42 protein-coding genes and 2 riboswitches (1 of these 44 cut by a window edge) are annotated in these 46989 nt (G+C 43.0%); of the genes, 32 read left to right on the forward strand and 10 right to left on the reverse strand.

The window, feature by feature from the left end:
* Positions 1-447 carry the 5' end (the start) of an HAD-IC family P-type ATPase gene (locus JUE95_RS09265; RefSeq protein ID WP_203650909.1) on the reverse strand. It extends 2295 nt beyond the left edge of the window, so only the first 447 of its 2742 coding nucleotides appear in the window; the start codon lies at positions 445-447; its stop codon lies off the left edge, out of view.
* Between the two features lie 344 nt (positions 448-791).
* Between JUE95_RS09265 and JUE95_RS09270 the strand changes: the two genes are divergently transcribed.
* The 7 genes from JUE95_RS09270 (at position 792) to ribH (ending at position 8624) form a co-directional block, all read left to right on the forward strand.
* On the forward strand, positions 792-2363 hold the full coding sequence (locus JUE95_RS09270) for an Nramp family divalent metal transporter (protein WP_203650994.1): 1572 nt from the start codon (positions 792-794) through the stop codon (positions 2361-2363).
* 13 nt (positions 2364-2376) lie between these two features.
* The gene (locus tag JUE95_RS09275) at positions 2377-2814 is read left to right on the forward strand and encodes a universal stress protein (protein ID WP_203650910.1); all 438 of its coding nucleotides are present in this window, start codon (positions 2377-2379) and stop codon (positions 2812-2814) included.
* Positions 2815-3151: 337 nt separating this feature from the next.
* Entirely contained in the window at positions 3152-4957 is a 1806-nt protein-coding gene (locus JUE95_RS09280; protein ID WP_203650911.1) for a heavy metal translocating P-type ATPase, read from the forward strand.
* A 71-nt stretch (positions 4958-5028) separates the two neighbouring features.
* A riboswitch (FMN riboswitch) is annotated at positions 5029-5185 on the forward strand.
* Positions 5186-5308: 123 nt separating this feature from the next.
* The gene (gene ribD, locus JUE95_RS09285) at positions 5309-6352 is read left to right on the forward strand and encodes a bifunctional diaminohydroxyphosphoribosylaminopyrimidine deaminase/5-amino-6-(5-phosphoribosylamino)uracil reductase RibD (protein ID WP_203650912.1); all 1044 of its coding nucleotides are present in this window, start codon (positions 5309-5311) and stop codon (positions 6350-6352) included.
* 2 nt (positions 6353-6354) lie between these two features.
* On the forward strand, positions 6355-6957 hold the full coding sequence (locus JUE95_RS09290; protein ID WP_203650913.1) for a riboflavin synthase: 603 nt from the start codon (positions 6355-6357) through the stop codon (positions 6955-6957).
* Positions 6954-8162 carry a GTP cyclohydrolase II gene (gene ribA / locus JUE95_RS09295; protein ID WP_203650914.1) on the forward strand — a complete coding sequence of 403 codons (1209 nt, stop codon included), beginning with the start codon at positions 6954-6956 and terminating at the stop codon, positions 8160-8162. Before JUE95_RS09290 ends, ribA begins: the two co-directional genes overlap by 4 nt.
* Positions 8163-8624 (forward strand): 6,7-dimethyl-8-ribityllumazine synthase, encoded by a 462-nt coding sequence (gene ribH, locus JUE95_RS09300; protein ID WP_203650916.1) that lies wholly within the window; start codon positions 8163-8165, stop codon positions 8622-8624.
* Positions 8625-8876: 252 nt separating this feature from the next.
* Here ribH and JUE95_RS09305 read toward each other — a convergent pair whose 3' ends face one another.
* Positions 8877-9566, reverse strand: coding sequence for a GTP pyrophosphokinase (locus tag JUE95_RS09305; protein ID WP_203650918.1), 690 nt, complete (start codon positions 9564-9566; stop codon positions 8877-8879).
* 246 nt (positions 9567-9812) lie between these two features.
* Between JUE95_RS09305 and JUE95_RS09310 the strand changes: the two genes are divergently transcribed.
* The 3 genes from JUE95_RS09310 to JUE95_RS09320 all read left to right on the forward strand — a co-directional run bounded on the left by JUE95_RS09310 (position 9813) and on the right by JUE95_RS09320 (position 12521).
* Positions 9813-9980 carry a hypothetical protein gene (locus JUE95_RS09310; protein ID WP_203650919.1) on the forward strand — a complete coding sequence of 56 codons (168 nt, stop codon included), beginning with the start codon at positions 9813-9815 and terminating at the stop codon, positions 9978-9980.
* A 345-nt stretch (positions 9981-10325) separates the two neighbouring features.
* Entirely contained in the window at positions 10326-11528 is a 1203-nt protein-coding gene (locus JUE95_RS09315; protein WP_203650921.1) for an SAM-dependent methyltransferase, read from the forward strand.
* 168 nt (positions 11529-11696) lie between these two features.
* Positions 11697-12521 (forward strand): hypothetical protein, encoded by an 825-nt coding sequence (locus tag JUE95_RS09320; protein ID WP_203650922.1) that lies wholly within the window; start codon positions 11697-11699, stop codon positions 12519-12521.
* 70 nt (positions 12522-12591) lie between these two features.
* Here JUE95_RS09320 and JUE95_RS09325 read toward each other — a convergent pair whose 3' ends face one another.
* Both JUE95_RS09325 and rpsN read right to left on the reverse strand, forming a co-directional pair.
* Positions 12592-12732, reverse strand: coding sequence for a putative metal homeostasis protein (locus tag JUE95_RS09325; protein WP_203650923.1), 141 nt, complete (start codon positions 12730-12732; stop codon positions 12592-12594).
* Positions 12726-12995 carry a 30S ribosomal protein S14 gene (gene rpsN / locus JUE95_RS09330; RefSeq protein ID WP_203650926.1) on the reverse strand — a complete coding sequence of 90 codons (270 nt, stop codon included), beginning with the start codon at positions 12993-12995 and terminating at the stop codon, positions 12726-12728. Before rpsN ends, JUE95_RS09325 begins: the two co-directional genes overlap by 7 nt.
* A 217-nt stretch (positions 12996-13212) precedes the next feature.
* Positions 13213-13312, forward strand: a riboswitch (TPP riboswitch).
* Positions 13313-13389: 77 nt separating this feature from the next.
* On the opposite strand from rpsN, the gene cytX reads away from it, so the two are divergent.
* Positions 13390-14574, forward strand: coding sequence for a putative hydroxymethylpyrimidine transporter CytX (gene cytX, locus JUE95_RS09335; RefSeq protein ID WP_203650928.1), 1185 nt, complete (start codon positions 13390-13392; stop codon positions 14572-14574).
* A gap of 56 nt (positions 14575-14630) precedes the next feature.
* Here cytX and JUE95_RS09340 read toward each other — a convergent pair whose 3' ends face one another.
* Positions 14631-15572 carry an FAD:protein FMN transferase gene (locus tag JUE95_RS09340; RefSeq protein ID WP_203650930.1) on the reverse strand — a complete coding sequence of 314 codons (942 nt, stop codon included), beginning with the start codon at positions 15570-15572 and terminating at the stop codon, positions 14631-14633.
* A 555-nt stretch (positions 15573-16127) separates the two neighbouring features.
* Here JUE95_RS09340 and JUE95_RS09345 point away from each other — a divergent pair.
* From JUE95_RS09345 to JUE95_RS09370, 6 genes are all read left to right on the forward strand, one after another.
* The gene (locus JUE95_RS09345) at positions 16128-16562 is read left to right on the forward strand and encodes a GNAT family N-acetyltransferase (RefSeq protein ID WP_203650931.1); all 435 of its coding nucleotides are present in this window, start codon (positions 16128-16130) and stop codon (positions 16560-16562) included.
* Between the two features lie 347 nt (positions 16563-16909).
* Entirely contained in the window at positions 16910-18256 is a 1347-nt protein-coding gene (gdhA, locus tag JUE95_RS09350; RefSeq protein WP_203650932.1) for an NADP-specific glutamate dehydrogenase, read from the forward strand.
* Between the two features lie 146 nt (positions 18257-18402).
* On the forward strand, positions 18403-19005 hold the full coding sequence (locus JUE95_RS09355; protein ID WP_203650933.1) for a hypothetical protein: 603 nt from the start codon (positions 18403-18405) through the stop codon (positions 19003-19005).
* Positions 19006-19390: 385 nt separating this feature from the next.
* Positions 19391-21067: an alpha-glucosidase gene (locus JUE95_RS09360; RefSeq protein WP_203650934.1), complete on the forward strand. Its 1677-nt coding sequence runs from the start codon at positions 19391-19393 to the stop codon at positions 21065-21067.
* Between the two features lie 116 nt (positions 21068-21183).
* Positions 21184-22473: an SLC45 family MFS transporter gene (locus tag JUE95_RS09365; RefSeq protein ID WP_235995405.1), complete on the forward strand. Its 1290-nt coding sequence runs from the start codon at positions 21184-21186 to the stop codon at positions 22471-22473.
* A gap of 69 nt (positions 22474-22542) precedes the next feature.
* Positions 22543-23559 (forward strand): LacI family DNA-binding transcriptional regulator, encoded by a 1017-nt coding sequence (locus JUE95_RS09370; RefSeq protein WP_203650938.1) that lies wholly within the window; start codon positions 22543-22545, stop codon positions 23557-23559.
* 60 nt (positions 23560-23619) lie between these two features.
* Here JUE95_RS09370 and JUE95_RS09375 read toward each other — a convergent pair whose 3' ends face one another.
* Positions 23620-24441, reverse strand: coding sequence for a hypothetical protein (locus JUE95_RS09375; protein ID WP_203650939.1), 822 nt, complete (start codon positions 24439-24441; stop codon positions 23620-23622).
* A gap of 380 nt (positions 24442-24821) precedes the next feature.
* On the opposite strand from JUE95_RS09375, the gene JUE95_RS09380 reads away from it, so the two are divergent.
* The 4 genes from JUE95_RS09380 to JUE95_RS09395 all read left to right on the forward strand — a co-directional run bounded on the left by JUE95_RS09380 (position 24822) and on the right by JUE95_RS09395 (position 30102).
* Positions 24822-26207 carry a class II fumarate hydratase gene (locus JUE95_RS09380; RefSeq protein WP_203650941.1) on the forward strand — a complete coding sequence of 462 codons (1386 nt, stop codon included), beginning with the start codon at positions 24822-24824 and terminating at the stop codon, positions 26205-26207.
* 43 nt (positions 26208-26250) lie between these two features.
* Complete coding sequence (locus tag JUE95_RS09385) at positions 26251-27648, forward strand: flavocytochrome c (protein WP_203650943.1); 1398 nt, start codon at positions 26251-26253, stop codon at positions 27646-27648.
* Positions 27649-27674: 26 nt separating this feature from the next.
* A complete protein-coding gene (locus JUE95_RS09390) occupies positions 27675-29093 on the forward strand; it encodes an anion permease (protein WP_203650945.1) in 1419 nt (472 codons plus the stop codon).
* Positions 29094-29199: 106 nt separating this feature from the next.
* The gene (locus tag JUE95_RS09395) at positions 29200-30102 is read left to right on the forward strand and encodes a LysR family transcriptional regulator (RefSeq protein WP_203650947.1); all 903 of its coding nucleotides are present in this window, start codon (positions 29200-29202) and stop codon (positions 30100-30102) included.
* A 71-nt stretch (positions 30103-30173) separates the two neighbouring features.
* On the opposite strand, the gene JUE95_RS09400 is transcribed toward JUE95_RS09395, so the two are convergent.
* On the reverse strand, positions 30174-30557 hold the full coding sequence (locus tag JUE95_RS09400) for a type II toxin-antitoxin system death-on-curing family toxin (protein WP_203650949.1): 384 nt from the start codon (positions 30555-30557) through the stop codon (positions 30174-30176).
* Positions 30557-30778: an AbrB/MazE/SpoVT family DNA-binding domain-containing protein gene (locus tag JUE95_RS09405; RefSeq protein WP_203650951.1), complete on the reverse strand. Its 222-nt coding sequence runs from the start codon at positions 30776-30778 to the stop codon at positions 30557-30559. The genes JUE95_RS09400 and JUE95_RS09405 overlap by 1 nt, the downstream gene beginning before the upstream one ends.
* A gap of 512 nt (positions 30779-31290) precedes the next feature.
* Here JUE95_RS09405 and JUE95_RS09410 point away from each other — a divergent pair.
* Genes JUE95_RS09410 through leuD form a run of 4 tightly spaced genes read left to right on the forward strand, consistent with a single transcriptional unit; the run spans position 31291 to position 35462 of the window.
* Complete coding sequence (locus JUE95_RS09410; protein WP_203650953.1) at positions 31291-32457, forward strand: 2-isopropylmalate synthase; 1167 nt, start codon at positions 31291-31293, stop codon at positions 32455-32457.
* Positions 32454-33524, forward strand: coding sequence for a 3-isopropylmalate dehydrogenase (gene leuB / locus JUE95_RS09415; RefSeq protein ID WP_203650955.1), 1071 nt, complete (start codon positions 32454-32456; stop codon positions 33522-33524). Before JUE95_RS09410 ends, leuB begins: the two co-directional genes overlap by 4 nt.
* On the forward strand, positions 33505-34881 hold the full coding sequence (leuC, locus tag JUE95_RS09420; protein ID WP_203650957.1) for a 3-isopropylmalate dehydratase large subunit: 1377 nt from the start codon (positions 33505-33507) through the stop codon (positions 34879-34881). The genes leuB and leuC overlap by 20 nt, the downstream gene beginning before the upstream one ends.
* Positions 34881-35462 (forward strand): 3-isopropylmalate dehydratase small subunit, encoded by a 582-nt coding sequence (leuD, locus tag JUE95_RS09425; protein ID WP_203650959.1) that lies wholly within the window; start codon positions 34881-34883, stop codon positions 35460-35462. Before leuC ends, leuD begins: the two co-directional genes overlap by 1 nt.
* Positions 35463-35529: 67 nt before the next feature.
* Here leuD and JUE95_RS09430 read toward each other — a convergent pair whose 3' ends face one another.
* Entirely contained in the window at positions 35530-36216 is a 687-nt protein-coding gene (locus JUE95_RS09430; protein ID WP_203650960.1) for a GntR family transcriptional regulator, read from the reverse strand.
* A 257-nt stretch (positions 36217-36473) separates the two neighbouring features.
* Here JUE95_RS09430 and gntK point away from each other — a divergent pair, with 257 nt between their 5' ends.
* Together gntK and JUE95_RS09440 are read left to right on the forward strand one after the other, a co-directional pair.
* On the forward strand, positions 36474-38027 hold the full coding sequence (gene gntK, locus JUE95_RS09435; protein WP_203650961.1) for a gluconokinase: 1554 nt from the start codon (positions 36474-36476) through the stop codon (positions 38025-38027).
* Positions 38028-38056: 29 nt separating this feature from the next.
* Positions 38057-39013 carry a sugar kinase gene (locus tag JUE95_RS09440; RefSeq protein WP_203650963.1) on the forward strand — a complete coding sequence of 319 codons (957 nt, stop codon included), beginning with the start codon at positions 38057-38059 and terminating at the stop codon, positions 39011-39013.
* Here JUE95_RS09440 and uxuA read toward each other — a convergent pair.
* Positions 39010-40077, reverse strand: coding sequence for a mannonate dehydratase (uxuA, locus tag JUE95_RS09445; RefSeq protein WP_203650995.1), 1068 nt, complete (start codon positions 40075-40077; stop codon positions 39010-39012). The genes JUE95_RS09440 and uxuA overlap by 4 nt on opposite strands.
* 447 nt (positions 40078-40524) lie before the next feature.
* Here uxuA and JUE95_RS09450 point away from each other — a divergent pair, with 447 nt between their 5' ends.
* The 5 genes from JUE95_RS09450 to JUE95_RS09470 all read left to right on the forward strand — a co-directional run bounded on the left by JUE95_RS09450 (position 40525) and on the right by JUE95_RS09470 (position 46751).
* Complete coding sequence (locus JUE95_RS09450) at positions 40525-41973, forward strand: glycoside-pentoside-hexuronide (GPH):cation symporter (protein ID WP_203650965.1); 1449 nt, start codon at positions 40525-40527, stop codon at positions 41971-41973.
* A 38-nt stretch (positions 41974-42011) separates the two neighbouring features.
* On the forward strand, positions 42012-43607 hold the full coding sequence (locus JUE95_RS09455; RefSeq protein ID WP_203650967.1) for a tagaturonate epimerase family protein: 1596 nt from the start codon (positions 42012-42014) through the stop codon (positions 43605-43607).
* 20 nt (positions 43608-43627) lie between these two features.
* The gene (uxaC, locus tag JUE95_RS09460; protein WP_203650973.1) at positions 43628-45046 is read left to right on the forward strand and encodes a glucuronate isomerase; all 1419 of its coding nucleotides are present in this window, start codon (positions 43628-43630) and stop codon (positions 45044-45046) included.
* 350 nt (positions 45047-45396) lie between these two features.
* Positions 45397-46413, forward strand: coding sequence for a LacI family DNA-binding transcriptional regulator (locus tag JUE95_RS09465; protein ID WP_203650974.1), 1017 nt, complete (start codon positions 45397-45399; stop codon positions 46411-46413).
* 110 nt (positions 46414-46523) lie between these two features.
* The gene (locus tag JUE95_RS09470; protein WP_203650975.1) at positions 46524-46751 is read left to right on the forward strand and encodes a hypothetical protein; all 228 of its coding nucleotides are present in this window, start codon (positions 46524-46526) and stop codon (positions 46749-46751) included.
* Positions 46752-46989: the final 238 nt, after the last annotated feature.

Consider the following 46989-nt stretch of genomic DNA (forward strand, 5'->3'; position numbering starts at 1 on the left):
GATTTTCTGACCGTCACGGATCACAAAACTCTCCGAGACCAATAAGTCTTTAATTTTTGCTAACGCGTTGTCAGCGGAAATTTCCTGAAAATATCCAATAAACGCATTAGCGATAATCACCAGTCCAATAACGATGGAATCGGAATAGCGGTGCAGTACAAAGGTAATGATGGCCGCCGCTAATAAAATGTAGATGATACTGTTGTTGAACTGTTTAATAAACCGCAACAAATTTGATTCTTTCTTTGCTTCCAACTCGTTGGGACCATGTTCTGCAAAGCGTTTCTTAGCTTCAGCCGTGCTGAGCCCGTCTTCACAGTTAGTCTGCCAGTGCTGTTCTAGTTCAGAAGTCGATTGGCGCCAAATTTGTTGCTGGCTGGGTCCGGCGTCCTTTTTTTCGTCGGTTGCCGTGGGTGTAACTTGATTATTATCTGACTGAGTTGCCATATATGAATCATCCTTTCGTGATTAACGGTTGATTAACGGTCTGGTAATGCCAAATTGACGAATAATTCTCTCAATATTAATCCCTTCTTTCTTTATTTCTATGTATTAGATTAAATATTAATAATGGAAAATACAAGTTAAAATGCCTTAAAATCGGATAGTTTGCCCAGATTGTAAAAAAAAAAATTTAAAATATTTTAGGCACGGCTAAAGTGTGTTCTCTTATGCATGAAAGCGTCCTCATAAGTAGTAGAAAATGTTAAGGAACACCTAAATTCTATTTTACAAACGTAAAATAAAATGTACAATAAACATGCTTAACAAATTCATGAAGGGTGGCACTTATTTTGAAGGATCAAAAAACACCACGTAAGCACCATTTGATCGAATACGCCAACGGTAAATCGTTGGAAGAGATCAATGGATCAATCGATGTTCCAAAAGGGAAAGGTTTTTGGAAAACATTATTTATGTACTCAGGACCTGGCGCACTAGTCGCGGTGGGTTACATGGATCCAGGTAACTGGTCAACTTCAATCACTGGTGGTCAAAACTTCCAGTACTTGCTGATGTCTGTTATCTTAATGTCAAGTTTGATTGCGATGTTACTGCAATACATGGCAGCTAAACTTGGCATCGTGACGCAGATGGATTTAGCACAAGCCATTCGGGCTCGTACTAGCAAGTCACTAGGGATTGTTCTTTGGCTTCTAACAGAATTCGCAATTATGGCAACTGATATTGCGGAAGTTATTGGGGCTGCCATCGCGCTTTATCTATTATTCCATATTCCATTGGTATACGCTGTTTTCATTACCGTTTTTGATGTTTTGATATTGCTATTATTAACCAAAATTGGGTTCCGTAAGATTGAAGCAATCGTCGTTTGCTTGATTATGGTTATTTTACTTGTATTCGCATATGAAGTTGCTTTGTCAAATCCTAATTGGGCCGGTGTTTTTGGTGGTTTAATCCCTACTAAAGATACGTTCTCAAGTTCAATTAAGGCTGGCGGTAGTACACCATTGACTGGTGCCTTAGGTATCATTGGTGCCACTGTTATGCCACATAACTTGTACTTGCACTCTGCTATTTCACAAACCCGTAAAATTGATCATGCCGATGAAGATGATGTGGCACGTACCGTTCGTTTTACAACTTGGGATTCAAACATTCAATTATCACTGGCATTCGTTGTTAACTCTTTGCTGCTGGTTATGGGTGTTGCCGTATTTAAGACCGGTGCTGTTAAAGACCCTTCATTCTTCGGTTTGTTCCAAGCTTTGTCTAATTCATCAATGCTTAGCAATCCAATTTTAATCAGTGTTGCTAAGTCTGGTGCATTGTCAGTACTGTTTGCCGTTGCACTGCTTGCTTCAGGTCAAAATTCTACCATTACCGGTACTTTAACTGGTCAAGTCATCATGGAAGGTTTCATTCATATGAAGATGCCTCTATGGGCACGTCGGTTAGTGACCCGTTTGATCTCAGTTATTCCTGTTCTGATCTGTGTTGGTATGACCAGCGGTGAAACACCTATTCAACAACACGAAGCGCTTAACACGCTGATGAACAACTCTCAAGTCTTCTTGGCGTTCGCCTTACCATTCTCAATGCTGCCATTGTTAATGATGACAGATAGCAAGCTTGAGATGGGTGACCGGTTCAAGAACACCTTGGTTATCAAGATTCTAGGCTGGTTCTCAGTTATCGCTTTAACCGTTTTGAACATGAAAGGTCTGCCAGACAACATCGAAGGTTTCTTACCTGCAAATGCCTCTGCTGCAGATTTTGCAATGGCTGACGATATTGCCTACTTCCTAATCGCATGTGTTGTTGCCCTACTAGTTTGGATGATTATCGATTTGCATAAGGGTAACAAGCGTCTCAAAGCTAAGCTTGGTGTAGCAGAATAAACGGAGGATCATAATGTCTAAAAAGACTGAATTTCAGCATATTTTAGTTGGTGTTGATGACTCCGAGGATGCCCTGTTGGCATTTCGGTATGCTATTGCTACGGCTAAGCAGCGTCATGCAGCATTGACCATCGTTTCAATTCTTGAAGATAGTGATGTTAACGTGTTTCAAGCAATGGATAAGGATTATATCCATGGGGAGCGCAGCGAACTTGAGGAACATATTAAGACGTACGTTCAGCAAGCTAAAGACGCTGGTGTTGAACAGGTTAACGCGTTAGTTTCTGAAGGGAAGCCTGCTGAGGTGATCGTCAATGACGTGATTCCTCACGTTCAACCAGATGTACTAATAATTGGTTCAATTGCTAAAAAGGGCTTGAAGCGCCGTGTTGGTTCTCAAGCTGCGTATATGGCTAAATACGCACCAATTTCAGTTTTAGTCATTCGTTAAATTATTGATGTAAGCTGTGACAAAACTCGGTAGATTCCAGAATTTAACGTGAATAATGCCTATTCCGCGGTTTTTGCGGAATAGGCATTATTTGCGTTAAATGGCCGGAATCTGAGTTTTGGAACGTAATTGGGCTATATAACCGGATAAAGCCGAAGCACAGACACAACTGATTCGGATTAAGAATTAATTGAGGTACTTACCAATATAGACTTATGGCACCGTCCCTTATTTTTTGTCGTCAGCTTCTACCATCCATAAAATTTGACTTATTACTAACTGAGCAAGCGTTATTCCGAGTATAATGAAAGAAAAGCATGCTTTAGGAGGTGGCACCATGCAAAAACTTTCGAACTATCGACGATTATGGGCAGTGGTAGGTGTTGGTATGGTTTCACTGATATTGGCGTTTGGCTTGCATCAGCCAGTTTGGGCGCAAATTTTGGTGACGGTTCTGGGTTCACTGATTGCATTGCTGATGTTTATTGACATGGTAAAGACGTTGCGTTCAGGTAAGTTTGGCGTGGATCTGTTGGCGATTACCGCGGTGATTGCCACATTAGCCATTGGTGAGTATTGGGCGGCACTAATCGTATTACTAATGTTGACTGGTGGTGACGCCTTGGAAGATTACGCTGCACACAAGGCTAATGCAGATTTGCAGTCACTACTGGATAAATCACCGCAGCAGGCACATTTAATGGTCGATGGCAGTATTAAAGCGATTGCCGTTGATCAAGTTGATGTCGGTAACCAGCTGTTAGTTAAACCAGGTGAAGTGATTCCAGTCGACGGTACGATTATATCTGGTGGAACCACACTAGATGAGTCGTCATTAACTGGTGAATCTCGGCCAGTTGATAAGGTTACCGGTGACACCGTCATGTCAGGTTCAGTGAACGGCGATGCGTCTATTCAAATGGTGGCGGATCAAAAGGCAGCTGACAGTCAATTTCAAAATATTGTTCGCTTAGTTAAACAAGCGGAAGCACAACCCGCTCACTTTGTTCGCATGGCGGATCGTTATGCGCTTCCGTTTACGATCTTGGCCTACGTGATTGCCGGTACTTCTTGGATCGTTTCAGGGGACCCTGTCCGGTTTGCTGAAGTGCTAGTTGTGGCATCTCCCTGTCCCTTAATTTTGGCTGCACCGATCGCATTAGTGGCAGGCATGAGCCGGTCGAGTCAAAGCGGTATCATTGTTAAAACTGGAACGACTCTTGAACGGCTTGCTAAGATTAAAACCGTGGCCTTCGATAAAACCGGGACGATTACTCAAGGACATTTAAAAGTAAACGAAATATTGACTCAGCCAGCCGTTGATCAAAAACAATTACTGACGTTAGCTGCGGCAACAGAACAGCAGTCTAATCATATTCTGGCACGTTCACTGATGCAGGCTGCACCGGATCAGCTGCCAACTGCCAGTGATGTTAAAGAGACCACCGGTGGCGGTGTTCAGGCTGAGATTGACGGTCATTTAATCCGGGTTGGTAAAGCCGACTTTGCCATGACGGATGGGACCATCCAAAAGGTTGAGGATACAGCGGTTTACGTTTCCGCTGATGATCAGTATTTAGGCTGTGTGACGTTTACGGATGAATTGCGGCCGGAAGCGGTAACCACCATGTCTGAACTGCACGAACTGGGCATTAAAAACCTGATGATGATCTCAGGTGACCGTCAGTCGATTGCTGAAAAAATTGCGAAGGCGGTTGGTATCGACCGGGTCTACGCTGAGTGTTTGCCAGGTGAGAAAATTGAAGTGCTGAAGAAAGTACCTGAAAATCAACGGCCAGTAGCCATGGTCGGTGACGGGGTGAACGATGCCCCATCATTGGTCACGGCCGACGTAGGGATTGCCATGGGTGCCAGTGGTGCAACCACAGCTAGCGAGTCTGCGGATGCCGTTATTTTGAAGGATGATCTGCGTCGAACAGTGATTGCGGTGCGCATTTCTAGAGCGACCATGCACGTTGCCCGTCAGTCAGTGATGGTGGGAATTATCATCTGTACCGTGCTGATGATGATCGCCAGTTTTGGTGTTATTCCGGCAATCTTTGGGGCACTGCTCCAGGAAGTTGTTGATACTGTGACAATTCTGTGGGCATTACGTGCACGCAGTATTGCGATTAAAGAATAACTTCACTAGGTCCAGTAATCTTGCTTGCAATTTAAAATCATTCATTGTACGATAACTCGTGAAAACTGAATAGATTTCTTCGGGGCAGGGTGTAATTCCCGACCGATGGTGACAGTTAGATCGAACAAGCGATCGCAGCATGGCTGAAGTCCGTGACCCACGTTATTCGTGGTTGACCCAGTGAGAGTCTGGGACCGACAGTTAAAGTCTGGATGGGAGAAGAAAAGAACTATTTCGTACCATTGGTGGACACATTTTGTGTACCATAACCGTATGAAATCTTGTTTAGCTTATCAATAAATAAGGCCCCGCATTTTTATGCGAGGCCTTTTTTCGTGAGGTGAATAAGGTTTGATTGAGTCAAAGTATTTTCAAATGGCAGTTGCCGCTGCTAAACGGGGAACGGACACCTGGACGAATCCCCAAGTCGGCGCGGTGCTTGTTAAAGATCAACAAGTTTTAGCAGTTGGGTATCATCACCAATACGGTCAGCACCATGCTGAGATTGACGCACTGTCACAGTTAGATGATATTAGCCAGGCAAAGGGGGCCACCATGTATGTCACGCTGGAACCTTGCAGCCATTATGGGAAAACGCCGCCCTGCGCAAAACGGCTGGCAGAAGTAGGCGTTTCCCAGGTAGTTATTGGCCAGCTGGATCCTAATCCGATAGTGACTGGTAAGGGAGTGGCCATCCTTAAAGCACATGGTATCAAGGTTGAAATACTCGGTGAGAATCAGGGGTTAAATCTGGCCTATAACTTTTTCTATCAGCATCAGCGACCGTTAGTCACCCTAAAGTACGCCATGTCATTGGACGGCAAAATTAATGGTGCTGGAAATGAGCGAACTATGCTAACACAGACCGCAGCTCAGCAGGATGCACAGCGGTTGCGAAGCAGACAGCAAGCTATTTTAGTGGGTGAACATACCCTTACTATTGATAATCCGCGGTTAACGGTTCGAACGTCGTCAATGATATTCCCGCCAATTCGCGCGGCCCTTGTTCATCACGTGGATGAAGTTGATCCGCGGAGCCATTTACTGGATCAGTCTGCTGCTACGTGGTTCTTCAGCGAAACACCATCAACCCAGAAATTACCTGAAAAAGTACGTGTTTTAGTTGATTCACACTGGACACCGGCTAAAATGGTTCAGCAATTTGCTAATGAAGGGATTCAATCGCTTTTAGTTGAGGGCGGCAGTCACTTGCAGGCTGATTTTTTAGCGGTTAATTTAGCTGACGAGGTTGTTGTTTACGTCGCTCCAACCATGCTGGGCGGCAATGCGTTACCGGCTGCTATTGGTGCGCCGCTGACCGCACAATCCCACTTTGAAACGCCGACGATTTCAATGCTGGGTCCCGATATTCGGATTCAGACAAGGAGGGTTTAAGGATGTTTACAGGTATTATTAAGGGTATTGGTCATGTTGTAGCAATCCAACGCTTAGAGGATACTGCTAAATTAACGGTTGCAGCACCATTATTCGCAGAGTTAAAGCCACAACCCGGTGATAGTGTTGCTGTGAACGGGATTTGTTTAACGGTAACGGCTGTAGCACCTGGACAACTCTCCGTTGAAGCAATGCCGGAAACGACCCGGCTAACTAATTTGGGACAGTTGAAAAAGGATGACCCAGTTAATCTGGAACCGGCTCTAGGGGCTACTGAACGGCTGGATGGTCATTTTGTCCTAGGTCACGTTGATACAACGGCTAAGTTAATTCAGCGGGTTGAAGATCAAAACGCGACGACATTAACTTTTGAAATCGCGCCAGAGTATGATGAATACATTGTCAAAAAAGGTTCGATTGCTATCGATGGAATCAGTTTAACGGTGACGCAAAGCACGCCGCAGCAGTTTTCTGTGAGTCTTATTCCATACACCCAAGATCAGACAACGTTGGGGCGTCGGCAAGTCGGTGATTTAGTGAATATTGAAACGGACATTTTAGGTAAGTACATCGTGGGCACGCAGCGAAAGGAAGCAATCCAATGACAAACCAAGCGTTATCTCAAAAAGTTGAAGCAGCAATTGAAACCCTTAAACAAGGGAAGTTAATCATTGTGGCAGACTCACTTGACCGAGAAGCTGAGGGGGACATGGTGGGACTGGCTGAATACGTTTCTCCGGCAAACGTAAATACCATGGTGACCAAAGCTCGCGGATTGTTATGCGTGCCAATGAGTGCTGAAGTGGCACAGCGATTGGGTTTGAAACCCATGGTGACGGATGCAACGGACGCGTACGGAACGGCATTTACGATCAGCACGGATGTTCGAACCACGACTACCGGAATTTCGGCGTATGACCGGGCGGCTACTATTGCTGCCTTAGCTCAGCCAGACAGTACCTTCGATGATTTTTACCACCCAGGTCATATCTTTCCGTTGATTGCGCGGGATAATGGCGTGCTGGAACGTGACGGGCATACTGAAGCCGCGGTGGATTTAGCCAGACTGGCAGGAGCTCAGCCAATTGCTTACATCTGCGAAATCCTCAAGAAAGATGGTACGATGGCCCGCCGCAAGGACCTCAAAGCGTATGCAGAAGGGACGCAAACACCCCTGATTACCATTGAAGAACTACAGCAATATCGCCAGACAAAAGCAATTGAAGTCATCGCTGACGTTAAACTGCCAACAAAGTACGGTACTTTTAAATTAAAGGCGTTTAAGACTAACCCCGACAGTGAGCCAACGCTGCTGATTACCAAGGGAAATATTCATGGTGATGAACCGTTATTGCTTAGGCTGCATTCGGAGTGCTTAACCGGTGATGTGTTTGGATCAAAGCGCTGCGATTGCGGTGCACAATTAGCTGAAGCCTTAAAACGGATCGAACAGGCTGGCCGCGGAGCCGTTTTGTACTTACGCCAAGAAGGTCGGGGTATCGGTCTTGAAAATAAGCTGAAAGCCTATGAATTGCAGGAGCAGGGCCTTGATACGGTTGAAGCCAATCTGCACTTAGGGCTGCCAGCCGATGACCGGAACTATGGTCTAGCAGCTGCTATCTTGCGCCAAGAGGGCGTAGTAACGGTTAATTTAATGACTAATAATCCGGATAAAATTCAGCAATTAGAAGAGTACGGCATCAGAGTCAACCACCGGGTACCACTTGAAACGGGCTTAACTCAGGAAAATGAAGCGTATTTAAAAACTAAAAAAAATAAGTTTCATCATCTTCTTAAGGAGGTCAATTAAATGCAAATCTTGACACTTTCAAGAATCGGCAAAGGATTTAAGGTTGGTATCGTGGTCGCACAATTTAACGAACTGGTCACCGAGAAATTGCAGCAAGGTGCAGTCTCACAACTAGAAAAATACGGTGTCAGCGATGCCGGTATTACGGTTGCTGCGGTACCCGGTGCGCTGGAATTACCGCGAATAGTCAGCAAGTTGGCTAATTCGGGTAAGGTAGACGGGATAATCGCACTGGGGGCTGTGATCCGGGGTGAAACCTCGCATTATGATTACGTCTGTGCGGAGACTGCTAGCGGCCTAGCTCAGGTATCTTTAAATGGTCCGGTTCCGGTGATGTTTGGCGTGTTAACCACCGATAATTTAGATCAGGCAATCAGCCGGGCCGGTGGTAAAGGCGGTAATAAGGGTGCCGATTGTGCAGACGGATTGATCGAAATGATTAATCTGGAAAAGCAGCTTTAATATAGAAGAAAGTTTAACCATCTTTGGACAAGAACGGAATAAAATATTGGATTAACCCGTAGTTTAATTCCCTGCTACAACCTAAATCTGCTTCATAACATAGTCTTTTGCCAAGTAACTAAATAGCGACTGATTTCCCGTTCAGGAAACCAGTCGCTATTTAGTTATTCTTTGGAATCCAATTGAGTGGGGCCTCATCCTGCTTGTCATTGCCTAAAATGTTTCATGTGAAACATGGTTGAAGAGCAAGCATTATTTTTCCTGTAATTGGTTAAATATGTTCTGCATACTGGATTCGATTTGATTAAGTTCAGTTGAGTAGTCCTTTAACTGATTGCCGTATTTTTCAACTTTTTGTTTATCAACATCGGTTTTATAGCGCAGTTTGTGCTCCAAACTTGCCCACATATCCATTCCCACTGTTCGTAGCTGAATTTCAACCGGTGTTGAAACTGGTCCTTCAGCACGGAAAACGGGTACGGATACGACTAAGTGAAGACTGCGATAGCCGCTTGGTTTAGGATGTGAAATGTAATCTTTGCGTTTCAATAATCTTACGTCGGACTGCTTGGTTAGCGCATGTTCTACGGTTTCAATATCATCGAGGTAATTGGTGATCACCCGAATTCCGGCAATATCAAAGATATGATCTTTAATAGCGTCAAAGGAGAAGTCATAGCCCTTTTTAGCTAATTTACGGACGAGACTTCTAGGAGATTTCATACGGGTTTCCATATGGTGAATCGGATTATGGTTATCAAGCATTTCAAATTCACTGTCGAGGTTTTCAAGTTTAGTACCAAACTCCTTAGCACCAGCTTGACATTGTTGATAGTAAACGAAGAATTGACGGAAATCAGTGGCGTTGTAATCGCCTAATACGTGGCTCGTTTCATCAGAGATCTGGTTGATATTAGGTAAGTTATCACGTTGTAAAATCATAATGAATCTCCTTTGAGCGATAATGGTGCTATTTTAGCACTAAATGGCTGTACAGCGAAATAACCTCGCAATATTTCGTTAGTTGATCAAAGTTAGGTGGGTTGTTTCAGGAAGGCTAGTAATGGCACTTGAGTCTAATCATGCCTCGGATTAATAATCTCTTAAAGCAGATGGTCAGGCTTGACTTCATGGAAATTAGGCGTAATATATTCTCCAATTAATGCATGCTTGAAGGGAGCTGGGCATATGAAACGCACTTGGATGATTACAGGAATGAGCAGTAATTTTGGTCAGCGATTGATTCAAAACTTGATTAAGAAGGGTAAGCTGGCAACAACTAATGCCCAGAACGAATTAAAGATTAAATCACGAGATCAAGGTCAGGTCGATTTAATGATCAACCTGCGTGGCTAATCACTATTAAATAACTAATAAGTATAGCGGCAGAATCCATTTGGATTCTGCCGCTTTTTATAAAGTGGTATCAGTTGTCAGCCTAAAAGACAAAATAAGAAGTCAATTAGAATTCATCCTGTGTACTAGTGATCGGATGTGAATCAGATATCCCGTAGTACTGGTTATGAGTCTTCTATATTACCGTCATCATACGGGTCTATTCGTTTGTTAATGAAGGTAAGGATCGTTGACAAAATGGATAATGACTTGTAATCTAACCAGTTAGTTAGTATTAGTTGTCAATTAAGTTAACAGAGCAACTAATTGTGTAACGTTAATTTCTGTAAGAGAGAAGGCATTTACGTGTTAGAGAAAACCGTGTATCGACAATTATTGAGCCATGCATTTGATATTACCATTGCTGTGACTTACTGGGATGGTAAAGAGGAAACTTATGGTGACGGCGAACCGGTTGTTAAAATCCGGTTTAATGAGGAACTTCCTTTAAAGAGCTTCACTGATGAACCGACTTTGACACTAGCGGAAGACTATATGAAGGGTGCCATTGAAATTGATGGCAGCATTGAAGAACTAGTTGCTTCAGCGTTCCGTACAGATCACAGTTTCTTAACTAATAATCCATTTATCAAGCATTTCCCAAAACGTTCTCATTCTGAAAAGAGCAGCCAAAAGGATATTCAGAGCCACTATGATATTGGTAATGACTTCTATGAAATGTGGCTGGATAAGACCATGACTTATTCATGTGCCTACTTCGAACATGAAGATGACACTTTGGAAGAAGCTCAAGTTAACAAGATGCACCATATTTTGAATAAATTGAAGCCAGAACCCGGCAAGCGCCTATTAGATATCGGTAGCGGCTGGGGGACTTTACTGTTTATGGCTGCTGAAGAATACGGCTTGCACGCGACTGGCATTACGCTTAGTCAAGAGCAATACGACTACACGCAGCAGCAAATCAAGGCGCGTCATCTTGAAGACAAGGTCAACGTGCTGTTAGAAGACTACCGTGAAGTCAATGATCAATTTGATTACGTGACTTCTGTTGGAATGTTTGAACACGTTGGTAAGGAAAACCTCGGTTTGTACTTTAAGAAGGTTGCTGACTTTATGAAGCCAAATGGCCGGGCATTGATCCACGGAATTACTGGTCAGCATGAAGGTGCTGGGGTCGATCCATTTATTACCAAGTATATCTTCCCTGGTGGCTATATTCCTAATGTTGCTGAAAACTTAAAGCACATTATGGATGCTAAGCTGCAATTCTCCGACATCGAACCGCTTCGCCGTCATTATCAAAAAACCCTTGAAATTTGGGACAAAAATTATTTGAAGGTTCAAGATAAAGCCGAAGAAAAGTATGGTAAAGAATTTGCCCGGATGTGGAATATGTATCTTCAAGCCTGCGCCGGTTCATTTGAAGGTGGCAACATTGACGTGATGCAATACCTATTGGTTAAAGCACCAAGCGGTACTGGCCTGCCAATGACCCGTCAGTATATTTACGATGCTGACAGTAAAGAAGTCTCAAAAGAAGCATAGTGTGTAACAACTCGTTTAGGTTCCAGAATATAAGCAAAAAAGACGGTATTCCTGTATTTTGGAATACCGTTTTTCTTTGGACCAGAACCGGAATTTGATTACAATAATTTACAAACATTGCTGATTGTCGCTATGATAGACCTAGAAGTAATTGTTGGAGGCGATAATTTGGCTTCAATCCAAGTTCAAGAAGCGTTTATTAAGGGTAAAGTAAGCGATGAAAAGTGTGAAGATACTATCGTAAATACACCTGATTTCATGGCCATCGTTGACGGTGTTACTAGCAAGTCCAATTTTGAGTATCATGGTAAAACAACTGGTAAGTTAGCTTCGATGATGATTGCAGGCGTGATTGAACGCTTGCCTAAGAATGCCACTTTAGCGGTGCTGATCAAGCAGGTTAATCAACGGTTTGCTGACTTCTATCAGCACGTTGAGTTTACGGCCGACCGTGCCAGTCAAGGCTTACAGGCAGTTGCCGTTATCTATTCGCGGTTTCGCAATGAGCTGTGGCAGGTTGGCGACGCGCAGATCAATTTGGATGGGCGACTATTGACTAATCCGAAACCTAGCGATTTAGTCTTATCAAATATGCGCAGTTTGATTCTACGGTTATCTCCTGACAGTAGCGGTGAATCAGATCCTGGTCGTACGGTCATACTGCCGTGGATCTTAAAAGCCACGCAGTTTGCCAACTCAGCCGATAGCGAGTGGGGTTACAGTATCTTTAATGGTGAGTCAATTCCGAAATCATTGGTGCAGATCTACCCGTTAACAAACAACAAGACACATGAGATTGTTTTAGCCAGTGACGGTTATCCAAAAGCGGAGAGAACTTTAGCTGATTCCGAATCAGGGCTGGCGGAAGTTTTGAAAAATGATCCCAGTTGCAGTCACGCATATCGCTCAACTAAGGGCCTTAAGCAGGGTAACCGTTCGTTTGATGATCGCAGTCTTATTCATTTTACGGTTTCTCCAGATAATGGGGATTAAAAAAACTCCTAGAACTGAACGATGATGACGTCATCGGACAATTCCAGGAGCTTTTTAATCTGAATCAAACTTAAAGTGATTTCTTCGTATTAGTAGCATTTCGTTTAGCATTACGGATGAGTTTTATCGCTCGCTTGCGAGTCTTTAAACTAGGACTCTTTAAACGACGATAAGCGCTAGCTCCATGAGTAAACTCCTTACAAACTACCAAGAGGCCTTACGGACACCCGGAATCTGACCAAGGTGAGCGTACTTCCGGAAATTCAAGCGGGACATATTGAACTTGCGCATATAGCCCCGTGGTCGGCCGTCTAAGCTGTCCCGGTTACGTAACCGGTTAGGATTAGAGTCCTTTGGTAATCGTGCCAAAGCTTCGTAGTCGCCTTGGGCCTTTAACTCACGTCGAATAGTAGCGTACTTTGCAATCAGTTCACGCTGCTTGTTATACTTTGCAATCTTTGATTTCTTTGCCATGTTTCCTCCAATGACTTAGTGATGTAGGTGAAGATAACTCATTAGGTAACTGCGGAGTCAACGGCGTTAGTTCTATTTTATTCGTCACAACAATAGTAATAATTTACCAATAATTGGCTTGAATTACCAATAATTTGCCTTGATGTAACTAAATTGTAATGATTACTCTTTAGAAATAAATGAAATCCGCAAAGTATGTTAAAATAATTTGTGGAAATTTTTACACTAGGGGTGCCATTTGGCTGAGATAGATGAATATCTAGTCCCTTTGAACCTGTAGAGGTAATACTTGCGAAGGAAAGTGTACGTGAACATCAAATATAATGATGGTCTTTCAGTGCGCGAAACGAAGTGCAGCTGAAAGGCCTTTTAATTTTGAAAGAGGGGCGTTTTAATGGGTAACACAAAGCCAAGCGGTTTATTCCTGCTTTGGATGGGTGCGGCGATTTCAATCGCTGAAATTGTGACTGGAACGTTGATTGCACCACTGGGATGGAAAAACGGTTTATTGGCAATCTTGATTGGGCACATCATTGGCTGCTTTGTTTTTTTGCTGCCTGCTGGTTACTTGTCAGCACAGCAGAATCGAACAGCAATTCAAGCGACCAAAACCGTTTTTGGCCAACAAGGCGTTTTGTTGTTCTCACTGCTAAATGCACTGCAACTGCTTGGCTGGACCGCAGTGATGATCGTGAATGCCCAGCAAGCGATGAACGGGCTATCAAAGGCACTTTTTAACTATCATTCGGTTTTCGTGATGTCACTTATCGTTGCGGTTTTAATCGTGGTTTGGCTGCTGATGGATCACAAGTGGCTTTTTAAAGTGAATAATGTCATCGTCCTTTTGCTGGCTATCGGGATGCTGTTGATGCTATGGACCATTATTAAAGAAGGTCGGCTGCAAAACAGTGCCAACCTGGCGCCATTAAGCTTTGGTAGCGCAGTTGAACTGAACGTGACCATGGCACTTTCCTGGTTGCCACTGATTGGCGATTATACTCAGCATACCGACCGACCGTTTCGCACGAGCATGGATAGTGTCTGCGGTTACTTTATTGCCAGTGTTGCCATGTTCTCGCTGGGATTATTTACCGTTATTTTAACCGGGCAATCAGACTTTACGACGGTACTGTCACATTCAAGTATGGGCATGATTGCATTGCTGGTAATCGTCTTTTCAACGGTGACAACGACTTTCATGGATGCTTACTCAGCGGCGACTAACATTGCCAACGTGGTTAAAACCAAAGCGGTTAATTTAATTGCGGTTGGTGTGACTGTCTTAGGATTGCTGATTGCACTCTTTGTATCGATGTCGTACTACCAAAGCTTCTTATCAGCCATCGGCGCGGTCTTTACACCGCTATTTGCGATTTTGTTTGTCAGTGTCTTTTTGATGCGTCAGCGACTGTCATTGCCACTAAACTTTATTTGGTGGCTGATTGGTTTTGTCGGGTATTCCTGGCTGCAGAAACTGGATTTCTTTTTGGGGACGACCTTCTTCTTGCTACTAGTGCTAGGATTAGGCGTTTATCTCACCGGATTAGTGACGAAAAAGTATCCGTTGATGACGGACTAAAAAACAGTTCAACAATCAGTAAAATGATTAGTTGAGCTGCTTTTTAGTAATGGGGTTTAGATAGTCTGATAATGGTTGTCTGTTAACGCAAAACTTTTTTTTAAGCCAGAGGTGATGGCAACTTTAAAATCGCGAGTAACGAAAATGGCTTCCAGACCGGGCTGCTTTTCGATTAACGGAATACCCTTATCGATATCTTGATAAAACGCCTCAGTTGTCCAGATATCGCCATCGATGGATAAATCACTGACAATCGTGACACTCTCCAGGTCATTTTGAATCGGATAACCGGTTTTAGAATCAAACATGTGATGGTAATTGTGGCCGTTGATGACGAGATAACGCTCGTAGATTCCTGAAGTAACGATAGATTTAGCTGGAGTTGTCAGCACCCCCAGCGCAACGTGACGCTGTTTTAGCGGGTTTTGTACGCCAATGCGCCATAGCCCGTTGGGGTGCGTGCTATTACCCACTAATAAGATATTACCGCCTAGGTCAATAATGCCGCTTTTGACGCCGCGAGAGACCCATAGGTTCTTGATGGCATCAGCAATATAGCCTTTCGCAATGCCGCCCAGATCGATTTCCATACCGGCTTTTCGAAGAAAAACGGTTCGGTTGTCGTCTAGTTGGATGTCATCTGGGTCGATCAACTGAAGCCGCTGCTTGATATCTGTATCGGCTGGCAGATTAGCACCATCAAAGCCGATCTTCCATAATTTTACCAGCGGACCAATGGCAGTGTTAAAGCCTAAGCGCCATTGACTGACCTCTACCGCACGTTTGATCAGTTTGTAGGTGATTTCCGATACTTGAACCGGTTTTTGACCCGCAGCATGGTTAATGGACATTACTTCGGAGACGGGACGATTAACCGTTAAAATGTCTTCGTAATGCTCAATTAAGTGATTCCCGGCATCTAGATCAGCCGCCGTTGCAGGTTCGTTCACCGAGAGGGTGATGGTGGTTCCTAAACCGTAATATTGTCTTTGAATCATCTAAGGATCACGCCTTCCATAAAGTTCTTATGAGTTTAGAATAACACAATCCGCTTTGGAGCATGAGGAATCCTTAGACACAAAAACGCGCTGACTGAGCTGATTCAGCCGGCGCGCTAAAGAAACTTATAACTCTGAGAATGGAATTTGCACTTCTATCGTTCGTTGAGATGTCTTGACTACGCCGGTGGATATGCACAACTGCTTGATGAGCAAATCCTTTAAGTGTGCTGAGCGGCATAATCATTCAGTAGTAGTTTCTTTCATAGGCGTTTTCCTCCAATTAAGCTTAAATGACACAATATGTACGACTACAGTAGTTTAAAGTCACCTCCTAAGGCAAAAGGAACGTTGCAAGAAAATTCTGCCCCCCTAGTCGTTCCTTTTGTAGAATTACAGTTACTATAGCATTAAAAAATGATGAGTTCAATATTAAATAAAGATTAAATTATGAAAAAGTAAGGTTTCTCCCGCTAGTCCCATGATGCTTGCCATTTGATACGTAGCAGCGTAACTTAAAAGGTGTAAAGAGAGAAAGAGAAGAGAGGGTCAAAAGTGAAAGTTGAAAAGCTGGAGAACTTGACTGAAACTGATAAAAAGGTACTGATGGCTATTTGGCTCGCGGGTAATTTAGATGCTCACTCGTTTATTTCTGCAAAGTATTGGCAGGACCGGGTTGCTGAAGTTTCAAAACAATTATCTGAAGCAGTTATTTACGTGGTTCAGCAGAATCACCAGATTATTGGTTTCGCCGGTATGATGACACACTATTTGGCGGGGATGTTTGTTAAGCCAGGTTACCGGGATGCCGGTATTGGCAGCCTGCTGTTATTTGCATTAAAGTCGGATTACCAGCAAATTCGATTAGACGTTTACAAGAAAAATGCTAAGGCCATTCGTTTCTATCAGCGGCACGATTTCAACGAAACGGATCAGTCAGTAGATCCGGATACGGGTGAAGTTGAGTTAAAAATGAAGTGGCAAGAATAGGGTTAACTGTGAGAGTGTGACACAACTCGGTAGATTCCAGAGTTTAACGTGAATAATGCCTATTCCGCATTTTGCGGAATAGGCATTATTTGCGTTAAATGGCCGAAATCTGAGTTTTGAAACGCAGTTAGGCGATATAACCGGATAAAACCGAAGTACAGTCACAACTAATTCGGATTAAGGATTGATTGAAATACTTACCAATATAGACTTATGGCACAGTCCTTTTTGCGATCAGCTTCTGATAAACACTCATTAAATTTTAATTTTAATGTTTACTAGTAAACTTACATATGCTAAACTGACATCATCATGTAAGCTGATTGATTTAAGAAAGGACCGATTTGATGACAACTGTAAATGAGTATTTAGCAAGCGTTCGTGCTGATATTGTAAAGCGTGATCCTAATCAACCTGAATTTTTAGAAGCGATTGATAACTTTTTTAAAACGCTGACACCTGTACTGGAAGCTCATCCAGAGTACGTTAAGGCTAATATTGTTGACAGGTTAATTGAACCTGAACGGGTGATTCAGTTTCGGGTACCATGGGTAGATGATGATGGCAAGGTTCAGGTCAACCGTGGTTTCAGGGTGCAGTTTAGTGCCGCTATCGGTCCGTATAAGGGTGGCTTGAGATTTCATCCGACAGTCAATTTATCGATCGTTAAATTCTTGGGTTTTGAACAGATTTTTAAAAACAGTCTGACTGGGCTGCCAATTGGCGGTGGTAAGGGTGGCTCTGACTTTGACCCGAAAGGTAAGTCGGATAATGAAGTGATGCGCTTTACGCAGAGTTTCATGACTGAGCTTCAAAAATACATCGGTCCCGATTTGGATGTACCAGCTGGTGACATCGGTGTCGGTGCGCGTGAAATTGGCTACTTGTACGGCCAATATCGGCGACTGAACGGCTATCAAGCAGGGGTTCTGACCGGAAAAGGGCTGACCTTTGGCGGTAGTCTGGCACGGACAGAAGCTACCGGATTTGGTTTGCTGTATTATACGGATGCCTTGTTGAAGGCTCAAGACATGGCAATAAAGGGTAAGAAGATCAAAATCTCTGGTTCCGGTAACGTTGCTATTTACGCCATTCAAAAAGCAACGGCATTAGGGGCAACGGTTGTCACGGCTTCAGATTCCAATGGTTTTGTCTACGATCCTAACGGGATTGATTACCGCATTGTTAAGCAAATCAAGGAGGTCGAACGGGGGCGCATCAAGGAATACGCGGACCGGGTTGAGACAGCCACCTATTATGAAGGGTCGGTTTGGGACTTTGATACCGATTACGATATTGCGTTGCCATGTGCGACTCAAAACGAAATTGATGGTCCAAAAGCTGAGCGATTAGCTAAAAATGGCGCAGCGGTTGTTGCTTGTGGTGCGAATATGCCATGTACACCCGAAGCCGTTGCCGTTTTCAAAAAGCAGCGGGTTATTTTAGGGCCAGCTAAGGCGGCTAATGCCGGAGGGGTGGCTGTATCTGCTCTGGAGATGAGTCAAAATAGTGAGCGGTTGGCTTGGACCTTTGAAGAGGTTGATAATCGCTTAAAGGATATTATGGAGAATATTTTTGCTGAATCAGCTGCTGCAGCTGAAGAATACGATCTTGGAACAGATTATCTGGCAGCTGCTAATATTGCTGGGTTTACCAAGGTGGCTGATGCCATGATGGCACAGGGAATTATTTAGGGTCATTTGCAATACTTATCGTTTGAATGCTTGTTTATCCCTAGTCTTGCTTAGTGTAAAAGGATTATAATGGAGAAGTAAATTAACGCGAGTTGAAGAAATTCAGTTCAAAATTTTTTTGATCTTATAATCAGGGGGCATTTAAAATGGGGATAATTCTGGTATTTATATTTGGCTTGATGACGGCCATGGGGGGACTGTCGTGGTGGTATGCTGCTCACTATAACGGCTTAGTCGGCACAACGAGAGTCCTCACCATCATCAGTGTCGCGGGTTTATTGTTCAGCTTCGGATACGTTTATAAAAACGGTTGGGTAAAATCTAGGCAAACAGCGCCAGCTTCGCAAACGACAACCGTACATTCTAACCAGTATTTTGCGCAGAAGAGTTCGGAATCTGCATCAATCGTTCAGCATCATAAAAATGAACAAAATGTGCTGCAGCAGTTACAGAAATCGTACTCAAAAAACGTCGGTGATGTTAGTTTTAATCAAGGAAACAAGACGTTTACGATTACGCCAACTAATAGTAAATACGTCAAAGCAGTCACGACGATGTGGAAATACCCAAAGACCAATGCCAAGTCGATTAAAACGATGTCGGATAACTATTTAAAGATGTCGCGGTCAATTGACAAGTCTTTAAATGATAGTTATACCTTGCAGGTAAAGAAATCAAAGAGCGGTCCGGTAATCTTGTCTGTTAAGGATGGGAAAGCTACCGTGATGAATGAAAGTCAGCAAAAATAGCAAACAGTATTAAAAAATAAATGGGGAAGCACCCGGTAAAATTCAAATCAATTTTACCGGGTGCTTTTTTAGGCTATTTACTTATCTAGGCGGATGACTACAAGGCTTGAGATAATTTTCACAATTATAGAGAAGTGAGTTAAAGGATAAGTTATTTTAAAAACAGCTTGACAGCAAGAGTGGAAGGGCTTACATTTATTGATGCAAACGTTTGTACAAACGTTTGCATCAGAAAAATCATTATAAAGTGGAACAGCAATATTCTTTGGGTTACCTGCAATTATTTTTAGAAATGTTGTTCTGATAATAAAACATCACTTAATCAATATTTGGCCGATATTTTTAAGAGATGCTGCTTAAATACTTTTGTAGAGGGATGTAAGATATGGAAAAATGGTGGGGAAATGCAGTTGTTTACCAAGTTTATCCTGCAAGTTATCAAGATAGTAACAATGACGGAATTGGTGATTTACCAGGTATTACCGAACGCTTAGACTACATTAAAAAGCTTGGGGCTGATATCGTTTGGCTGAGTCCCATTTATAAATCACCACAGGTTGATAACGGTTATGATATTGCAGATTATCGAGCCATTAATCCTGATTTTGGAACGATGGCAGACTTTGATGTCTTACTGAAAAAGGCTCATGATTTAGGTCTAAAGATTATGATGGACATTGTTGTTAATCATACCTCGGATCAGCATCAGTGGTTCAAGGAAGCCTTAAAAGGCAAGGACAATCCTTACCGCGATTACTATATCTGGAAAGATGGCAAAAATGGAAGCGCTCCCAACAACTGGGGATCATTTTTCACTGGTCCTGCTTGGGAGAAGGATGATCACTCTGATCAATATTATTTGCATCTGTTTGCAAAGGAACAGCCAGATCTTAATTGGGAAAACCCTAAATTACGTCATTCCGTTTACGAGATGATGAACTGGTGGGCAGATAAGGGGGTCGATGGCTTCCGGATGGATGTCATTAATTACATTTCAAAGCCTGAAGGGCTTCCAGACGCCAAGAAAGGCGCGGATGAACTTTATGCTAACCCTGAACCATTGGTTGCAAACGGACATCGCATTCATGAATTCTTGCAGGAAATGAACCAAAACGTCATGAGCAAGCATGATGTAGTAACGGTTGGTGAAGCGCCATCTGTTACCACAGAAGAAGCTAAGAAGTACGCTAATCTGGATGATAAAGAACTTAACATGGTTTTCCAGTTTGAACACATGTGCTTGGATGGCAACGATAACCCTGCTTTAGGGCGTTGGGCTGATAAGAAGGCTAGCTTGAAAGACTTACGTGCTAACCTAACCAAGTGGCAAGAAGCTTTAGCTGGTAAGGCTTGGAATTCATTATATTGGAATAACCATGATCAACCACGAGTTGTTTCACGTTTTGGTGATGACAGTACTGAAGAATACAGAGTGTTAAGTGCCAAAATGTTAGCAACCATGCTACACATGCAACAAGGGACACCGTACGTTTTTGAAGGCGAAGAAATCGGTATGACAAATGCTAATTTTGATAAACTTGACGACTACGTTGACCTTGATTCTATTAACTCTTATCACCAGATAGTTGATCAGCAGAAATTAATAGACGGTAAGACAATGATGACTTATATTGCTAAGCATAGTCGTGATAATGCACGAACTCCAATGCAATGGGATGGTACCGAAAATGCTGGCTTTTCTAAGCACAAAACTTGGGAAAAAATGAACCCGCGTTATCACGATATTAACGCCAAAAAAGCGTTGGCTGACAAGAACTCTATTTTCTATTATTACCAAAAATTGATTAAACTACGGCATGAATTGCCGGTAATTACTAACGGCACATACGCTCTTGTTAAGGATAACGATAAAGACGAGCAAGTTTATGCTTATACGCGGAAAAACGCCGATACAACGTTGCTAGTGATTTTAAATTACACTAAGGAAAACTTAAAACGGCACTTCAACATACCATCAACTGCAAAAGTGTTGATCAGTAATTATTCGGATGACCAAGGTGATAATATTCGTCCTTACGAAGCAAAAGTCTATCAATTTTAACGAACTAGGTTAGGAGTGTGATAAAAATGGAAAAATCTTCAACGGTTTCATTAAAGAAAGATAAAGAGCCGGAACCAGTACAAGTTGCTGCGGATGATAATTTACCAACTTTACCAATGAAGACGATTTTGGCCATGACATTTGGCTGTATTGGGGTCAACATGGCATTCACGTTGCAGGGTTCACAGATGAGTCGAATTACTCAAACGATTGGCGTTAACCCTAATAGTTTAGGTTTCTTCTTCCTATTGCCACCACTGTTGGGAATGCTGGTTCAACCACTGTTAGGGAAGTATTCTGATAGTACTTGGACTAAGTTTGGCCGGCGGATTCCATATTTGCTTGTAGGTGCGCCTATCACAGCTGTTGTGATGGTGATGTTACCATTCACAGGTTCTTTTGGCTTCGGATATGGCTCCGTGATAGCGCTGGTATATGCTGCAATTGCCATTGCACTGATGGATATGTTTAGTAATATTTGTTTAGCACCGTTCCGGATGCTTGCTGGGGATATGGTTAATAACAAGCAAAAGAACTCAGCATGGTCATGGCAGCAGATCTTTGGTTATGCAGGTGGTATTTTAGCTGCGCTATTGCCATACCTGTTAACTAAAATTGGTTTAGCCAATACGGCTGCTAAAGGTAAGGTTCCTGATACGGTAATTTGGGCTTACTTGATTGGTGCTGCAATTTTGTTGGTGACGTGTGCAGTAACTATTTTCAATGTTCATGAATATGATCCAGAAACTTACGCTAAGTATCACCAAATTGCCGTTAAAACGAAAGCAACTTCAGTTAGTTTATGGCAATTAGTCAAAAAAGCTCCACGTTCATTCTGGGAATTAGCTATTGTTCAATTATTCAGTTGGATCGGTATTATGTATACTTGGACATACGCAACGGGTGCTATGGCAAAAAACATTTGGAATACCACTAATCCTACGTCAGCAGGCTTCCAAGCCGCCGGTAACTGGTATGGTGTTATGACCGCCTTCTACAGTGTTGCCGCATTACTTTGGGGCTTCGTCTACGCTAAGACAAAGCCAAACCAGCGTAAATTCTGGTACTCATTTGGCCTCTTTGCTGATGCGTTGAGCATCATCATTGTTGCCCTGACGCATAATCAGTGGATCGCACTGGCTGCATTTGCTCTTTATGGTATCGGGAACTTTACAATCAACACTTTACCATTCACAATGTTAACCTCTTCGCTGCACGGTGAAAATGAAGGCTCTTACTTGGGATTGTTCAATATTGCTGTTTGCATGCCACAAATTATTGGGTCGTTACTGAGTTTCTGGCTCTTCCCGCTATTAGGAAACAGTCAACCAATGATGATGATTTTCGGTTTCATTGCAATGATTATCGGTGGGATTTCAGTAGCAATTGTGCATGAAGGTAAGTAGAATAGTAAGCGCTTGCTTTTAATTTTTGCTTTAACGTTGTAAACTTCAAGTTATTATGGCAAAGAGGAGATGGTGCTAGTGATTACAATTAAAGATATCGCGAAAAGAGTTGGTGTTGCACCATCAACAGTTTCACGGGTGTTAGGGAATAAAGCAGACTTCTACACAGCAGAGACGGTTGAAAAGGTGAGAACTGCAGCCCGGGAATTAGGGTATAAGAAGAACCAATCAGCCGCTGAACTGGTAAAACAGCATAGTAATGTGATCGCAGCAGTGGTGAGTTCCGTCAAGACTAATTTTGCGGGTGAAATTATTGAGGGAATTCAAAAAGAAGCTGCTGAGTATGGCTATAAGTTGATTATTGTCTATTCACATAGTGCTGACCCAGTGGAACAAAGAAGTGCTTTAATGACAGTAATTGAGCGTCCAGTAATGGGCATTCTGCTATTATCAATGGCACTATCCGATGATAACTTAACGTTGCTGAAAGAATCACAAATACCGTTTTGTTTTTTATCAATGGGGTTCGATGATGAGCGGCCGTTTATCAGTTCTGATGACGAGGAAATTGGTTATCGAGCAACAAAATACCTGGTCGATAAGGGTCATCGCCATATTGGTTTTGCGGGGCTTGACCAGTATCCCAATACCGGTCGATTACGGTTGGCCGGATATAAAAAAGCACTTGCTGAAGTTAGTGTTACGCCTGAAGAATATTGGGTGCAATCTGGTGATTACAGTTATGAATCCGGACTTAAGGCTATGCAGCAGTATGGGGGTAAGACTGATTTGACTGGTGTTGTTGCCGCTAGTGATATGGTCGCAATTGGTGTTTTAAATCAAGCTCACCTTTTTGGTATGCGAGTACCTGATGACTTATCAATCATAGGGATTGATGGTACCGAAATGTGTGAAATTGTTCAACCGCAGTTGACTAGTGTCTCTCAGGACTTTTATAAAATGGGAGTAGCAGGTGTTCAGCGTCTGCGACAATTAGATTTAAAGGATCAATCAGTTAAAAATAAGCAAGAGTTTGTACCCATTAAAATTACAGAACGCGGTAGTGTCAGTCCCTCATTAAACTGAAAGACGTAAAAAGCCCACTGGTCGGTTGTTACCGATTAGTGGGCTTTTAGTGCAGTAGAGCTATTCTGCAGCAGCTGGTTTTGAGACTCCCGCCGTTTTTTGCTGATCAAACACGATACGTGTCTGCTTAGTCACTGGCGTCAAAATCAAATAGTGATCATCATTGACATCTGAACCATAACCGCCGTAATAGTGACTCCCGATTTTTTGAGGCTGAATACGCTTATTGAAGGTGTAATTAGTCAGCAATAGCTCACTGGCCATAATTACGTTGGCATCACCATACTGGACGGTTTTTACCGGATAAAGTTTCAGTCCAAACTGCTCGCCGTGGGCTTGCTGAGTAGCTGTTAACGGATATGAGATTGGCGCAGCATACTTGCTGGGATTATCGTGAATTGCTTCGTTAATTTTCAAGTACTGCTGTAACGCTTTAACTTGTGACGGGTCACTCTTGGCTTTTTGCAGCCGTTTCAAGCCCGATTTGATACCGCTAATACTGCTGGCGACTTTGGCTTGCTGGGCAGCAACACCAGTCTGAAAAGCTTTCCGGTCTTGATATTTAGCCCACTTAATTTGTTTAGTTGCAGACCGTTTAGACAGTTGTTTTAGTGTCACCTGATGCTTACCAGCTGGCAGCATGTACGTTGTTGCTTTACCATTTTTAAGAACGAAAAGTGCAGTGACCGCACTCTTAGCTGTGACCCGATTTTGAGATTGAGAAAAATGATACCAGATTCGTGACCGTGCCGTTTGACCAGATTTAACCAGTGCTAATTTATCAACTGGTTGAGTCTGATTTTTTTGATTACCACAGGCAGTCATTAAAAAGCCAGTGAATAAAATTAAAATGCCGAATAATAAGTGTTTATAGCGGATCAAGGGATTCCCTCCTAAAAAGAACGTACCAAATACATTACTGACTAAAAATCAATTCTACTATAAAAAGGGAAATAATAACATGGACGCGATTGAATTCCCAACGGTAAAATTAGTCCCGTGTTTGAAAACGGTTACAAATTATTCGTGTGAAAATGTAAACGAGGATAAAAAATATTCATTTTAATTATGCAAAGTGAAAGATTACGATAAATAGCGTTAGAAATGCTGATATGTCAACCTCATAAGCAAATGTAATAACCTAATGAACGTTTGACTATAATGGGGAACGGTTATTATTCTATGTATGTTAGTGAATAATATCACGATATGACGCTTATTGTTACTTATATTCAGTCACAAAATTAATGGAGGTCAAGAAAATGGCAGACTACAGAATTGAATCAGACACGATTGGCGAAGTTAAGATTCCTTCAACTGCACTTTGGGGTGCACAAACCGAAAGAAGTCGTAATAACTTTCCAACTGGCGAAAAGATGCCGCTTGAAATTATCAAGGCGTTATTACAGATCAAAAAAGCCGCAGCCACTGCTAATAAAGAATTAAAGAATATTGATGGTGCTAAAGCTGACTTGATTGTTGAAGCAATCGACAGTTTATTAGCACTTAGTGATGAAGACTTACGTAAGGACTTCCCACTGGTTGTTTATCAAACTGGTTCAGGGACTCAAACCAACATGAACGTTAACGAAGTTGTTGCTCATCAAGCAGCTAAGATCAATTCTGACGTTGAAATCTTACCAAACGATGACGTTAACAAGGGTCAAAGCTCAAACGATATCTTCCCAACGGCTATGAACATCACGGCTGCAAGCGCAGTTAGCCGCTTGGAAGACTCAACTCAGCACTTAATTGATGAATTAAAAGTTAAGCAGGAAAAATACTGGAAGACGGTTAAAATTGGCCGGACCCACTTACAAGATGCGACGCCGTTGACTTTTGGCCAAGAAGTTTCTGGCTGGGTCAGTGCTTTGGAACATGATTTAGATTACTTGAAGACCTTGGGTAAAACCCTCAGCGAATTAGCAATGGGCGGTACTGCAGTTGGTACTGGTTTAAACGCTGCGCCTGGGTTTGCCGGCATTATCGCTGACAAGATGGGTGAAATTTACAACCTTCACTTTACGGCCGATACCAACAAATTCTACGGGTTGGCTCACCATTCTGGCTTAAACGTCGTCCACGGTGCCATCAAGACGTTAGCTGCTGATTTAATGAAGATTGCTAACGATGTGCGTTTCTTGGCTTCAGGTCCTCGTGCCGGCTATGGCGAATTGAACATCCCAGCTAATGAACCCGGTTCTTCAATCATGCCAGGTAAGGTTAACCCAACTCAAGCCGAAGCCATTACTATGGCAGCCGTTCGAGTAATGGGTAACGACGTGGTAGTTGACCTGGCATCCAGCCAAGGTAACTTCGAAATGAACGTTTACAAACCAGTTTTGATTTCGGCCTTCCTTGAATCAGCTGAATTACTGGAAGGGACCATGCGCGGTTTCGCTGACAAGTTGATCCATGGCTTAACCGTTAACTCACAACGGATGGAAGAGTTAGTTGACCGTTCATTGATGACCGTTACCGCCTTGTCACCACACATTGGTTACCATGAAAGTGCCACGATTGCGCAAGAAGCCCTCAAGGAAGGTACTTTGCTAAAGGAAGCCGCTTTGAAGTCTGGCTTGTTAACTGAGGAAGAGTACGATAAGTGGGTTGTGCCAATCAACATGACGAATATCGATCAAAAGTAAATTAAAAATAATACCGTAATAGATTAAGAACAGGAGCAAAACAATGGCTGAAAAATTTCATTTCCAACCAACTTCACTCACGAAATTGCGTAAACACTACGACGTGATTGTGATTGGTTCAGGGGCAGCTGGTATGACAGCTGCCATTCAGGCACACGAGTTAGGCTTAAAGCCCGTTATCATTGAAAAAATGGATAAATTGGGCGGTAACACTAACCGGGCTTCATCAGGCATGAACGCTGCTGAAACCAACGTCCAGCTGCAGCATCACGTGGTGGACAGTTACCAAGAATTCTACGATGAAACTTTAAAGGGCGGCGGTGGCAAAAATAACACCGAACTGCTGAAGTACTTTACCGAACACGCAGCCTTAGCAATCGACTGGTTAGCTGACCATGACATTCGCTTGGATGCGTTAACGATTACCGGTGGAATGAGCAAGATGCGGACCCACCGTCCCAGTTCACTAGCTGCCATTGGCGGCTTCCTGGTGACTGAACTGCTGAAGCAAGTGCAAAAAGCCCGGATTCCGCTATTCGCAGGATTGAAAGTTACCGAATTAACTACTGATGACGACGGTAAGGTTACCGGTGTACGCGCCACTACTGGTAAGCAAAGTGGTCCGCTGACAGCGGATGCAGTTGTTCTGGCTGCTGGCGGTTTCGGTGCCAACCAGGAGATGCTGACAAAGTATCGGCCTGATTTAAAGGGAATGAAGACTACTAACCAGCCAGGTGCAACTGGTGATGGGATCAAGCTTGCTCAGGCTCTAGGTGCCAAATTAGTTGATATGGATCAAGTTCAAGTCCACCCAACCGTTCAGCAGGATACGCCACATGCTTACCTGATCGGTGAAGCAGTTCGTGGTGAAGGCGCGATTTTAGTGAACAAGCACGGAGACCGGTTCGTTAATGAATTGGACACGCGAAAGAACGTTACCGCAGCCATTGACGCTTTAAATGAGAATGGTGCCTATTTAATCTTTGATCAAGGCATTCGTGACCGTGCCAAAGCAGTAGAATTTTACGATTCAATTGGATTGGTTCACACGGGTACTTCACTGGATGATTTGGCCAGTCAATTAGGCTTCGACGCGGATGCATTGAAGCAAACGGTTGCTGACTGGAACACTGCTGTTGCTGATCAGAACGATCAGGCATTTAACCGGACTACCGGGATGGACCGCGATATTTCAACCGCACCATTCTTTGCCATTCATATTGCACCGGCTGTCCATTACACGATGGGCGGGATTGCCATCAACCATAAGACGGAAGTGCTTAACGATGATGGCGAGGCCATCAAAGGGCTTTATGCCGCTGGTGAAATCGTTGGCGGCCTTCACGGAAATAACCGAATTGGCGGTAACTCGATCGCTGAAACAGTGATCTTTGGCCGTCAAGCCGGCGAACAGGTCTTCAACTACATTCATGAAAAATAAGCGTTTATATTAGGAGAGTAAGGGAAATGACACTCAATAAAGTTAATTATAAGAAATTTATCTTGCCGATAGCTGTCGGCCTGATTATCTGGTTTCTGGCCCCATTTAAGCCAGTTGCCGTTTCACTGGTTGCCTGGCATATGTTAGCTATTTTTATCGCCACTATTCTTGCCTGTATTACTCAACCCTTGCCTATCGCGGGGTCAGCACTTATTGGAATTACATTATCCGTTTTACTTGGCGTCGTGAAGATGGAAGACGCGGCTTCAGGTTTTGGGAACGATACTGTTTGGATGATTGGAATGGCCTACTTCCTGTCACGTGGTTTCATTAACACGGGACTGGGTCGTCGGATCGCTTTGATTTTCGTCCGTCTATTTGGTAAGCGAACCCTTGGCTTGTCATACGCCTTGATTGGTGTGGACCTGGTCACTGCACCAGCTACACCAAGTAACACGGCTCGTGCCGGTGGAATCGTTATGCCAATTATTGAATCTCTGTCGGAGACTTTTGGCTCATCACCTAAAGATGGTACGCAAAGCAAGATTGGTTCATACCTGATGTTTACTGAATTCCATGGTGACATTATTACATCTGGGATGTTCATGACTGCCATGGCACCTAACTTGGTTGCCGTTGCTTTAGCTAAAGGCATGCACGTTCAGATTTCTTGGATGGGCTGGTTCATTGCCGCACTTGTTCCTGGTATTATTTGCTTGCTTGTGGTTCCATGGTTGATTTACAAGATGTATCCACCAGAAATCAAGGAAACACCAAATGCTAAAGAATGGGCTGACAAAGAGTTAGCCGAAATGGGTAAAATGTCATTGCCTGAAAAGATCATGGCTTCTGTTTTCGTAATTGCCTTAATTCTCTGGATGGTTTCTAGTTTTATTGGTTTGGAAGCTTCTACGGTTGCATTCTTAGCCGTTGTTTTACTGCTATTGACTGGCGTGTTAAGTACTAAGGATATTTTGAATGAAACTGGTGCATGGAACACGATTATTTGGTTCTCAATTTTGATTTTCATGGCCAATGAATTAAACGTTTTAGGCTTTATTCCTTGGTTATCAAAGGCCTTGGGTACAAGTCTTCACGGTATGAGTTGGGAAATTGTCCTTGTGGTATTGGTGCTGTTCTACTTCTACAGCCATTACTTGTTTGCGTCAGGTACTGCGCACGTTACTGCAATGTACGGCGCTTTGCTGGCCGTTGCTATTTCAGCCGGTGCACCAGCAACCTTTGCCGCAATGATCCTTGGATTTACCGGCGCCATCTTTGGGTCAACGACACAATATGCTAACGGTCCAGCTTCAGCATTATTCGGTGCTGGTTACAATAAGCAAAGTGACTGGTGGCGTTTAAACTTTATTTTGGGCTTATTTTACATCGTGATTTGGGGCGGTGTTGGTTCAATCTGGATGAAGATCCTTGGTATGTGGTAAAAAGTTAATTTAAAATCAAAAAAGTTGTACCTACTATTTTTGCAGGCACAACTTTTTTATTTGTGATAAGCTATGGTGAATGAGTTGATCTAAAGGGAGCACAACGATGAACACGAAAGACCTAGCCTATTTTAAAGCCTTAGTTGAAAAGCGGAACTATACAGCTGTCGCTGAGGCGTTTAACGTTTCTCAACCGACTGTGACGCAAGCGGTAAAGCGGCTGGAACGCGAATTTGAAGATGAATTAGTCCACGTGGACCGGACCCATAACCGAACTGAAATCACGCGTTCAGGGCAGCTATTGTACGAAAAAGCCAGTACGATTACGGCCAATTTAAATTTAGCGCATCAGGAAATCGAAAACGCTAAGTTATCAAGGATTCGGTTCGGTTTGCCGCCAATCATCGGCTCAATGTACTTTCCGTCACTGGCTGGCCAGCTGTTAAAGGATGGTCTCTTACAACGCCTTGATGTGTTGGAAACGGGATCGGGTGGTTTACTTAACGCGGTGAAGGCTGGCGAAATTGATATTGCGCTACTAGCCTCGGTTTTACCATTACACGATCCGTCGTTGAAGGTCATTCACCTTGGCAGCCGGCCATTTGTGATCGTTGTTAGTCGTCACCATCCTTTAGCTAAACGCGGGAGTGTTTTTTTCAAAGAGCTGGCAAACGAAGAGTTTATTATGTTAAATCGTAAATTCGTCCATCCCAAAGCATTTAAGGCTTACTGCCAGTTCTCAGGGGTTAATCCTTCCGTCATTTACAAGACGCCGGACATCTCCTGGATCACTAGTCTCGTTAAAGAGAATCTGGGGATCAGCCTATTGGCTCGTGACGTTGTCAGCTCTAGTGATGAAGATGAACTGGCTTGTTTGCAGGTCCTTGATCCGGTGGCGGAACGGTTTAATGTGTCCATCGTCATTCGGCAGGGGTATGTTTTGACAAAAGAAGAAGAACACTTTATTAAAGACTTGAAGCAATTAAAGATTCCGCATAATGGTGAATAATACGTACTAAAAACCGGGTAACTTCCCAACTTGGGAGAGTTGCCCGGCTTTTTGCACTTAAATTAAGACCGCTATTTTTGCTTCAAATGGCTGTTAAAGATACTAAATAAGTCGGTTGCCGTAACCTGTGCACGATTTACACGGCTTATAAGGTCAGTTAATTCTTCATTAGTAAACGTCAGTTCATAATCATTCAAATCCGCTAGTGTTGCCACCGCAATGGCAGCTGTTTGCAGATTCATATTCAAAAACGGCTTGCCGGAAATGATGGCATCCATCAGAAAACCGGTTTTATTAGCCACCATCTCGCGTAGGCTTTGGTCGTAAGCATTAGATTGAGGAACTGCAATCACTTTGTCCAGTTGTTCAGAGTTCTTGATTCCAGGCTGCTGGCCGTCCCTGATCGCTAAACGACTATTAATAGCAACTAGTTCATCAGCTGTTAAATAACGCATTACTTGTCACCCCGCATTTGATTTAATGCACCTTCAAATTGATCGATGACCGTTTCCAAACTTTGGAAAAATTGAGCATCGAGTTGAATATCGTTTCGGAAAGACACGTCGATGGCGTCGCCCTTTTGAACAGCCAATTTTCGAGCAATATTTGCGGGAATCGTAATTGCTAATGAATTGCCAACTTGAATGATTTGACGTTGTGATTTGATTTCATTCATGAGCTCAAATATTTCCTTTCGTTATAACAAATTCATATTTCTATAAAAGTAGTATAGCATATTTGCTCAAGTCAATCATACAAAAGTGTTATAGTTTATATTATATTCCAATAAAATATGGTATTAGGTGGAATATATTTCTGAGGAAAAAGAATATTGGAAAACACTGTCATTTAGTAACCTGCATGGTACTAAGTATTAGGCTATCTTTAAAATAATTAATGATCAGGAATATTAGAAATTAATTTGCCAGCTCTCATTTACCATGCTAACCTATGAGCATACTAAAAACGACCGAAAGATAAGGAGGTACATCTGATGACTGTTCAATTCAATAACAACTCAACACTTGCAACCTCTTTATTAGCCTTATTATTATGACCTAGGATTTGACAATGTAACACGTCAAGTCCTATTTGCGTTATGGAATGGGGCTTGTCGAAACAACACCCCATTCAATGCGAATGGGGTGTTGTTTTTGGTTAAAACTCAAATTTGAAGGGATGATTATTATGAGTAAACAGATTCAGTTTTTTGATACCACGCTTCGCGATGGTGAACAGACAATTGGCGTCAACTTCAGTATTGATGAGAAAGTTGCCATTGCAAAACAGCTTGAAGCATGGGGTGTTGATGTAATTGAGGCAGGATTTCCAGTAGCTTCTAAGGGCGATTTTGAGGCGGTTCAGGCAGTTTCACGTGCCGTGAAGAAGACCTGCGTTACTGGTTTGGCGCGGGCCCGAAAAGGTGATATTGATGCCTGTGTAAAGGCGACTGCAGATGCCGTACATAAACAAGTGCATGTCTTCATTGCAACCAGTCCCATTCACCGTGATTCCAAATTACATATGACGAAGCAAGAAGTCATTGATACCATTACCGACTGCGTGTCATACGCGCATCAGTTTTTCGATATCGTGGAATTTTCACCAGAAGATGCCACTCGAACAGAACCCGACTTTCTGGTTGAATCAATCAACGCGGCAACGGCTGCAGGCGCAACCGTGATCAATATTCCGGATACGGTGGGTTACACCAATCCAGCTGAATTCGCAGCACTCTTTAAGAACCTTCGCGAAAACGTCAACGATTTTGATAAGTACACCTTTTCAGTGCACTGTCACGATGATCTTGGTATGGCGGTTGCTAACAGCCTTGCTTCCATTGAAAATGGTGCTACTCGAATTGAAGGGACCATCAACGGAATCGGTGAACGGGCCGGCAACGCAGCGTTGGAAGAAGTTGCCGCAGCAATGTACGTTCGTAAGGATTACTACGATGCGACGAACAATATTAATATGAAGGAAACCAAGCGTACCAGTGATATGATCAGCAAATTTGCTAAGATGCCGGTACCGCATAATAAGGCCGTAGTTGGGGCGAACGCATTTGCTCACGAATCTGGGATTCACCAAGACGGCATGCTGAAGAATCCGCAAACGTACGAGATTCTCACTCCTGAATGTGTTGGTGCCCACAAGACTACGTTGCCACTTGGTAAGCTTTCCGGCTCACATGCCGTGATGACTAAGCTAAATGAGATGGGTTACGAGGTTAACCGCGATGATATGAAGGTTATTTTCCCACACTTTAAGGATAAGGCAGATCATACCGACATCGTTTCGGAAGACGATCTGCGAGTGATTATGAATAAATATAGCGAGGCGAAAGCATCATGACAGTAAATATTGCAGTACTTGCCGGTGATTATATCGGCCCAGAAATCATGGCAGCTGGGTTAAAGGTGTTAGCCGCCGTCAGCGAAGGTCAGGACTTCGACTACCAGTTGCATGAAATGCCCTTTGGCGGCGCTGGAATCGATCAGACCGGGGAGCCGTTACCTGCTGAAACGTTGAGGACTGCTCAGCAAAGTGATGCGGTCCTGCTGGCTGCCATCGGCGGACCTAAGTGGGATGGTGTGCCAAAGACGCCTGAGCAGGGTCTGCTGGCAATCCGTAAAGCGCTGAATCTGTTCGCTAATATTCGGCCAACGGAAATCAGTACCGCAATGCAGAAGTACTCGCCGCTTAAAAACACTGAACCAGTGGACTTTGTGATTGTCCGTGAGTTGACCAGTGGCATTTACTTTGGTACTCCTCGCGAAACCACTGATACCTACGCGTTGGACACGATGCGCTATACCAACGCAGAAATCGAACGAATCACCCGGGTAGCCTTCGATATGGCCATGAAGCGGCGCAAACACGTGACGCTGGTGGATAAAGCCAACGTGCTGGATACCAGTAAATTATGGCGAAAGATCGTTGCTCAGATTGCAACGGAATATCCTCAAGTTACCTATGATACTAGCTATGTAGACGCAGCTTCCATGAAGATTATTGCTTCACCAGGCCAGTTCGATGTGATTCTGACCGAAAACCTATTTGGCGACATTCTCAGCGATGAAGCGGCACAGACTACCGGTTCGCTTGGTACAATTCCATCCATGAGCCGTGGGACAGATGGGCCGTCGCTATATGAACCGATTCACGGTTCAGCACCTGACATTGCCGGTAAAGGAATTGCCGACCCAATTTCAATGATTCGTTCGGTAGCCATGATGCTGACCCACTCGTTTAATCGGGATGACATGGCAAAGGAAATTAGCGATGCTATTAACCAGACGGTAGCAGCTGGTATCGTTACGCCGGATTTAGGCGGGCAAGCAACTACTGAAGAAATGACAAAGACAATTATTAACCATATTAAGGAAAGCAGGCATTCATATGAGCCAGACCATGTTTGATAAAATTTGGAATAAGCACGTGCTTACGGGGAAGGTTGGCGATCCGCAACTGCTGTACGTTGATTTGCACTTACTTCACGAAGTAACGTCACCGCAAGCGTTTGAAGGATTACGTGAAAATCACCGGAAAGTGCGCCGAACCGATAAAACTTTTGCAACCATGGATCATAACGTGCCGACAAAGGATATTTTTAACATTAAAGATGAAATTTCACGTAAGCAGATCGATACTTTGGGCAAGAATGCCAAGGAATTCGGCGTTCGGTTAGCCGGTATGGGACATGAAGATCAAGGCATTATCCACGTTATCGGACCGCAATTAGGACTGACTCAACCTGGAATGGTCATCGTTTGCGGGGATTCGCATACCGCCACGCACGGTGCGTTCGGTTCAATTGCGTTTGGTATCGGAACTTCGGAAGTGGAACACGTCTTAGCCACTCAGACCATTTGGCAGACGAAGCCCAAGACCATGGGCATCCACATTCACGGTCAATTACCAAAAGGCGTGTACGCTAAGGACATCATTATGGGGCTAATTGCCCGCGAAGGGGTTTCGTTTGGAACTGGATATGCGGCTGAATTCTACGGCGATACCATTGAACGGATGAGCATGGAGGAAAGGATGACGTTAAGCAACATGGCCATTGAAGGTGGCGCTAAGGTTGGGACAATCCGCCCTGACCAAACAACCTTTGACTACGTTGCCGGCCGGAAGTACGCACCTAAGAACATGGCTAAAGCGATCGAATACTGGAAGCAGTTTTACACGGATGACGAATCCGCCTTTGATCAAATCGTTGACTTTGACGTGAGCGACTTGGCACCATTCGTTTCCTGGGGAACTAATCCTGGTATGGCCGTACCCGTTGACCAGCCGTTCCCAGAAATCAAGAATGCTGACGATCAAAAAGCCTATGACTACGTTGGGCTTAAGCCGGGTCAAACCGCACCGGAGATCCCAATTGAATTTGCCTTCTTTGGTTCCTGCACCAATGGCCGTTTGTCCGACCTGAAGATTGCAGCCTCCGTTTTAAAGGGGCATCACATTGCCCCGCAAGTTACGGCACTGGTGGTACCTGGTTCTCGTACCATTAAGGAAGAAGCTGAGAAGCAGGGAATTGATAAGATTTTCAAGGATGCCGGTTGTGACTGGCGCGAACCCGGTTGTTCAGCTTGTCTGGGTATGAATCCCGATCAAGTTCCAGCTGGTGTTCACTGTGCTTCAACGTCTAACCGAAACTTTGAAGGCCGCCAGGGTGCTGGGTCACGGACGCATTTAGCGAGTCCGGCAATGGTTGCTGCGGCAGCCATTAACGGCCATTTTGTAGATATCAGAAAGGCAGGCATTGCATAATGGAACCCATTACAACAATTACGAGTACTTCAGTACCAATCATGAAGGATAATATCGATACCGATCAACTGATTCCAAAGCAATTTTTGAAGAATATCCTGAAAGTGGGTTACGGCCGGCACCTGTTCTTTGACTGGCGCTACGAAAAAGACGGTAAGCCAAATCCTGACTTTATTTTGAATAAGCCTGAACGCCAGGGTGCCGAGATCTTAGTCGCCGGTGATAATTTTGGCTGCGGGTCTTCTCGTGAACACGCGGTTTGGGCACTAAAGGATTACGGATTTAAAGCCGTGATTGCCGGTGGTTTCAGTGACATTTTCTACATGAATAGTACTAAAAACGGTTTTCTAGCTATCACCTTACCCCGGGATCAACGGGAAATCCTAGCGGCTGCACCAGCGGATGCCAAGATTACTGTTGATCTGCCTAATCAGGAAGTACGTTACGATGGGCACCAATTCAAGTTTGAGATTGATCCGCTATGGAAGCACAAGTTTATTAATGGTTTGGACGATATTGCCATTACGATGCAATATGAGGATCAGATTGAAGCTTATGAGGCAAAAATGCCTCAATTTTAGAAATTGACAGTAGTAAAAAACGACCACCAGCATAATTACTGGTGGTCGTTTTGATGTTTCTGTTAGACTACTTAGTGTCCTCTTTGACCTTAAAGTAATCCGGATAGGCGTTAAGAACAGTGCCCTTTTCTTCAAGCATGAGGTGCAAATGTTCCTTCATGAGATAGTCAATGTTGTCGAGGTCTTTGCTGACAACGGCTTCATAAATGAGTCGATGCTGCTTCGTCAACGTTTGCCAATTAAGATCGGTTTCTTTTAGCCGTAGTCGGCGAAAGCGATTCAACTGGGTGTTATTCATTTGCAGCCACTGCCAAACACTGTCTTTATTGGCAAGCGTGTAAAAGAGGTGGTGAAAGTCTTGATCTAAATCAAAAAAATTGTCTGGTTGATCCAACGCCGCGGTCTTTTCCTGTTCCTTTAAGTTATTCTGAATTTTGTCTTTGGTTGCAGGCGTCATCATTGTAGCCGCCTGTAACATAATTCTTGGTTCAATGGACTCGCGAACAAAGCGACCGTCTTCAGCTTCTTGTAAGTCGATTTTAGTGATATACGTACCGCTTTGTGGGATAACTTCGATTAATTCTTCACGTTCAATTCGGATAAGTGCCTCTCGGATGGGGGTTCGTCCTAAATTAAGCTCTGTGGAAATTGTTTTTTCCGAAATCTTTTGTCCTGGAATGTATTCAAAGTGAATAATTCGATATTTAATTTGATCGTATGCGTCCTTTCGCATATTGTCTCGTGCGTTGTCCATGATGAACCTCCTGCAAAAACTGGGGTATTTAGCAAATTAAAATACCTTAGATTAGTTATACCATTAAAATATAAAGAATTGTTGAAATTCCGGCTAAATGAGTTTGTTTTTGAGAAAAAAACCTGTTTTTTATTGCCTTTAGACTGGATTTTAATAGAATGTAAGTGCTAGTATAACAAGGATGTAAGCGCTATTGACAAACTGATATATCAGATGTACAATTCTCGTATATTAGTTTGAGTGAGGACGGGATAGTGATGGATTATATTATTGGAATCGACGTTGGTACCACGAGTACCAAGGCTTTATTATATGATTTAAACGGCAAAATTTATGCAAAAGCAAATAAAGGATATAAACTTTATCAAACAATACCTGATATGGCAGAAGAAGATCCTGAGGATATCTTTAATGCCACGTTGCAAGCAATCCAAGAAGTCGTTGCCAAGGCACAGTTAAAGGACGGCAAAGTCATTGCGGTTTCTTGGTCGGCACAGCAGCATAGCTTAATTGCGCTTAATCAGGACTATAAACCAATTACTAAGGCAATTACTTGGGCGGATAATCGTGCTGGTAAATACGCTACTGAGTACAAAGAAAACGGTCGTGGGATGGAAATGTACAAACGGACCGGTTTGCCAATACATCCTATGGGACCATTTTATAAACTTCTGTGGTTAAAAAACGAAAAGCCCGATATTTTTGAACACGCTGCATACTGGGTCGGCATCAAAGAATACATTATCTGGCGGTACACAAACGTACTTAAGGAAGAAATCTCTATGGGTGCCGCAACTGGTCTCATGAACATGAAGACCATGGACTGGGATGAAGAAGCCATGAAGGAAGTTGGTGTTAAGCGCGAACAGCTTCCAGAATTGGTAGAAACCACTTATAAGATCAAAGGGATTCGCTCGGAGTATGCCAAAGTGATGGGCATTGATGATGACGTCTACTTTGTAATGGGTGCAACTGACGGTGCTTTGTCGACGATTGGTGTGGGTGCCATTGATACTGGCGTTTTAGCCATTAACATTGGGACCTCTGCAGCGGTTAGAAGCTTTGTGGATAAGCCAGTTATTGATCCTAAGGGCCGGCTTTACTGCTACCCAATCATGAAGGGCAAGTACTTAGTCGGCGGTCCCATCAACAACGGTGGGATCGTATTCAGCTGGGCACATGATGCCTTATTTGGCGCTGAACTTGAAACTGCCAAAATGCTTAAGATGAACTCTTTTGACATGCTGACTGAAATTGCCAAGAAGGTGCCAGCTGGATCGAATGGATTGATTTTCCACCCATATCTTGGCGGTGAACGGGCACCATTATGGGATGCTAATGCTCGGGGTTCCTTCTTTGGACTGAACCGTTCACATACACGTGCGCACATGATCCGTGCCGTGCTTGAAGGAATCGTTTATAACTTGTATTCAGTAACGTTAGCCTTGCGCGAAGTTACTGGTGCTCCGAAGGCTATCTTAGCTGCTGGCGGGTTTGTACAGTCCTCTCTTGGTCGGCAAATCTTAGCGGATGTATATGAACATGACGTCACCATTCCTGAATCATACGAAAGTGGCAGTTTAGCAGCGATGTTCTTAGCCAAGATGAGTTTAGGCTTAGAGGATAACTTAGAGGATATTAACAAATATATGGGTGCCAAGAATATTTATCATCCAAATGAAGAGAACTACGCTAAGTATCGTGCTTTAATTCCAATTTATATTCGCTTAAGCCGGGAACTTTCTAAGGAATATAAGAGCATTGCCGACTATCAACGAGAATTTCCTGAAAACCCGGATGATCAGGAATAGGATACTGCTACGTAAGGAAGTGTTGGTCGATGAGTGAATTTTTAACAATTGGTGAACCATTGGCGCTGTTCGCATCAATGGATACGGATCAGTCATTAGTAGATGCGACCCATTTTCAAAAATTTGCGGCTGGTGCAGAGCTGAATGTTTCGGTTGGAATTTCACGATTAAAGCATCAAACACAGTATATTACCCGGCTGGGGCAAGATCCGTTAGGGGATTTTATTAAAAAGCAGTTACAAGCTGAGGGCGTTGGTATTTCGTATATTGACCAAACAACAGCGTATTGGACCGGTTTTCAGATGAAAGAACGCGTGTCGAAAGGGGATCCGCTGACTCATTACTTCAGACGTGACTCAGCCGCCGCCCACTTTGATAGCAGTCAAATTGCTAAAATTGATTTAAGTGACGTTAAATTTTTCCATTACACGGGTATTTTCCCGGCAATTTCGCAGCAGGCATATTTGGCTACACAGGCGTTGATCAGCCGAGTTCAGAATAACCTTGGAATCAAGCTGACTTTTGATCCCAATTTACGCCCCTCTCTATGGCCCAGCAAAGAGATTATGATTGAGACGATCAACAAACTAGCGTTTCAGGCGAATATTATTTTGCCGGGAGTTCACGAAGCAGAACAATTAACGGGGGAGACCGATTTAAACCACATGGCCGACTTTTACTTCAACCAAAGTGCCAAGGTTGACTTAGTGATCATTAAGATAGGCGCACAGGGGGCGTTTGTAAAAAAACGTAACGGTGATGTTCTGAAAGTTAAGGGATATCCAGTTGATGAAATTGTTGATACTGTCGGTGCTGGAGATGGTTTTACCACCGGTGTAATTACCGGATTGCTAGATGGATTATCCATTGAAGATGCAGTCCGCCGGGGAAATGCCATTGGGGCTCTAGCGATTCAATCGGCAGGCGATAATGATGGTTATCCAACCATTGAAGAACTTAAGCGGTATCAAAAAAGCTCGGCTTAGTGCCGAGCTTTTTGTATGCCTTCCCACAGGCCTAAAAGATAGGTGATTCCTAGCGCACGATCATACAGCCCGTATCCAGGACGGCCATTTTCGTTCCAAATATTGCGACCATGATCGGGTCGGACATACCCGTCAAAATGGGTGTCATCAAGAGCTTTTAGAATTGCAAACATATCTAGCGATCCTTCAGACGATTCATGAGCCGATTCACGAAAGTCGCGGGGGTTTTCCTGACTGTGTTTGATATTACGTAGGTGGATAAAGGGAGCTTTACCTTTGCTGACGAATTCTCTAATGATGTCAGGAACATTATTATCGGGATTTTCGCCGAGGCTGCCAGTACAGATCGTAAAGCCGTTCATTTTTGAAGGGTAGAGCGATTCGATTTGTCGCATGTCGGCAACGTTTTTGTAGATTCGCGGGAGGCCGAACAATGACATTGGCGGATCATCAGGATGCATTGCCATCTGAACACCGTATTGCTCGCAGACGGGAATAATGGCGCTAAGGAAGTACTTGAGATTATTTCTTAGCTGTTCTTCATCAACGGTAGAATAAGCCTTGAAAAGCTGTTTTAAGTGGCTTAAACGTTCTGGTTCCCAGCCTGGTAATTCGAAGTGATTTGATGTTTGAGTAATTTGATCAAATAAGGCTTGAGGATCCTCAGGCAGCGCTGACCGTTTAAACTGCATAACGGTAGAACCATCATCCAACGGGAAGTGCAGGTCTGTTCTGATCCAGTCAAAAATCGGCATAAAGTTATAGCAAATGACTTTTACACCATTTGCTGCCAGGTTTTTAATTGTTTGACAATAGTTTTCGATATAACGGTCACGGCTAGGTAAGCCAATTTTAATATCATCGTGGATGTTTACTGATTCGACGACTTCAAACTTAAAACCAGCCTGATTTATCTGGGCCTTAAGCGCTTGTATGGCCTCAGTAGGCCACACATCACCAACTGGTATGTCTGACAGCATGCCCACGATTTGGTGGGTCATGGGGATTTGTTTTATTTGAGCAAGCGTAACGTTATCGTGTGGTCCAAACCACCGAAAACCCATATTAAGTTGTGACAAAATAAAGCCTCCTAAGTCTTAGAGTGCGTTAAAAGTTTAACATAGTTCAGCAACTGGTTAAACAGTCTATCGGGATCCTGAATGAACGGGGTGACGACTGCTGCTTATGCAGTTGATTTGCACATTAATGTTATCGTGAACATTAATAATAATATATATCTTTTTGAATAAGCTGATTTAGGCTAAATAAACCATTATTAAAGTTAAAAATGTTCAGGATAAAATTATTTTTAAAAATATTTTAATGCGTATAAACACCTAAAAACAGGCAATTATAAGAAACTAAAAAAGTATTTTTTAAATAAATGACGAAAATGTTGTCATAAAATATTCACGTGTGCAGAAAAATGTGCTATCATTAATCTTGATCTTAGGAAAGCGCTTTCCAAACAAGGTTAATGTGTATGTTAAGTCAGTTTAGGAGGTTGTGTTATGAGTGAGTCAACTGTTAAGAAATCATCGGACAGTACCGGGACCGAAACCGGTATGATGAATGATTCTTCTAAGCGGATTCCAACACGTGAAAAGGTTGCTTATGGTTTCGGGGACTTTGGTAACGGCTTCATGTTTGACTTAGGTCAAGCCTATCTAACAAAGTTTTGGATTGATGCATGTGGTATTGGGGCAGGCGCTGTTGCAGGAATTTTCGCCTTTACCAAAATATTTGATGCATTTATGGATCCAATTGCTGGTTCATTTATTGATAACCGAAAAAATATCAGCTCACGTGGGAAGTTTCGCCCGGTAATGATGATATCAGCTATTATACTTGGCATTATGACGATTGTGACATTCACGATGCCAAACGGTTTATCAATGACCCAGAAAATCATCTACGCTTATGCCGCTTATATGATTTGGGGCGTCGCCTATTCATTTACCAATGATCCGTACGGGTCGCTAGCTTCTGTAATGTCACGTAATTCTCAAGACAGAAGCTTTATGGCGACGACGCGTCAAGTTGGTTCGGTTGGTGCTCAATTTATAGCGGGTGTTGCATTTATCCCGCTGATGGGCTTGTTCAGTGAAGGTCACGAAACTCACGGCTACTTCATTGCCGCTGCAATCTTCGCTGTTATCGGTGTCTGCATGTTCGCCGTTTGTTACTTTGGAACGCGTGAAAATGTTAAGGTTCACCGTAATAAAGGTGCTCAAAAGGAAGGTTTCAAGGATTATCTCCGGGTTATCTTCCGTAATGGTCCATTAGGCGCATTGATTTTGATGACGCTGTTTACCATTTCGGCTATGAACACTAACAACCAGATGATGGTTTTCTACGCACAATATAATTTAGGCAACATTGGCCTACAACCAGTTATCAACGCCATTATGATGGGCTGCTCAATCGTCGGGGTCTTTATGATTCCTACCTTAACCAAGCATTTTGGTCAAAAGAAGACCGCACTTGTCAGCTTTGGTGTTGGGGCAGTTGCAAACATTGCAAACTACTTTTTACCATCAAATGTTTTCACGTTTATTCTGCTGGTTACTATTGGTTACACTGCATTGGCCATTCCTAATGGGATTACTTGGGCGATGGTTTCAAACGCGATTGACTATGGTGAATGGCACTCTGGTATTCGTAAAGAAGCGATTACCTACGCTGCCTTTAATTTCTCCCGTAAGATTGCGCAATCACTCGCTGCTTTAGTCAGTGCTGGTGTTCTGGCTTTAACGGGTTACGTTGCTAATGCACATCAAACTCCAGGAGCATTAAACGGGATCAAAGCCGCGATGACGCTCTATCCAGGTATTTGTTTGATTCTTGCAGCCGTTGTCATAGGCATATTCTATAAGCTTGATGATGACAACTTTGCCAAGATTGCCGATGATCTTGATCACGGTAAGTGGGAACACGGCACGATTGGTGAAGATAATTAATTTGTTTTTGAACCTATAAAAATTTGGAGGCTTTTACAATGGATTTAGAGAAATTGTTACAGGATGTTCACGAGATCTTTGATAAAAACGGTGATTATTCAGACTTAAGCGATAAGGCCATTTACGCCCCTTCAATCCAAGTAGATCGTCGTAACGTTTACTTCATTCTGCACAACACAAATGAAAAGGGATACATCGTAAAGAATTTAGTTGTTTACGAAAACCGGCTGACTGCTAGCGATTTTGAAGCTAAGGAAAGCCTTGATGACAAGGATTCTACATTATTAGTTGGTGATTTGAACGAACATAATAACGATGCTTTAGCTAAAAGATTCCAGTGGATGCGGCCAACCTCTCGTCGTAACTATAAGTACACCTTTGGGTTAGGCGACCGTCTAGGTACTGCTTCAAACGCCCATTTGCGTTTGTTTAAGGGCCGTGGCATCATGCCTGTTTTGGCTCAACAGTCTATTCGTGAATTAACTTTGATGCACCGTACTAACACCGACGTTTTCCAATCAGCTTCATGGGCTGTATTTGAAGAAGGTTTCACTTACGGCTGGGGCGCTGATGGTGATCACGTTAAGACGCCATACGAAGTTGACTATGCCGTTAAGATTGGCTGCTCAATGATCACTTTGGATTGCACCGAAGAAATTCATAACGATGTTGTTAACTTGGATGAAGCTGAATTGGACAAGCGCTTCAACTCATTGGATCCAGACCAAATCAAATACTTTAACGATACTTATTTGAACAAGGACTTTGAAGTCGCTGACGGCGTTAAGGTTCACTTCACTAAGAAAGACGTTGAAGAATCAGTTTTAACCTTCTATGACGCCATTCTATTTGCTGCTGGCATTTACACTAAGTTTGTTGTTCCATATAACTTGGACTTTGAAATTTCAATGGATGAAACGCCTTATCAAACCACGCCAGAAAACCACTTCTTCTTTGCTAATGAATTAAATCGTCGCAACATCACACCAACGACCATGGCACCTCGCTTCTACGGTGAATTCCAGAAAGCCATTGACTACATTGGTGATACTGATCGTTTCGAACGTGAATATGTGGTTCATGAATCAATCGCCGAGCATTTTGGCTACAAACTCAGTATTCACTCAGGTTCAGATAAGCTCTCCGTTTACGAAATCATTGGCCGCTTATCCAAGAAGCATGGCTGGCACGTTAAGACAGCCGGCACTAACTGGTTGGAAGCTCTGCGTGTCGTTGCACACAAGGATCCAGACTTCATGCTTGAACTGTACAAGTTCTCTTACGAAAACCTTGATGATGTTAAAGCCTTCTACGTCTTTAACGCGCAAACCGATGGTACTGCACCTAAGCCAGAAGATATGAACAAGGATAACGTGATGGATCTGCTGGATAACGATGATGCCCGTCAGGTATTGCACACAATGTACGGTTCAATTATGAATTTGAAGAAGAACTACCACTATGTCTACCGTGATAAGCTTTGGGACATCTTATTGAAGAACCAGGCTCTCTACGACAAGTACTTGAACATTCATATTGCTGAGCACTTGGACTTATTGCAAGGTGTTGTTAAGACCAAGGCTGAAGCACTTGAAAAGAACGAACCTAAGACTGATATTTCAAAGAACTATTAATGATGCGGAGGAATAGGTAAATGGTACTATTAGATGACGATTTCCTGCTTGGCAATCAAACCGCTAAGACACTCTTTAACAAGTACGCTAAGGATATGCCGATCATTGATTTTCATTGTCATTTAAACCCAGAGGAAATTTACGAGAATAAAAATTACCCTAATATCACAAGAATTTGGCTCAACGAAGGCACATACGGGGACCATTATAAGTGGCGCTTGATGCGTGCTAACAGTGTGCCAGAAGAGCTTATCACTGGTGATGGTGACGAATACCAGAAGTTCTTGGCATGGGCTGATACCATTGAAAAGTCATATGGTAACCCGCTATATGAATGGACTCACCTAGAATTGAAGCGGTTCTTCCATATTGATGATGTCTTTACCAGAAAGAGTGCACCGGCTATCTGGAAGAAAGCTAACGAGCTTCTTCAGACAGATGACTTTAAGCCACGCAATCTGATTAAGAACATGAACGTTAAAGTAGTCTGCACAACTGACGATCCTGCTTCTGATTTACACTATCACAAACTATTGAAGAAGGACGAAGCTGAAAATAGCTTTAAGACGTTGCCAGCAATGCGTCCTGATAAGTTGATTCAAATTGAAAGTGATGGTTATGGAGACTATCTTAACCAATTAGCTGAGGTTTCAGGCGTTAAGATTAACTCCTTTAAGGATATTATCGCAGCACTTGACCAACGGTTTGAATTCTTTAACGAAATGGGCGGTCGGCTGTCTGACCATTCATTGCTAACGTATCATTTTGCTGAAGCAACGGATGCTGAACTCGATGCAATTGTTAAAAAAGCGGTTGCTAATCAAGAATTGACACCTAAAGAGCATGATCAATACCTTACCATGCTGTTAGAGAACTTGATGCATTTGAACACCAAGTACAACTGGACCATGCAGTTCCATATCAATTCGATTCGTGATTTGAACCGGCCAATGTATGCTAAATTAGGACCGGATACAGGTTATGATGCCGTTGGTACTCAACCGGATATTGTGGCGCACATCCAAAAATTATATACGAAGATGCAAGATTCTCACGATATCCCAAAGACCATTTTCTATTCATTGAATCCAAATGACTGGATGCAGTTAGCTACTTTAATGGGCTGTTTCCAAGAAGGCGGCAAGCAGCGGTTACAACTCGGTGCTGGCTGGTGGTTCAATGATACTGCTGAAGGTATGAACGAACAGTTAAGAATTTTTGCTCAAGAAAGTCTGTTACCTAACTTTGTCGGGATGCTGACTGATTCACGGAGCTTCTTATCCTATCCAAGACACGAATACTTCCGTCGGGTATTGTGTAACTTCTATGGGAACCTCGTCGAAGAGGGCCGTGTACCAGATGATGAAGAATCTCTTGGCAAGATTATCCAAGATATTTCTTACAACAATGCTTACCATTACTTTGGCTTTTTCGATTAACAAAGACACAAGTACACTTTGAAGAATTTACACACACTCCGAGAAAATATTTTATGCCAGAAATATTAAACGCGTGAAAAATAAAAACCGGGCAGTAACTCGGTTAGGTTCCAAAACAACTCAATAGCGACTGATTTCCTGAATAATAAGGGACCAGTCGCTATTGAGTTGTTTGGTTAAAAATAGTATTATGCCCCGGTCTTTCTATGTTTTCAATTATTAGTCTGATAATTAGAGAAAGGTTAAATTAATCGTACCCGCTAGAAGTGCTTTGGGGTAAAATGAAAGGTAATAGATTTAAGTGTAGACGTGAAAACTTAAAACTGTACAACAGGGAGATGATTAGGCTCGTGGAAAATATTACCATTATGACAATTGCTAAAATAGCGCATGTTTCCCATACGACGGTGTCACGGGCTTTAAACGATAGTCCACTTGTTAAGGAAAAAACCAAGCAAAGAATTCGCCAGATTGCTGATGAAATGGGTTATGTTCCCAATTTAAATGCGAAAGGATTAGTTAAAAATCAATCGTTTTTGATTGGAATCTTCTTTTCGGAAATGAAAACTGGGACCTCACCAAGTTTTTTGGTTGATGTCATGAATAAAGCTCGAGAGTCTTTACCGAAGGGGTACATCATCTCTGTTGATAGTATGGATAATTATAGCGAACAAGCTTTACCGACTAACCGGTACGATGGCGTAATTGTTGTTAGCCAGTCAACGGATGATGATGATTTCATTGAAACTTTAGCCAGCCAGCAAGTGCCATTGGTGGTCCTTAATCGAAAACTGGAACGAGACGATGTGGTGAACTACGCGACGGATGATTATCTCGGTGCGCAAATGTTACTACGGTATGCTGTTCGAATGGGGCATAAAAAGTTTGGTATTATCGAAGGGCAATCGAGATTTATATCATCACTTGAACGTCGAAGGGCCTTTAATGACGTTATGGCAGAGAATCATTTCGAGGTTTTACCTGATCACATTAAGAATGGAAATTATCTGCCCGAAAGCGGCTATTTAGCAATGAAAGAAATGCTGACGGTTTCACAGGCGCCAACCTGTGTCTTTGTTGCCAACGATGATATGGCAATCGGCGCTATCCGGGCTTGCAACGATCTTGGTTATCGCGTTCCAGAGGATATTTCAATTTTGGGATTTGATGATATGGGTTATACTAAGTACTTAGTACCAAGGTTAACAACCGTTAGTAAACCTACTCCCACACTGGTTGAGACGGGTGTATCAGCATTGACAAAACTTTTAAAAGACGTTCCAGTTTCTACACCTAAGCGTGTTTTCCCCCCTACATTAGTGATTCGAGACTCTGTTAAGAACTTGCGCAATGAAACACAATCTTAGTTTCTTTCAAGAAAACGTTTTAATTATGAAAAAGTGTTGCATTATTTTCATTACATGCTAGTATATGAGTTGTCGAAAAGAGAGAAAGTTGCTATTAGGAGGCATACATCATGATTAACTCATATACAAATGTTAAAAGTAACCACACTGCAGTAACCCCAGAGGTTACTCGTCCAGAAGGGGCAAGTAAGTTTGTCCGTAATTTAAGTGCAGTATTAATCAGTGTCATTGTATTAGGTAGCTTAATCCTTGGTGGATTATCAGCTTCTAACGACGGCAGTGCATTAGCACAAGCATTTGTTCAAACCACTACTGCTACTGCAACTTCAACAAAGTAATTTTGAAATAAACAAAAAAGAGGCTGTGACATAAGTCTCTTAATTCAAAAGCAGGTAGTTAAAAATCCAAGGATTTTTAACTACCTGCTTTTTTCTACCATAAGTCAAGTATGAAGCGACCTACGAGATGAATTTATTTTGATAATGTGTCGAAAATAGCGCACACTAAATAAGCCTTAGGCTTGTCTGATTTTTTAGATAATGGTACTCTATCTTTGATTAATGACGAGCTAAACAG

Origin of the sequence: Secundilactobacillus yichangensis (assembly GCF_016861565.1) — a bacterium.
Classification (GTDB): domain Bacteria; phylum Bacillota; class Bacilli; order Lactobacillales; family Lactobacillaceae; genus Secundilactobacillus; species Secundilactobacillus yichangensis.

What these genes read in the sequence shown, in the direction of transcription:
- JUE95_RS09430 (WP_203650960.1), bottom strand. Translation starts at nt 36,216, where the DNA reads ATGGACAACGCACGAGACAATATGCGAAAGGACGCATACGATCAAATT.
- JUE95_RS09290 (WP_203650913.1), top strand. Translation starts at nt 6,355, where the DNA reads ATGTTTACAGGTATTATTAAGGGTATTGGTCATGTTGTAGCAATCCAA.
- JUE95_RS09405 (WP_203650951.1), bottom strand. Translation starts at nt 30,778, where the DNA reads ATGAATGAAATCAAATCACAACGTCAAATCATTCAAGTTGGCAATTCA.
- leuC (WP_203650957.1), top strand. Translation starts at nt 33,505, where the DNA reads ATGAGCCAGACCATGTTTGATAAAATTTGGAATAAGCACGTGCTTACG.
- rpsN (WP_203650926.1), bottom strand. Translation starts at nt 12,995, where the DNA reads ATGGCAAAGAAATCAAAGATTGCAAAGTATAACAAGCAGCGTGAACTG.
- JUE95_RS09440 (WP_203650963.1), top strand. Translation starts at nt 38,057, where the DNA reads ATGAGTGAATTTTTAACAATTGGTGAACCATTGGCGCTGTTCGCATCA.
- JUE95_RS09365 (WP_235995405.1), top strand. Translation starts at nt 21,184, where the DNA reads ATGAAGACGATTTTGGCCATGACATTTGGCTGTATTGGGGTCAACATG.
- ribH (WP_203650916.1), top strand. Translation starts at nt 8,163, where the DNA reads ATGCAAATCTTGACACTTTCAAGAATCGGCAAAGGATTTAAGGTTGGT.
- uxuA (WP_203650995.1), bottom strand. Translation starts at nt 40,077, where the DNA reads ATGGGTTTTCGGTGGTTTGGACCACACGATAACGTTACGCTTGCTCAA.
- gdhA (WP_203650932.1), top strand. Translation starts at nt 16,910, where the DNA reads ATGACAACTGTAAATGAGTATTTAGCAAGCGTTCGTGCTGATATTGTA.
- JUE95_RS09370 (WP_203650938.1), top strand. Translation starts at nt 22,543, where the DNA reads ATGGTGCTAGTGATTACAATTAAAGATATCGCGAAAAGAGTTGGTGTT.
- uxaC (WP_203650973.1), top strand. Translation starts at nt 43,628, where the DNA reads ATGGTACTATTAGATGACGATTTCCTGCTTGGCAATCAAACCGCTAAG.
- JUE95_RS09455 (WP_203650967.1), top strand. Translation starts at nt 42,012, where the DNA reads ATGGATTTAGAGAAATTGTTACAGGATGTTCACGAGATCTTTGATAAA.
- JUE95_RS09280 (WP_203650911.1), top strand. Translation starts at nt 3,152, where the DNA reads ATGCAAAAACTTTCGAACTATCGACGATTATGGGCAGTGGTAGGTGTT.
- JUE95_RS09275 (WP_203650910.1), top strand. Translation starts at nt 2,377, where the DNA reads ATGTCTAAAAAGACTGAATTTCAGCATATTTTAGTTGGTGTTGATGAC.
- JUE95_RS09380 (WP_203650941.1), top strand. Translation starts at nt 24,822, where the DNA reads ATGGCAGACTACAGAATTGAATCAGACACGATTGGCGAAGTTAAGATT.
- cytX (WP_203650928.1), top strand. Translation starts at nt 13,390, where the DNA reads ATGGGTAACACAAAGCCAAGCGGTTTATTCCTGCTTTGGATGGGTGCG.
- JUE95_RS09305 (WP_203650918.1), bottom strand. Translation starts at nt 9,566, where the DNA reads ATGATTTTACAACGTGATAACTTACCTAATATCAACCAGATCTCTGAT.
- JUE95_RS09340 (WP_203650930.1), bottom strand. Translation starts at nt 15,572, where the DNA reads ATGATTCAAAGACAATATTACGGTTTAGGAACCACCATCACCCTCTCG.
- JUE95_RS09385 (WP_203650943.1), top strand. Translation starts at nt 26,251, where the DNA reads ATGGCTGAAAAATTTCATTTCCAACCAACTTCACTCACGAAATTGCGT.
- JUE95_RS09360 (WP_203650934.1), top strand. Translation starts at nt 19,391, where the DNA reads ATGGAAAAATGGTGGGGAAATGCAGTTGTTTACCAAGTTTATCCTGCA.
- JUE95_RS09400 (WP_203650949.1), bottom strand. Translation starts at nt 30,557, where the DNA reads ATGCGTTATTTAACAGCTGATGAACTAGTTGCTATTAATAGTCGTTTA.
- gntK (WP_203650961.1), top strand. Translation starts at nt 36,474, where the DNA reads ATGGATTATATTATTGGAATCGACGTTGGTACCACGAGTACCAAGGCT.
- leuD (WP_203650959.1), top strand. Translation starts at nt 34,881, where the DNA reads ATGGAACCCATTACAACAATTACGAGTACTTCAGTACCAATCATGAAG.
- JUE95_RS09355 (WP_203650933.1), top strand. Translation starts at nt 18,403, where the DNA reads ATGGGGATAATTCTGGTATTTATATTTGGCTTGATGACGGCCATGGGG.
- JUE95_RS09470 (WP_203650975.1), top strand. Translation starts at nt 46,524, where the DNA reads ATGATTAACTCATATACAAATGTTAAAAGTAACCACACTGCAGTAACC.
- JUE95_RS09395 (WP_203650947.1), top strand. Translation starts at nt 29,200, where the DNA reads ATGAACACGAAAGACCTAGCCTATTTTAAAGCCTTAGTTGAAAAGCGG.
- JUE95_RS09390 (WP_203650945.1), top strand. Translation starts at nt 27,675, where the DNA reads ATGACACTCAATAAAGTTAATTATAAGAAATTTATCTTGCCGATAGCT.
- ribA (WP_203650914.1), top strand. Translation starts at nt 6,954, where the DNA reads ATGACAAACCAAGCGTTATCTCAAAAAGTTGAAGCAGCAATTGAAACC.
- leuB (WP_203650955.1), top strand. Translation starts at nt 32,454, where the DNA reads ATGACAGTAAATATTGCAGTACTTGCCGGTGATTATATCGGCCCAGAA.
- JUE95_RS09310 (WP_203650919.1), top strand. Translation starts at nt 9,813, where the DNA reads ATGAAACGCACTTGGATGATTACAGGAATGAGCAGTAATTTTGGTCAG.
- JUE95_RS09450 (WP_203650965.1), top strand. Translation starts at nt 40,525, where the DNA reads ATGAGTGAGTCAACTGTTAAGAAATCATCGGACAGTACCGGGACCGAA.
- JUE95_RS09410 (WP_203650953.1), top strand. Translation starts at nt 31,291, where the DNA reads ATGAGTAAACAGATTCAGTTTTTTGATACCACGCTTCGCGATGGTGAA.